The sequence below is a fragment of the Seohaeicola sp. 4SK31 genome (genome assembly GCF_028802875.1).
Taxonomy (GTDB): Bacteria; Pseudomonadota; Alphaproteobacteria; order Rhodobacterales; family Rhodobacteraceae; genus Seohaeicola.
The window spans coordinates 1-56,105 of the sequence record NZ_JARAMP010000017.1 but is presented as its reverse complement, the minus strand read 5'-3'; the positions used below and the strand labels follow the sequence as shown (position 1 = coordinate 56,105).

At 64.2% G+C, this 56,105-nt stretch carries 54 protein-coding genes and 2 tRNA genes (1 of these 56 running past the window's edge); 27 read left to right on the top strand and 29 right to left on the bottom strand.

Annotated elements, in window-relative coordinates:
- From PVW27_RS14755 to PVW27_RS14735, 5 genes are all read left to right on the top strand, one after another.
- Window positions 1–401, top strand: partial view of an N-acetylmuramoyl-L-alanine amidase gene (locus PVW27_RS14755; RefSeq protein ID WP_274558954.1) — the end only. 853 nt of this gene lie to the left of the window's left edge; only the last 401 of its 1,254 coding nucleotides appear in the window; its start codon lies beyond the left edge, outside the window; its stop codon occupies window positions 399–401.
- A gap of 105 nt (window positions 402–506) precedes the next feature.
- Window positions 507–3,047 carry a penicillin-binding protein 1A gene (locus tag PVW27_RS14750; protein WP_274558952.1) on the top strand — a complete coding sequence of 847 codons (2,541 nt, stop codon included), beginning with the start codon at window positions 507–509 and terminating at the stop codon, window positions 3,045–3,047.
- A gap of 108 nt (window positions 3,048–3,155) precedes the next feature.
- A complete protein-coding gene (prfB, locus tag PVW27_RS14745) occupies window positions 3,156–4,283 on the top strand; it encodes a peptide chain release factor 2 (RefSeq protein WP_274558950.1) in 1,128 nt (375 codons plus the stop codon).
- Window positions 4,284–4,352: 69 nt separating this feature from the next.
- Entirely contained in the window at window positions 4,353–5,783 is a 1,431-nt protein-coding gene (locus PVW27_RS14740; RefSeq protein ID WP_274558948.1) for an amidase, read from the top strand.
- Window positions 5,784–5,847: 64 nt separating this feature from the next.
- Window positions 5,848–6,621, top strand: a complete 774-nt coding sequence (locus tag PVW27_RS14735; RefSeq protein WP_274558947.1) for a DUF2189 domain-containing protein — start codon at window positions 5,848–5,850, stop codon at window positions 6,619–6,621.
- Window positions 6,622–6,677: 56 nt separating this feature from the next.
- Here PVW27_RS14735 and ilvN read toward each other — a convergent pair whose 3' ends face one another.
- The 6 genes from ilvN to PVW27_RS14705 form a co-directional block, all read right to left on the bottom strand.
- Window positions 6,678–7,241 carry an acetolactate synthase small subunit gene (ilvN, locus tag PVW27_RS14730; protein WP_274558945.1) on the bottom strand — a complete coding sequence of 188 codons (564 nt, stop codon included), beginning with the start codon at window positions 7,239–7,241 and terminating at the stop codon, window positions 6,678–6,680.
- Between the two features lie 55 nt (window positions 7,242–7,296).
- Window positions 7,297–9,051: an acetolactate synthase 3 large subunit gene (locus PVW27_RS14725; protein WP_274558944.1), complete on the bottom strand. Its 1,755-nt coding sequence runs from the start codon at window positions 9,049–9,051 to the stop codon at window positions 7,297–7,299.
- A gap of 393 nt (window positions 9,052–9,444) precedes the next feature.
- Complete coding sequence (locus tag PVW27_RS14720; RefSeq protein ID WP_274558943.1) at window positions 9,445–10,266, bottom strand: arginyltransferase; 822 nt, start codon at window positions 10,264–10,266, stop codon at window positions 9,445–9,447.
- A gap of 144 nt (window positions 10,267–10,410) precedes the next feature.
- Entirely contained in the window at window positions 10,411–10,860 is a 450-nt protein-coding gene (locus tag PVW27_RS14715; RefSeq protein ID WP_274558941.1) for an RDD family protein, read from the bottom strand.
- A 72-nt stretch (window positions 10,861–10,932) separates the two neighbouring features.
- Window positions 10,933–11,373, bottom strand: a complete 441-nt coding sequence (locus PVW27_RS14710) for a DUF2852 domain-containing protein (RefSeq protein ID WP_274558939.1) — start codon at window positions 11,371–11,373, stop codon at window positions 10,933–10,935.
- Between the two features lie 107 nt (window positions 11,374–11,480).
- Window positions 11,481–11,948 (bottom strand): YbaK/EbsC family protein, encoded by a 468-nt coding sequence (locus PVW27_RS14705; RefSeq protein WP_274558937.1) that lies wholly within the window; start codon window positions 11,946–11,948, stop codon window positions 11,481–11,483.
- 105 nt (window positions 11,949–12,053) lie between these two features.
- On the opposite strand from PVW27_RS14705, the gene PVW27_RS14700 reads away from it, so the two are divergent.
- Both PVW27_RS14700 and PVW27_RS14695 read left to right on the top strand, forming a co-directional pair.
- Entirely contained in the window at window positions 12,054–14,855 is a 2,802-nt protein-coding gene (locus PVW27_RS14700; protein WP_274558935.1) for a bifunctional [glutamine synthetase] adenylyltransferase/[glutamine synthetase]-adenylyl-L-tyrosine phosphorylase, read from the top strand.
- Window positions 14,852–15,124, top strand: coding sequence for a hypothetical protein (locus PVW27_RS14695; RefSeq protein WP_274558933.1), 273 nt, complete (start codon window positions 14,852–14,854; stop codon window positions 15,122–15,124). Before PVW27_RS14700 ends, PVW27_RS14695 begins: the two co-directional genes overlap by 4 nt.
- Window positions 15,125–15,166: 42 nt before the next feature.
- On the opposite strand, the gene eda is transcribed toward PVW27_RS14695, so the two are convergent.
- The gene (eda, locus tag PVW27_RS14690) at window positions 15,167–15,814 is read right to left on the bottom strand and encodes a bifunctional 4-hydroxy-2-oxoglutarate aldolase/2-dehydro-3-deoxy-phosphogluconate aldolase (RefSeq protein ID WP_274558931.1); all 648 of its coding nucleotides are present in this window, start codon (window positions 15,812–15,814) and stop codon (window positions 15,167–15,169) included.
- 78 nt (window positions 15,815–15,892) lie between these two features.
- The gene (gene edd, locus PVW27_RS14685) at window positions 15,893–17,698 is read right to left on the bottom strand and encodes a phosphogluconate dehydratase (protein WP_274558929.1); all 1,806 of its coding nucleotides are present in this window, start codon (window positions 17,696–17,698) and stop codon (window positions 15,893–15,895) included.
- Window positions 17,699–17,978: 280 nt separating this feature from the next.
- Between edd and PVW27_RS14680 the strand changes: the two genes are divergently transcribed.
- From PVW27_RS14680 to PVW27_RS14670, 3 genes are read left to right on the top strand one after another with little or no spacing between them, the layout of a single operon-like run.
- Window positions 17,979–18,638, top strand: a complete 660-nt coding sequence (locus PVW27_RS14680; RefSeq protein WP_274558927.1) for a DUF6778 family protein — start codon at window positions 17,979–17,981, stop codon at window positions 18,636–18,638.
- 37 nt (window positions 18,639–18,675) lie between these two features.
- A complete protein-coding gene (locus PVW27_RS14675) occupies window positions 18,676–19,872 on the top strand; it encodes an RSP_2647 family RNA methyltransferase (RefSeq protein WP_274558926.1) in 1,197 nt (398 codons plus the stop codon).
- The gene (locus PVW27_RS14670) at window positions 19,869–20,414 is read left to right on the top strand and encodes an RSP_2648 family PIN domain-containing protein (RefSeq protein WP_274558925.1); all 546 of its coding nucleotides are present in this window, start codon (window positions 19,869–19,871) and stop codon (window positions 20,412–20,414) included. Before PVW27_RS14675 ends, PVW27_RS14670 begins: the two co-directional genes overlap by 4 nt.
- Window positions 20,415–20,444: 30 nt before the next feature.
- Here PVW27_RS14670 and PVW27_RS14665 read toward each other — a convergent pair whose 3' ends face one another.
- The 7 genes from PVW27_RS14665 to PVW27_RS14635 form a co-directional block, all read right to left on the bottom strand.
- The gene (locus tag PVW27_RS14665; protein WP_274558924.1) at window positions 20,445–21,137 is read right to left on the bottom strand and encodes a M48 family metallopeptidase; all 693 of its coding nucleotides are present in this window, start codon (window positions 21,135–21,137) and stop codon (window positions 20,445–20,447) included.
- Between the two features lie 97 nt (window positions 21,138–21,234).
- A complete protein-coding gene (locus PVW27_RS14660) occupies window positions 21,235–22,398 on the bottom strand; it encodes a cytochrome P450 (protein WP_274558923.1) in 1,164 nt (387 codons plus the stop codon).
- Between the two features lie 72 nt (window positions 22,399–22,470).
- Window positions 22,471–22,794, bottom strand: coding sequence for a hypothetical protein (locus tag PVW27_RS14655; protein ID WP_274558922.1), 324 nt, complete (start codon window positions 22,792–22,794; stop codon window positions 22,471–22,473).
- A 134-nt stretch (window positions 22,795–22,928) separates the two neighbouring features.
- On the bottom strand, window positions 22,929–24,113 hold the full coding sequence (locus tag PVW27_RS14650; RefSeq protein ID WP_274558920.1) for a vWA domain-containing protein: 1,185 nt from the start codon (window positions 24,111–24,113) through the stop codon (window positions 22,929–22,931).
- 5 nt (window positions 24,114–24,118) lie between these two features.
- Window positions 24,119–24,286, bottom strand: coding sequence for an apolipoprotein acyltransferase (locus PVW27_RS14645; protein WP_274558918.1), 168 nt, complete (start codon window positions 24,284–24,286; stop codon window positions 24,119–24,121).
- A complete protein-coding gene (locus tag PVW27_RS14640) occupies window positions 24,283–25,611 on the bottom strand; it encodes a DUF2927 domain-containing protein (RefSeq protein WP_274558917.1) in 1,329 nt (442 codons plus the stop codon). The genes PVW27_RS14645 and PVW27_RS14640 overlap by 4 nt, the downstream gene beginning before the upstream one ends.
- 324 nt (window positions 25,612–25,935) lie before the next feature.
- Complete coding sequence (locus tag PVW27_RS14635) at window positions 25,936–26,778, bottom strand: AAA family ATPase (RefSeq protein WP_274558915.1); 843 nt, start codon at window positions 26,776–26,778, stop codon at window positions 25,936–25,938.
- A 183-nt stretch (window positions 26,779–26,961) separates the two neighbouring features.
- Between PVW27_RS14635 and dksA the strand changes: the two genes are divergently transcribed.
- The 3 genes from dksA to PVW27_RS14620 all read left to right on the top strand — a co-directional run bounded on the left by dksA (window position 26,962) and on the right by PVW27_RS14620 (window position 29,830).
- Window positions 26,962–27,384, top strand: coding sequence for an RNA polymerase-binding protein DksA (gene dksA / locus PVW27_RS14630; RefSeq protein ID WP_274558913.1), 423 nt, complete (start codon window positions 26,962–26,964; stop codon window positions 27,382–27,384).
- A gap of 74 nt (window positions 27,385–27,458) precedes the next feature.
- The gene (locus tag PVW27_RS14625; RefSeq protein ID WP_274558911.1) at window positions 27,459–28,625 is read left to right on the top strand and encodes an FAD-dependent oxidoreductase; all 1,167 of its coding nucleotides are present in this window, start codon (window positions 27,459–27,461) and stop codon (window positions 28,623–28,625) included.
- A 290-nt stretch (window positions 28,626–28,915) separates the two neighbouring features.
- The gene (locus tag PVW27_RS14620; RefSeq protein WP_274558909.1) at window positions 28,916–29,830 is read left to right on the top strand and encodes a hypothetical protein; all 915 of its coding nucleotides are present in this window, start codon (window positions 28,916–28,918) and stop codon (window positions 29,828–29,830) included.
- Between the two features lie 68 nt (window positions 29,831–29,898).
- On the opposite strand, the gene xth is transcribed toward PVW27_RS14620, so the two are convergent.
- Window positions 29,899–30,678 carry an exodeoxyribonuclease III gene (xth, locus tag PVW27_RS14615; protein WP_274558907.1) on the bottom strand — a complete coding sequence of 260 codons (780 nt, stop codon included), beginning with the start codon at window positions 30,676–30,678 and terminating at the stop codon, window positions 29,899–29,901.
- Between the two features lie 132 nt (window positions 30,679–30,810).
- On the bottom strand, window positions 30,811–31,134 hold the full coding sequence (locus PVW27_RS14610) for a HesB/IscA family protein (protein WP_274558906.1): 324 nt from the start codon (window positions 31,132–31,134) through the stop codon (window positions 30,811–30,813).
- 82 nt (window positions 31,135–31,216) lie between these two features.
- Between PVW27_RS14610 and PVW27_RS14605 the strand changes: the two genes are divergently transcribed.
- From PVW27_RS14605 to PVW27_RS14575, 7 genes are all read left to right on the top strand, one after another.
- Window positions 31,217–32,383 carry a deoxyguanosinetriphosphate triphosphohydrolase gene (locus PVW27_RS14605; RefSeq protein ID WP_274558905.1) on the top strand — a complete coding sequence of 389 codons (1,167 nt, stop codon included), beginning with the start codon at window positions 31,217–31,219 and terminating at the stop codon, window positions 32,381–32,383.
- 112 nt (window positions 32,384–32,495) lie between these two features.
- On the top strand, window positions 32,496–34,241 hold the full coding sequence (gene argS / locus PVW27_RS14600) for an arginine--tRNA ligase (protein WP_274558904.1): 1,746 nt from the start codon (window positions 32,496–32,498) through the stop codon (window positions 34,239–34,241).
- Window positions 34,242–34,345: 104 nt separating this feature from the next.
- Window positions 34,346–35,419 (top strand): SPOR domain-containing protein, encoded by a 1,074-nt coding sequence (locus PVW27_RS14595; RefSeq protein WP_274558902.1) that lies wholly within the window; start codon window positions 34,346–34,348, stop codon window positions 35,417–35,419.
- Complete coding sequence (nagZ, locus tag PVW27_RS14590; RefSeq protein WP_274558900.1) at window positions 35,395–36,423, top strand: beta-N-acetylhexosaminidase; 1,029 nt, start codon at window positions 35,395–35,397, stop codon at window positions 36,421–36,423. The genes PVW27_RS14595 and nagZ overlap by 25 nt, the downstream gene beginning before the upstream one ends.
- Complete coding sequence (locus PVW27_RS14585) at window positions 36,416–37,225, top strand: segregation and condensation protein A (protein WP_274558898.1); 810 nt, start codon at window positions 36,416–36,418, stop codon at window positions 37,223–37,225. The genes nagZ and PVW27_RS14585 overlap by 8 nt, the downstream gene beginning before the upstream one ends.
- Window positions 37,218–37,931: an SMC-Scp complex subunit ScpB gene (scpB, locus tag PVW27_RS14580; RefSeq protein WP_432762083.1), complete on the top strand. Its 714-nt coding sequence runs from the start codon at window positions 37,218–37,220 to the stop codon at window positions 37,929–37,931. Before PVW27_RS14585 ends, scpB begins: the two co-directional genes overlap by 8 nt.
- A gap of 97 nt (window positions 37,932–38,028) precedes the next feature.
- The gene (locus tag PVW27_RS14575; protein WP_274558896.1) at window positions 38,029–38,232 is read left to right on the top strand and encodes a hypothetical protein; all 204 of its coding nucleotides are present in this window, start codon (window positions 38,029–38,031) and stop codon (window positions 38,230–38,232) included.
- Between the two features lie 80 nt (window positions 38,233–38,312).
- Here the strand turns inward: PVW27_RS14575 and PVW27_RS14570 are convergent, their stop codons facing one another.
- From PVW27_RS14570 to PVW27_RS14535, 8 genes are all read right to left on the bottom strand, one after another.
- Window positions 38,313–39,389: a 2'-deoxycytidine 5'-triphosphate deaminase gene (locus tag PVW27_RS14570; protein WP_274558894.1), complete on the bottom strand. Its 1,077-nt coding sequence runs from the start codon at window positions 39,387–39,389 to the stop codon at window positions 38,313–38,315.
- A gap of 95 nt (window positions 39,390–39,484) precedes the next feature.
- Window positions 39,485–39,561 (bottom strand) — tRNA-Pro (locus PVW27_RS14565).
- A 61-nt stretch (window positions 39,562–39,622) separates the two neighbouring features.
- Window positions 39,623–40,405, bottom strand: a complete 783-nt coding sequence (locus tag PVW27_RS14560) for a MerR family transcriptional regulator (RefSeq protein ID WP_274558892.1) — start codon at window positions 40,403–40,405, stop codon at window positions 39,623–39,625.
- Between the two features lie 15 nt (window positions 40,406–40,420).
- The gene (gene ihfA, locus PVW27_RS14555) at window positions 40,421–40,723 is read right to left on the bottom strand and encodes an integration host factor subunit alpha (protein WP_274558891.1); all 303 of its coding nucleotides are present in this window, start codon (window positions 40,721–40,723) and stop codon (window positions 40,421–40,423) included.
- 145 nt (window positions 40,724–40,868) lie between these two features.
- Window positions 40,869–41,840, bottom strand: a complete 972-nt coding sequence (locus PVW27_RS14550) for a beta-ketoacyl-ACP synthase III (protein ID WP_274558889.1) — start codon at window positions 41,838–41,840, stop codon at window positions 40,869–40,871.
- Window positions 41,837–42,934, bottom strand: coding sequence for a phosphate acyltransferase PlsX (gene plsX, locus PVW27_RS14545; RefSeq protein WP_274558887.1), 1,098 nt, complete (start codon window positions 42,932–42,934; stop codon window positions 41,837–41,839). The genes PVW27_RS14550 and plsX overlap by 4 nt, the downstream gene beginning before the upstream one ends.
- 22 nt (window positions 42,935–42,956) lie before the next feature.
- Window positions 42,957–43,163, bottom strand: coding sequence for a 50S ribosomal protein L32 (rpmF, locus tag PVW27_RS14540; protein ID WP_274558885.1), 207 nt, complete (start codon window positions 43,161–43,163; stop codon window positions 42,957–42,959).
- A gap of 306 nt (window positions 43,164–43,469) precedes the next feature.
- Window positions 43,470–44,036, bottom strand: coding sequence for a YceD family protein (locus PVW27_RS14535; RefSeq protein ID WP_274558883.1), 567 nt, complete (start codon window positions 44,034–44,036; stop codon window positions 43,470–43,472).
- A 120-nt stretch (window positions 44,037–44,156) separates the two neighbouring features.
- On the opposite strand from PVW27_RS14535, the gene PVW27_RS14530 reads away from it, so the two are divergent.
- From PVW27_RS14530 to PVW27_RS14515, 4 genes are all read left to right on the top strand, one after another.
- Entirely contained in the window at window positions 44,157–44,579 is a 423-nt protein-coding gene (locus PVW27_RS14530) for an outer membrane protein assembly factor BamE (RefSeq protein ID WP_432762084.1), read from the top strand.
- Window positions 44,580–44,674: 95 nt separating this feature from the next.
- A complete protein-coding gene (locus PVW27_RS14525) occupies window positions 44,675–45,421 on the top strand; it encodes a GNAT family N-acetyltransferase (RefSeq protein WP_274558881.1) in 747 nt (248 codons plus the stop codon).
- 48 nt (window positions 45,422–45,469) lie between these two features.
- A complete protein-coding gene (locus PVW27_RS14520; protein WP_274558879.1) occupies window positions 45,470–47,302 on the top strand; it encodes an ABC-F family ATP-binding cassette domain-containing protein in 1,833 nt (610 codons plus the stop codon).
- A gap of 42 nt (window positions 47,303–47,344) precedes the next feature.
- On the top strand, window positions 47,345–47,968 hold the full coding sequence (locus PVW27_RS14515) for an FMN-binding negative transcriptional regulator (RefSeq protein ID WP_274558877.1): 624 nt from the start codon (window positions 47,345–47,347) through the stop codon (window positions 47,966–47,968).
- A 69-nt stretch (window positions 47,969–48,037) separates the two neighbouring features.
- Here the strand turns inward: PVW27_RS14515 and PVW27_RS14510 are convergent, their stop codons facing one another.
- The 4 genes from PVW27_RS14510 to PVW27_RS14495 all read right to left on the bottom strand — a co-directional run bounded on the left by PVW27_RS14510 (window position 48,038) and on the right by PVW27_RS14495 (window position 52,244).
- Complete coding sequence (locus tag PVW27_RS14510) at window positions 48,038–48,793, bottom strand: SDR family NAD(P)-dependent oxidoreductase (RefSeq protein WP_274558875.1); 756 nt, start codon at window positions 48,791–48,793, stop codon at window positions 48,038–48,040.
- 59 nt (window positions 48,794–48,852) lie between these two features.
- Window positions 48,853–49,953, bottom strand: a complete 1,101-nt coding sequence (locus tag PVW27_RS14505; protein ID WP_274558873.1) for an AbrB family transcriptional regulator — start codon at window positions 49,951–49,953, stop codon at window positions 48,853–48,855.
- Window positions 49,954–50,056: 103 nt separating this feature from the next.
- Window positions 50,057–50,130 (bottom strand) — tRNA-Gly (locus tag PVW27_RS14500).
- 35 nt (window positions 50,131–50,165) lie between these two features.
- Window positions 50,166–52,244, bottom strand: a complete 2,079-nt coding sequence (locus PVW27_RS14495; RefSeq protein ID WP_274558871.1) for an ASKHA domain-containing protein — start codon at window positions 52,242–52,244, stop codon at window positions 50,166–50,168.
- Between the two features lie 252 nt (window positions 52,245–52,496).
- Here PVW27_RS14495 and guaB point away from each other — a divergent pair, with 252 nt between their 5' ends.
- The 3 genes from guaB to PVW27_RS14480 all read left to right on the top strand — a co-directional run bounded on the left by guaB (window position 52,497) and on the right by PVW27_RS14480 (window position 56,004).
- A complete protein-coding gene (guaB, locus tag PVW27_RS14490) occupies window positions 52,497–53,945 on the top strand; it encodes an IMP dehydrogenase (RefSeq protein WP_274558869.1) in 1,449 nt (482 codons plus the stop codon).
- 202 nt (window positions 53,946–54,147) lie between these two features.
- Window positions 54,148–55,020, top strand: a complete 873-nt coding sequence (locus PVW27_RS14485; RefSeq protein WP_274558867.1) for a 3'-5' exonuclease — start codon at window positions 54,148–54,150, stop codon at window positions 55,018–55,020.
- A gap of 672 nt (window positions 55,021–55,692) precedes the next feature.
- The gene (locus tag PVW27_RS14480) at window positions 55,693–56,004 is read left to right on the top strand and encodes a hypothetical protein (RefSeq protein ID WP_274558866.1); all 312 of its coding nucleotides are present in this window, start codon (window positions 55,693–55,695) and stop codon (window positions 56,002–56,004) included.
- The last annotated feature ends 101 nt before the right edge of the window (window positions 56,005–56,105 follow it).

Sequence of the window (56,105 nt, the reverse complement as noted above, 5' to 3'; positions counted from 1 at the left end):
ACGCGGCCTCGGCCTCTCTGGCGGAACGGCATGACCGCGACGATCTGCTGGCGGGCATCGACCTGACCGGGCAGGATGATCAGGTGGCCGGTATCCTGATGGATCTGGCCCGGCAGGAAACCAAGCCGCGGGCCGAACGTCTGGCGCAGGCACTGGTGGCGGAGATTGGCGCGGCGGACCTGCCGATCAACAGCCGCCCCATCCGGCGCGCGGCCTTTTCGGTGCTGCGCGCGCCGGATATTCCGTCGGTCCTGCTGGAAGTGGGGTTTCTGTCCAGCAAACGCGATCTCGCGAATCTGCGTGACCCGGACTGGCGTCTGCGCATGGCCGAGGCGATCCGCGAGGGCCTGTCCCTCTGGGTGGCCGAAGATGCGGTGCTCTCGGATCTGGTGCGCCAGTAGCGGCGAGCCGGACCGGGCAAAACCCCGCCGGCGGTCGCGGGTTCTTGTTTTGACCCTGCCGCCCGCGCAGCGTATAGAGTCGGGCGACATGTTCAGAGGCGCCGCGTGATCAGATTCATTCTCTCGACCCTAGGCGGGTTTTTCACCTTTGTGACGCTCGGTGTGTTCGCCGTGGCGATCAGCATCGGCGCGGTCTTCTACATCTATGGCCGTGACCTGCCCAGCCACGAGTCGCTGGCGCAATACACGCCGCCCACGATCAGCCGGATCTATTCGGCCGAAGGCCGGATCATCGACGAATTCGCCAAGGAACGGCGCCTGTTCACCCCGGCGGCCGAAATCCCCGATCTGGTGAAACAGGCGTTCATTTCGGCCGAGGACAAGAATTTCTACAACCACAAAGGCTATGACGCGCGCGGCATCGCGGCGGCGGCCTATGACGCGATTGCCTCGCGCGGGCAGGACGTGCGCGGCGCGTCCACGATCACCCAGCAGGTGATGAAGAACTTTCTTCTGGGCGGCGAACGCGCGGCGGAACGCAAGATCAAGGAGATCATCCTGGCCACCCGGCTTGAGGAAACGCTCAGCAAGGACCGCATCCTTGAGCTTTACCTGAACGAGATTTTCCTTGGCCAGAACTCCTATGGCGTGACGGCAGCGGCGCTGACCTATTTCAACAAGCCCCTGCGCGATCTGGCCCCGCATGAGGCGGCGTTCCTCGCCTCGCTGCCCAAAGCTCCCTCGGATTATCATCCCGTCCGTCGGGCGGATCGCTTGCTGGCGCGGCGCAACTTCGTGCTGCGCGAAATGAACGAGAACGGCTATCTGACCGATGCGGAATACGAGGCCGAGGTCGCGATGCCGCTGCGCTCGGTGCAGGCGGGCGATTTCGAAACCTTCCGCTCGGCCCTGCCGCCGCGCGACTATTTCACCGACGAGATTCGCCGCCAGTTGTCACTGGATTTCGGCGAGGAAGAGTTCTTCTCGGGCGGCATGACCGTGCGCGCCACCATCGACCCCGAAATGCAGGTGGAGGCGGCCAAGGCGATGCGCCGGGCGCTGGAGGATTACGACCGCGAGGGGGGGATCTGGCGCGGTACAGGGCGCAAGCTGACAGCGGAAGAGCTGTCGGACTGGCGCGAGGCGCTGGCGCGGGCCGAGGTGCCGCGCGACATCGACCTGAACGGCCAGTGGTTCCCCGCCGTCGTGCTGGAGGTTGCCGGGAGCGAGGCGCGTCTGGGCATCGAAGGGCAGGATGGCGAGGATCACGTGATCTCGGCCACGGATGTCACGTGGGCGCGCAAGCGGCTGGAGAACGGCACTCTGGGCCGCCGCGCGCAGGTGCCCGGCGATCTGGTCGAAAAGGGTGATGTCGTTCTTGTGCGCGCCATCACCGAAGATGGCAGCGACAGGTTTGTCCGCTGGAGCCTGCGTCAGGTGCCCGAGGTGCAGGGCGGTTTCATGGCCATGGACGTCAATACCGGCCGTGTCATCGCCATGCAGGGCGGGTTCAGCTATCAGGATTCGGTCTTCAACCGCGCCACGCAGGCGCGCCGTCAGCCCGGTTCCAGTTTCAAGCCTTTCGTCTATGCCGCTGCATTGGACAGCGGCTATAGCCCCGCCACGATCGTGGTGGACGCGCCCATCGAGATCAACACGCCGCAGGGTCTGTGGCGGCCGCGCAACTCCTCGAACCAGTTCTACGGGCCAACCCCGCTGCGCACCGGCATCGAGATGTCCCGCAACCTGATGACCATCCGTCTGGCGCAGGAAGTGGGCATGGATATCGTGGCCGAATATGCCGAGAAATTCGGCGTCTATGACAATATGGGCCGCTTCCTTGCCAACTCGCTGGGGTCCGAGGAAACCACGCTGTTCCAGATGGTCGCCGCCTATGCGATGTTCGCCAATGGCGGAGAGCGTGTGCAGCCCACATTGGTGGACCGCGTGCAGGACCGCTATGGCCGCACCATCTATCGCCATGATCAGCGCAACTGCGTCGATTGCCTTGTGCCCGGTCTGGCCCCCGGCGAGGCGCCCCGGATCGACAGCAATCGCGAACGGGTGATGAACGCGATCACCGCCTATCAGCTGACCTCGATGATGACCGGTGTGGTCGAACGCGGCACGGCCGCGCGCACCGTCGGGCTGGACGTGCCCGTGGCGGGCAAGACCGGCACGACCAATGATTCCAAGGATGTCTGGTTCGTCGGCTTCACCAGCAATATCGTGGCGGGCTGCTATATCGGCTATGACCAGCCCCGCCCTCTGGGCCGCGGCGCCTCGGGCGGCGGCATGTGCGGCCCTGTGTTTCAGGAGTTCATGAAGAAGGCCACGGCGAAATATGGCGGCGGACCCTTCGCCATTCCGCCGGGCGGGCGCTTCATCAAGATCGACCGTTTCACAGGCGCGCGGCTGTCGGATGACGCCACCGGCGATTATGTGGTGGCCGAATATTTCCGCGACGGCGAAGAGCCGATCTTTGGCGTGATGTATGACGGTGGCTTTGCCATGGGATCGAACCTGCCCTTGGTGCAGGAAGCGGGCGCGCGTCTGGGCCGCGAGGTGACAACCTCGACCGGCAGCACCGCCACGGTCGGACCCAAGGCCGATTTCGGCACCGTCTCGTCAGGCGGGCTTTATTAGGGCAGGCTTTACTGACGATAGCCCGCCCGCTTGCCCCGCAGCCCTTGCTGGTCTATCACGCGGGGCGATCATCCGATCCCATCCTTGATCCATCCAGCAGGAAGACCCATGCGCGCCGAGGTTCAGAACACGATTGCCGAGATCCAGAAATCGCTGGAGTTGCTGCGCCAGCGCATGGACTGGGAGATGGCCCCCCACCGGCTTGAGGAATTCAACGCCCGTGTCGAGGACCCGACGCTCTGGAACGATCCCGAAAAGGCGCAGGCCCTGATGCGGGACCGCCAGAACCTTGTCGATGCCATCGGCACCGTGACGGGCATCGCGCAGGAATTGCAGGACAATATCGACCTGATCGAACTGGGCGAGATGGAAGACGATGCCGAAGTCGTCAAGGAGGCCGAAGCCGCGCTGAAGGCGCTCAAGGTCAAGGCCGCCGAAAAGGAACTGGAAGCCCTGCTGGACGGCGAGGCGGATGGCAATGATGCGTTCCTTGAAATCAACGCAGGCGCGGGCGGCACGGAAAGCTGCGACTGGGCCAGCATCCTTGCGCGCATGTATGTCCGCTGGGCCGAGCGCAAGGGCTACAAGGTCGAGATGCAGGCCCAAAGCCCCGGCGAAGAGGCAGGGATCAAATCGGTCGTCTACAAGATCTCGGGCCACAATGCCTATGGCTGGATGAAATCGGAATCGGGCGTGCATCGCCTTGTCCGCATCAGCCCCTATGACAGCGCCGCAAGGCGGCACACGTCCTTCTCCTCGGTCTGGGTCTATCCCGTGGTGGATGACAATATCGAAATCGAAGTGGCCCCGAACGACATCCGCATCGACACCTACCGGTCCTCCGGTGCGGGCGGGCAGCACGTGAACACCACCGACTCGGCGGTGCGGATCACGCACCTGCCGACAGGCATCGTTGTGACCAGTTCGGAAAAGTCGCAGCACCAGAACCGCGACATCGCCATGAAGGCGCTGAAATCGCGGCTTTATCAACTGGAACTGGACAAGCGCAATGCCGCCATCAACGAGGCGCATGCCGCCAAGGGCGAGGCGGGCTGGGGCAACCAGATCCGGTCTTACGTCCTGCAACCCTATCAGATGGTCAAGGACCTGCGCACCGGGTTTGAAACATCCGATACCCAAGGCGTGCTGGACGGCGATCTGGACGGGCTGATGGCCGCGACGCTGGCCATGGACGTGTCCGGCAAATCCCGCGCCGAAGCGCAGGCCGCCGACTGAATTCCGCTTGATCCCCGGACGGTTATCTGACGAAACTGCCCCCGACACCGGGGCAGGGAGGGATGACCTATGGACGATCTGATGAACCGCGACGCGCTGGAGCTGTCGTCGATGCTGGAGACGCGCCAGATCAGCGCGGCCGAGCTGATGCAGGCCACGCTGGACCAGATCGACCGGGTGAATCCCGACATCAACGCCGTGGTCAGTCTGCGTGACCCCGATACGCTGATGGCCGAGGCGAAGGCCGCCGACAACGCGCCCCGCAAGGGCTGGCTGCACGGCATCCCCTTGGCGGTCAAGGATCTGGCCGATGTGGCGGGCATTCCCACCTCGATGGGCTCGCCTGCCTTTGCCGATTTCGTGCCCAAGGCCGATTGCGGCATGGTCGCGCGGATGCGTGCGGCGGGGGGGCTGTTCATCGGCAAGACGAACACCCCCGAATTCGGGCTGGGCAGCCATACCTTCAACCCCGTGCATGGCGCGACACTGAACCCCTATGACTCGACCCGCACCGTGGGCGGATCGTCCGGTGGGGCGGCGGCGGCGCTGGCGGCGCGGATGCTGTCGGTCACGGACGGGTCGGACATGATGGGTTCACTGCGCAACCCTGCGGGCTGGTGCAATGTCTATGGCATGCGCCCCAGCTGGGGCCGTATCCCCGCCGATCCGGTGGGCGATACCTTCCTGCACCCCTTGGCCACCCTTGGGCCGATGGCGCGCAGCCCGCGCGACATGGCCGCGCTGTTGGAGGTGCAGGCCGGACCCGACCCCCGCGTGCCCTTCGGCCTGCCGAAAGCCGGGTATCTGGACGGGATCGACGCGGATGTGAAAGGCCGCCGCATCGGATATCTTGCCGATTGGGGCGGGGCCTATGCGATGGAGGAGGGCGTCCTGGATCTGGTGGGCAGCGCCGTGCAGGGCTTTGCCGATCTTGGTTGCACCGTCGAGGCTGTCGATGCCCCCTTCAGCGCGGCCGAGATCTGGGACAGCTGGCTTACCCTGCGCGCCTTCGCCAATGCCGGGCGGCTGGATCCGCTTTATTCCGACCCAGCCAAGCGCAAACTCCTGAAACCCGAAGCGATCTGGGAGATCGAAACCGGCCTTGCCCTGACGCCGATGCAGATCCAGCGCGCCAGCGTGATCCGGTCGCGCTGGTATGCGCGCGCGGCCGAACTGTTCGAGACCTATGATGCGCTGGTGCTGCCCTCGGCGCAGCTGTGGCCCTTTGCCGTCGATCTGGACTGGCCGAAAGAAATCGCAGGCCAGCAGATGGACACCTATCACCGCTGGATGGAGGTGGTGATTCCCGTCAGCCTGATCGGCCTTCCTGCTGTCTGCGTGCCCGCAGGTTTCGGCGCGCAAGGCACGCCGGGGGCGGGCCTGCCGATGGGGATGCAGCTGTTCGGGCGGCATGGCGATGATGCGGGTCTGTTGCAACTGGCACAGGCCTGGCACCGCGCCACCGACTGGCCGAACACGCGCCCGCCGCAGCTGTCCTGAGGCTTGCTTTTCCCCGCGTTTGCGCGTCTCATCCGCGAGAACCGGAATGTGACGGGGAGGGACCATGCCGGATACACCCAAGGAAGGGCTGCCCGAAATCGGATCGGTCAGCCTTGCGATGTTGTCCGAGGCGTTGCGGCGCGGCTGGGCCGACATGCGCCGCGCGCCGCTCTACGGGCTTTTCTTCGCCTCGGTCTATGTCGCGCTGGGGCTTGTGCTGGCATGGATTACATGGGTCACGGGCAAGACCTATTGGCTGGTCTTTGCAGCAGTCGGTTTTCCGCTGGTCGGCCCCTTTGCCGCCGTGGGGCTTTACGATGTCAGCCGCAGGCTGGAGCAGGGACGCACGCTGGTGATGTCGGAAATCCTCAGCGTGGTCTTGCGCCAATCACGGCGACAACTTCCCTCGATCTGCGCGATCATCATCATGGTCTTTCTGTTCTGGTTCTTTCTGGCCCACATGATCTTTGCCCTGTTCATGGGCCTGTCCACGATGACCAATATATCAAGCTCTTTCGGGGTGTTCCTGACACCCAACGGCCTTGCGATGCTGGCGGTCGGCACGGTGGTCGGCGGCATCTTTGCGCTGTTGCTCTATATGATCACGGTGATCGCCCTTCCTCTGCTGCTGGAGCGTGAGGTGGATTTCGTCACCGCGATGATCACCAGTTTCCAGATCGTCACCGCCAATCCGGTGCCGATGCTGGCATGGGCCGCACTGATCGCCATGCTGACCTTCGCCGCCCTGATTCCGGCCTTTCTGGGCCTGTTTCTGGTGCTGCCGCTGCTGGGCCATGCCACATGGCACCTTTATAGGTTGGTGACAGTCGAGGCATGAAAAAAAGGCGCGACACCAAAAGGTTGTCGCGCCTTCCTGAAGTTTAGGATAAAGTTTCAGACAGTCCCGCGCGACAATGCCGCCACGCCGGTCCGCGCCACTTCCTGCAATCCAAGGGGGCGCATCAGTTCCGCAAACGCGTCGATCTTTTCCGGCGCGCCGGTGATCTCGAACACGAAACTGGTCAGCGTGCTGTCCACCACATTGGCGCGGAAGATATCGGCCAGACGCAGCGCCTCGACCCGCTTGTCACCGGTGCCCGCCACCTTGAACAGCGCCAGTTCACGCTCGACCGCCGCGCCCTCGACCGTCAGGTCATGCACCTCATGCACGGGCACGATGCGGCCCAGCTGCGCCTTGATCTGCTCGATCACCTGCGGCGTGCCGGTGGTCACGATGGTGATCCGGCTCAGATGCCCGGTATGGTCGATCTCGGCCACGGTCAGGCTTTCGATATTGTAACCGCGCCCCGAGAACAGGCCGATCACGCGGGCCAGAACGCCCGCCTCGTTATCGACGATCACCGCCAGCGTGTGACGCTCCTCGACATCCGAGAATGTTGACCGCAGGTTATAGGCCGAATGGCTGGTCGCGCCCTTCTTGATCTGTAGTGCAGACATGGTCTTGGTCCTTTGATGATGTCCGGGTCGGTGGGGTCGGTCCTGCGGGGCAGGGTCAGACCATCACCGCCCCTTTCGCGCCGATCACATCCTTGGTCGATGCATCGCCCAGCAGCATTTCGTTGTGAGCCTTGCCCGAGGGGATCATGGGGAAGCAGTTCTCGTGCTTTTCCACCAGACAGTCAAAGATCACCGGCCCGTCGTAATTGATCATCTCCATGATCGCATCGTCCAGATCATCGGCATCGGTGCACAGAATGCCCTTGGCCCCGAAAGCCTCGGCCAGTTTCACGAAATCGGGCAGGGATTCCGACCAGCTATGCGAATAGCGCTGGCCATGCAGCAATTCCTGCCACTGGCGCACCATGCCAAGGCGTTCGTTGTTCAGGATGAACTGCTTGACGGGCAGGTTGAACTGCATCGCCGTGCCCATTTCCTGCATGTTCATCAGCCACGACGCTTCGCCTGCCACGTTGATCACCAGCGCATCGGGATGCGCCATCTGCACACCGATCGAGGCCGGGAAGCCATAGCCCATCGTGCCCAGACCGCCCGATGTCATCCAGCGGTTCGGCCCCTCGAAATTCAGGTATTGCGCCGCCCACATCTGATGCTGGCCCACTTCGGTGCAGATATAGCGGTCATAGGTCTTGGTCAGCTCTTCCAGACGTTTCAGCGCATATTGCGGCTTGATGACCTTGCCCTTCTGCTCGAACTTCAGGCAATCAACCTTGCGCCATTCATTGATCTGGGTCCACCACTTGGCCAGACCTTCCTTGTTGGTCTTGCGCCCGCGCGCCTTCCAGATCTTGAGCATATCCTCCAGCACATGGGCCACATCGCCCACGATGGGGATATCGACGCGTATCACCTTGTTGATGGACGACGGATCAATGTCGATATGCGCCTTCTTGGAATTGGGGCTGAACGCATCCACGCGCCCCGTGATCCGGTCGTCGAAGCGCGCGCCGATGTTGATCATCAGATCGCAGCCATGCATGGCCATGTTCGCCTCATAAAGCCCGTGCATCCCCAGCATGCCCAGCCAATGCTTGCCCGATGCGGGGTAGGCGCCCAGACCCATCAGGGTCGAGGTGATGGGAAAGCCTGTCGCCTCGACCAACTCGCGCAGAAGCTGGCTGGCGGCAGGGCCCGAGTTGATGACGCCGCCGCCGGTATAGAAGATGGGGCGCTTTGCCGTCTCCAGCGCGGCCACCAATGCGGTGATCGCGTCCAGATCGCCCTTGACCTGCGGCTGATAGCGGCGCGAGCCGCCCTTTTGCGGCGCGTGATAGGTGCCGGATGCGAATTGTACATCCTTGGGAATATCCACCAGCACCGGGCCGGGGCGGCCGGTCATGGCGACGTGAAACGCCTCATGCAGCACGGTGGACAGTTTCTCGGTGTCCTTGACCAGCCAGTTATGCTTGGTGCAGGGCCGCGTGATGCCGACGGTATCGGCCTCCTGAAAGGCATCATTGCCGATCATGAAGGTCGGCACCTGTCCGGTCAGCACGACAATCGGAATGCTGTCCATCAGCGCATCGGTCAGACCCGTCACCGCATTGGTCGCTCCGGGGCCCGAAGTCACCAGCACCACACCGGGCTTGCCGGTTGCGCGCGCATAGCCCTCGGCCGCATGGACCGCGCCCTGTTCATGCCGCACCAGAATGTGCTGGATCTCGTTCTGCTGAAAGATCTCGTCGTAAATCGGTAGCACGGCGCCGCCGGGATATCCGAATACGACGTCCACACCCTGATCCTTGAGGGCCTGAACCACCATTCTCGCTCCGGTCATCTGACGTGTCATGTGCTTTGCTCCGTTGTCGACGTCATCCATTCGCATAAAAAAGCCCCCGATTTTGTCGGGGGCGCATGGGGTACCTTTTGGGTGTCCGTTACCGGCCCATGCGCCATGTCCTTACGATGATCACGAGACGTGTCATAGCCGGGTGGGCTCCTTCTTGCGTGGCAGGACATTATGAGTGCTGCACGGCAGCGTCAACCGCCATTTCGGTGAATTTAATGTCGCGGGCGCGATTATTTTTGTATCTTTATTACGTTTCGGGGGCTTGAAACGTCAGGAAAGCAATTATGACCGGCGAAATCCGGCCAAAGACGGACATCCGGGGCGGATGCGACCGGGCAGGGCGGTTGACTTTGGGTCAGGAAAGAGGGGCGGGCCCGCACAAGGGCCGGGCCGTCAGGACCGCGCGGGCACCGATCCGGGCAGCGAGATATTGGCCACCTGTTCGGCAATCGGATCGGTGGACAGCGGGTGCATCTCGGCGGTGTAATCGGCCGGATCGCGCATCTTCTGCCACTTGCCGCCGACATAAAGTTCCAGCCCAGAAAACTTGGCCTTGTAGCCCATCTTGGGCGAGCCCGGCACCCAATAACCCAGATAGACGTAAGGCAGACCGGCCTCTTGCGCGATGCGGATATGATCAAGGATGATATAGGTGCCCAGACTGTCGCCGGGGCGGTCCGGCTGATAGAAGGAATAGACCATGCTGACCCCGTCATCCAGAACGTCGGTCAGGCAGACGGCGGTCAGGTCGCGGCTTTGCGTGTCATGATATTCGATCACGCGGGTGCGGATCGGCGTCTCCTCGATCATCGCGGCGAATTCGAACACATCCATATCGGCCATGCCGCCATCGGCGTGGCGGCTGTCCAGATAGCGGCGGAACAGGTCATACTGGTCCTCGGTCGCCCAGGGGCTGGTCGCGCGGCGGTCCAGCCTTGCATTGCGGCGGATCGTGCGCTTCTGGCTGCGCGACGGGGTGAAATCCGCCACGCGGATCCGCGCCGAAAGGCAGGCCGCGCAATCCGAACAGGACGGGCGATACAGCACGTTCTGCGAGCGGCGGAATCCCTGCTTGGACAGGCTGTCATTCAGCCGTTCCGCGCCCTCTCCCTGCAAGGCCGTGAACAGCTTGCGCTCCATGCGCCCGTCAAGATAGGGGCATGGCTGCGGGGCCGTCACATAGAATTGCGGCGCAATGGGCAGGGTGTGGCGCATGATGTCCCTTGAGGCGGTTCTGAGCGGACGATAGCAACGAAGTCTCCATCCGCCAAGAGTTGAATAAATACCGCGTTAATGTGGCGCGCGATGCAGGGCCAGGCGCGCCATGAACAGCCCCCGGGATCAGGGCGTGGCCGCGGATCAGAAGGCCGCAGCCCGGTTCAGCGCGACCGTGCCCAGCAGATGATCGGTCAGGCCCTGTTTGCGCGCCGTGGTCAGCATCAGAATGATCGACACCACCTGCAACAGCGGCATCGCGAACGAGATCGACAGACCCAGCGTATGCGCGACCGCCAGTCCCAGACCGAACCTTTCGCCATTCGCGGCGCGGAACTCGATCGCCATCAGGCGCATCCCCCAAGTGGCGGACCGGTTGGTGATGGTGATCACCCGATAGGCAAAGCCCACAGCCAGCATCAGCAGCGGAAAGAAGAACAGCCCCGTAAAGGCGGTGAAGGGCACGATCAGCAGGCTGATCAGCGCGATCAGCACGGTATCGGCAAGCCAGGCCACCAGCCGCTTCATCGGCACATCGGCATAGAATTCGGCTTGCATCTCCGGGTCGGGCAGGTGGGATATGAAAGGGCTCATCTGTCTCTCGTACTGGGAATGGGTCATGGATGCCGCAGGTTCATGCTGCGGCATCCGGCTGTCATGTGGCGCTCAGGCCTGGTCGCGGTCGCTTGTGTCATCCGCGCCGGGGGCGCTGGCCTTGCGGGCGCGGTCCGCCATGAAATCGTCGAACTCGGCCTTGTCCTTGGCCTCGCGCAGACGTTGCAGGAAGGCTTCGAAGCTGTGCTGCTCCTCCTCCAGACGGCGCAGGGTTTCGGCCTTGTAGCTGTCAAAGGCCGAATTGCCCGAGGATTGCATCACCGAGAACCCCTGACGGGCCATCGAACGGTTGCGGCAGGATTTGCTGAACATGCGCTTACTCCAGATCATATAGGCCAGAATGGCAAGGCCAACCGGCCAGACAAAGATGAAACCCAGGACCATGACGGCGATCCAGGCACCTTTGCCCTTGTGATCAAGCCAGGCCTCGGCACGGGACAGCCAGCCCATCGGCTGCGCAGAAGGGGCGGCATAAGGCATTGTCGTATTCATCGGACACTCCGTTGCAGGGTTGATGTAAATCGTCTTCACATCACCAAGATCGGAATGGCGAGGCCCGCTTGCAAGGGGCTATGTAAAAGAAATTTACATTAAATGAATCACGCCGTGAAATCAGCCAGTTGCGCCCCCGTCAAGCGGTGCAGATCGGCGGGCGCGATGGGAAAGATATGATGCGGCGTGCCTGCGGCGGCCCAGATCACGTCAAATTCCATCAGGCGCGGATCCAGAAAGGCGTGGATCGGGTTCAGATGCCCCACAGGGGCCACGCCCCCGATGGCGAATCCGGTCTGCGCCCGGATCAGATCGGCATCCGCCTTGCCCAGCGGTTCTCCGGCCACGGCGCTGGCACGGGCCGTATCGACCTGATTGCCCCCTGCGGTCAGGAACAGCACCGCGCGGCCACTGTCCTGCCCGGCAAAGATGATGGACTTGGCGATCTGGTCGATGGCGCAGCCCGCCACGGCGGCGGCCTGAGCGGCGGTGCGCGCCTCACCCAATGCATGGATATCGGCGGGAAGCCCTGCTGCCTCCAATGCGCGGCGCACGCGGGCCATGCTCTTGCTCATCCTCGGGTCCTCCGCTTGGGGTCGCGTTTTGCGGCACAATTGCAAAGCCTTGTGCGATTGACCAGCCACTTGACCCTGTCGCGGCGCTGATATCAAGCTGCGCCCATGTCCATTGCACACCGCCTGACCCGCCTGCCACATCCATACGACCCTGACCGGGGGGCCGAGGCCCGCGCCGCCGTGCCCGATGCGCAGGGCGATATCGCCCGTCTGATCGAAGGGACGGGGGGATGCAGCCCCTATTTGAAAACCCTGATCGAGCGGGAAGCGGCGTGGATCATGCCCGCGCTGGACGATCCCGAGGGCGCGCTGACCGCGCTGCACCACGATCTGTCCCAGACCGCGCCCGATGCGCTGGCCGATGCGCTGCGTCAGGGCAAGCGCCGCGTGGCTCTGCTGACCGCGCTGGCCGATCTGTCGGGCGCGTGGTCCCTGGAAGAGGTGACAGGCGCGCTCACCCGTTTTGCCGATCTGGCCTGCCAGCTTGCCCTGCGCGCCGCGATCGGCGCCGAGATCAAACGCGGCAAACTGCCGGGGGCCACCGAGGATGATGCCGAAACCGGCGGCGGGCTGGTGGCGCTGGCCATGGGCAAGATGGGCGCCTATGAGCTGAACTACTCTTCGGATATCGACCTGATCTGCCTGTTCGACGAGACGCGCTTCACCCCCGACGATTATCACGAGGCGCGCGCCTCGCTGATCCGGGCCACGCGCAAGATGGCGGCGCTGCTGAACGACAATACCGCGCAGGGCTATGTCTTTCGCACCGACCTGCGCCTGCGCCCCGATCCGGCCGTCACCCCGGTCTGCATGGCGATGGAAGCGGCAGAACGCTATTACGAAAGCCTTGGCCGCACATGGGAACGCGCCGCCTATATAAAGGCGCGCCCCTCGGCGGGTGATCTGGCAGCGGGCGAGCGGTTCCTGAAAACCCTGCGCCCCTTCGTCTGGCGCAAGCATCTGGATTTTGCGGCCATTCAGGACGCCCATGACATGCGCCTGCGCATCCGCGCGCACAAGGGGCTGGGCGGGCCGGTGGTGCTGACCGATCACAACATGAAACTGGGACGCGGCGGCATCCGCGAGATCGAGTTCTTCACCCAGACCCGCCAGATCATCGCCGGTGGCCGCGACCCAGACTTGCGGGTGCGCGGCACGGTCGAGGGTCTGGCCGTTCTGGCGCGCAAGGGCTGGATTCCCGATGACGTGGCCCATACCCTGACGGGCCATTACCGCGCCCATCGCGAGGTCGAGCATCGCCTGCAGATGATCAACGATGCCCAGACCCACAGCCTGCCGCGCAGCGACGAGGGGTTTGCCCGGCTGGCCGCCTTCATGGGCATGGAACAGACCGCTCTCGAAGCCGATCTGAAATCCCGCATCAGTGAAGTGCATGACCTGACCGAAGGCTTCTTCGCCGGCAGCGGCATCACCCCCTCGCCGCAGGTCTCTGCCGAGGTGGCCGACACGCTGGATACTGAAGTGACCAGCCGCTGGCGCAGCTATCCCGCGCTGCGTTCGGCCCGCGCGGTCGAGATCTTTCAGCGCCTGCGCCCCGAGATCCTGTCCCGCCTCGCCCGCGCCGCCAAACCTGACGAGGCGCTTCTGGCCTTCGACGGTTTCCTGTCGGGCCTGCCTGCGGGGGTGCAGCTTTTCTCGCTGTTCGACGTCAACCCGCAACTGATCGACCTGCTGGTGGATATCGTGGGCAGTTCGCCCGCGCTGGCGCAGCATCTGTCGCGCAATTCGGGTGTGTTCGATGCGGTGATCGGCGGCGGCTTCTTCGCGCCATGGCCGGGGATGGAGGCGCTGCGGGACGAGTTGTCGGCCCGGCTCGAGGGCGAGGCCGATTACGAGCGCAAGCTGGATGCCGCGCGCCGCTGGGCCAAGGAATGGCATTTCCGCATCGGTGTGCATCACCTGCGCGGCCTGATCGACGCCGAGGCCGCAGGCCCCCAATATGCCGATCTGGCCGAGGCGGTCCTGCGCGCGCTCTGGCCCGTGGTGGTGGCGCAATTCGCGGCCAAACACGGCACCCCGCCGGGGCGCGGCGCCATGGTGCTGGGCATGGGCTCGCTGGGGGCAGGGCGGCTCAACGCGACCTCGGATCTGGACCTGATCGTGATCTATGATGCGGACGGGGTCGAAAATTCGGATGGCCGCCGCCCGCTCGCGGCCCGGCCCTATTTCGCCCGCCTTACACAGGCGATGGTCACGGCGCTGACGGCACCCATGGCCGAAGGCAAGCTCTATGAGGTCGACATGCGCCTGCGCCCCTCGGGCACGCAGGGGCCGGTGGCGACCAGCCTGACCAGTTTCCGCGACTACCAGATGAACGAAGCCTGGATCTGGGAACACCTCGCCCTGACCCGCGCGCGCGCCGTGGCGGGCGAGGCCGCGCTGGCCGAGGATGTCGAGGCGGTCCGGCAAGCCGTGCTGGCACGCGGCCATCCCCGCGACAAGATTATCGAGGATGTCGCCGCCATGCGCGCCCGGATCGCGGCGGCGAAATCGGCCGAAGGTCCGTGGGACGCCAAGCTGGGGCCGGGCCGGCTGCAGGATGTGGAACTGATCGGTCAGGCGGGCAGCCTCATGGCGGGGTCCACCGACAGGCAGGCGCGTGCCGGATTGCGGGCCGCTGTCGCCTGCGGCTGGCTGGATGACGCCACTGGCGCAGCGCTGACCGAGGCCTATCTGCTGTTCTGGCACTTGCAGCTTGTCTCCAAGCTGTTGAGCGACAAGCCGCTTGATCCCGCGGGGATCGGCGAGGGAGGATGCCGGATGCTGCTGCGCGAAACTGGGTTCGAAACGCTGGAAGGTCTTGAGGCCGCGCTGGTCGAGGTGGCGGCCGGGGCCGATGCCGCGATCCATGCCGCCCTTGGCACCGGGTCAGGGGAGGCCCTATGAAAAAGGGCACGCCCGAAGACCCCAAGGGTCTGATCTCGGAAGCCTACCGGATCGAGGGGATCACGGCGGGCGAATGCCGCACGATCTTTCTGGATTGGGCGCTCAGCCTGCCGGACGGGGCCGACAGCCGCGCCGTGCTGGCGGTGCTGGTGGACCGCTATGCCACGGATGCGCCGGATCATCCGATGACGCAGGTGATGTGCGAAGGCTTGCAGGCCATGACCCGCACCGGGCGGCGCGGCGGCTGGCGGTCGCGTCCGCGCGACTGACCGGCGCATCCGGGCAAAGATCTGAACGATCGGGTCGCGGCGTCACGCAGACCGGGGTAGGGCGGATGCGGCGCGGGCCAGCCCTTCGATCCCCTCCCAGTCGCCCGCCGCGATCATGTCGGAGGGCGCGACCCAGCTGCCGCCCACACAGGCGACATTCGGCAGCGACAGGTAATCGGCGGCATTGGCCGGGCCGATCCCGCCGGTCGGGCAGAAGGTGATCTGCGGCAAGGGCGATGACAGGGCGCGCAGCGCCGCCGCACCCCCTGCGACCTCTGCAGGAAAGAACTTCTGCGAGGTATAGCCCCGTTCCAGCAGCGCCATCGCCTCGGTCGCGGTGGCGGCACCGGGCAGGATCGGCAGCCCGCCCTCCTCGCAGGCTGCCAGCAGCCGGTCCGTCGCCCCCGGCGACACGGCAAACCCGGCCCCTGCGGCGATCACGGCGCGGACATCGGCGGGCGACAGCACCGTGCCCGCGCCCACCATCGCACCGGGGATTCGGGCCATTTCGGTGATCACCTCAAGGGCTGCGGGCGTGCGCAGCGTCACCTCCAGAACCGGCAGGCCGCCCGCCACCAGTGCCCGGGCCAGCGGGGCGGCATGGGCGGGGTCGCGGATCACCAGAACAGGGATCACCGGGGCCATCCGGCACAGCGTCAAGGTGGCGTCCGAGGCGTGATGCGGGGTCATGGTCCGTCCTTTCGGGCCGCGCCGCCCGGGGCGGATGGCGCATGGATATTTGCAGCAAGAAGAAGCCGGGGCGGCATGTCAGACAACCACCGCCGCGCCAGTCGCCGCCGGGCCCACATTGGCCCGGAACATGGCGAAAAGCTCGCGCCCGACGCCGGTGCCATTGCCGCTCAGATCCGGGGTGGCAGGGGCGCGGGTCTCCAGATCGGGCACCAGCGCGGCGATCTCGCCCGTGGTGGCATCCAGCCGGATGATGTCGCCGTCCCGCAGACGCGCCAGCGCGCCACCGGCGGCGGCTTCGGGGCTGATATGGATCGCGGCAGGCACCTTGCCCGAAGCACCGGACATGCGCCCATCGGTGACCAGCGCGACCTTCAGCCCGCGATCCTGCAGCACGGCGAGAACAGGCGTCAGCGCATGCAGTTCCGGCATCCCATTGGCCTGCGGCCCCTGAAAGCGCACCACCACCACGGTGTCCGAGGTGAACTCCCCGGCCTTGAACGCCGCTTTCACCGCCTCCTGCGTCTCGAACACGCGGGCGGGGGCCTCGATCACATGGCGGTCAGGAGAGACGGACGAGGTCTTGATCACGCCCGTGCCCAGATTCCCGTCCAACTGGCGCAATCCGCCTGTGGCATCGAAGGGATCGCTGACCGGGCGCAGGATGCGGGTGTTCTGGCTCTCCCGGCTGCCGGGTTGCCAGGCAAGGCCCGCCCCGGTCAGTTTCGGCTCGGTCGTATAGCGCTCCAGCCCCTTGCCCGCGACGGTCAACGTGTCGGGATGCAGCAGCCCCGCCTCCAGCAGTTGCCCGATCGTATAACCCAGCCCACCGGCCGCGTGGAAATGGTTCACATCGGCCAACCCGTTGGGATAGACCTTGGCCAGAAGCGGGGTCACCTGCGACAGGTCGTGAAAATCCTGCAAGGTCAGGATCACCCCGGCGGCGCGGGCCATGGCTGGCAGGTGCAGCACCAGATTGGTCGACCCGCCCGTCGCCATCAGCCCCACGATCCCGTTCACGAAGGCGCGCTCGTCCAGCACGTCGCAGACCGGCGTATAGTGATTCCCCAGCGCCGTGATCGCGGCGGCGCGTTCCGTGCCCGCAGTTGTCAGCGCATCGCGCAGCGGCGTGCCGGGATTCACGAAGGACGTGCCGGGCAGATGCAGCCCCATGAACTCCATCAGCATCTGGTTGGTATTGGCCGTGCCATAGAAGGTGCAGGTGCCGGGGCCATGATAGGACGCCATCTCGGCCTTCATCAGCGCCGCGCGGTCCACCTGTCCGGCCGCGAATTGCTGGCGCACCTTGGCCTTCTCGTCATTGGGCAGGCCCGAAACCATCGGTCCCGCCGGCAGGAACACACCCGGAATATAGCCGAACGTGGCGGCGGCGATCACCAGGCCCGGCACGATCTTGTCGCAGACACCCAGATAGAGCGCGCTATCAAACGTGTTGTGCGACAGCGCCACGCCCGCCGCCAATGCGATCACGTCGCGCGAAAACAGCGACAGTTCCATCCCGGTCTGGCCCTGCGTGACCCCGTCGCACATGGCGGGCACGCCGCCGGCCACCTGCGCCGTGGCGCCGACACGCCGGGCAGCCTGCCGGATCAGGTCGGGGAACCGCTCGAAGGGCTGATGCGCCGACAGCATGTCGTTATAGGCGGTCACGATCCCGATATTGGGGGCAGGGGTCGTGGCCATGGTCGATTGATCCTGTCCCATCGCCGCATAGGCATGGGCCTGGTTCGAACAGCTCAGATGCCCACGGCGCGGCCCCTCGGCCGCAGCGCGGCGCATCAACGCCATGTAACGGTCGCGGCTGTCACGGCTGCGCGCCACGATGCGATCGGTCACGCGGGCCACCTGATCATGTACTGGCATCGGATGTCCTCCCCTCAGTCGGTCGTGGGTTCCCCCGGATATAGGCTGTTAGCGGTAACACCGCAAGCCGATGCCGTGGTGATGCAAGCGGGATGCAACTTTTTCAACATGTCGATTTCGTGGCTGCATCCTGCGATGGAAACAGGGCTGAAAGTGGCGAATTATGCTTGAGATTTCCCCGAAATGCCGCGCATTGGAAGAAAATTTGCCCTGAATAGACCACAATCCGGCGGCAAAAATCCACTCCATGACACGCGGAAAAACCGCTTGGAGGTCGAGGATGTCACGTTACCGTATTGTTACTGCCCTGATTCTGGCGCTGGGTCTGTCCGCCTGCAGCACCTATGATCTGGCCACGCGCAACGCCGTTTCGGTCGATACCGCGCGGGGGGCTTCGGCCGCCATCTCCCTTGCTGCCATCGCGGTTGTCGACACCCGTATCGTGGTGCCGCGCAGCCTGAAGGTTTCCGAGGCCAACAGCTACTACCCGTCCGGCGATATCGTCTGGCGCGGCGATGCCTTCGGGGACCGCCACGCCCAGCTTGAGGCGATCCTGGCCGACAGCATGACGCAGGCCCGCACCGGCCATAGCGGCGCGGTGCCCGCCGTGGTCGAGATCGAACTGGTCCGCTTTCACTCGCTGACTGAAAAGACCCGCTATTCGGTGGGCGGGGTTCACTCCATCCGCTTCAACCTCACCCTGCGCGATCCCAAGACGGGCGAGGCCCTGGCCCCCACCCGCGAGATCCGCGCCGATCTCAAGGAATACGGCGGCGACCGCGCCATGCAGGCCGAGCGCCAGGGGCTGACGCAGAAGGTGCGCGTGACGCGGCATCTGGCCAATGTCCTGCGGGCCGAACTGGAACGCCCCGGCAGCATGGGCGGCAATCGCGGCATCACGCAACTGGTGGCCGGTCTGGAAACGGACGACAAGATCTGACCTTTCCAGCACTGTGAAACAGGGATAAGAGGGCGGCATGACATCGCCCTCTTATCCCGTTGTGCGCCTGCGCCCCAAAGCCCAGCCGCGCGCCATCCGCCACGGTTTTCCGTGGGTTTATGACAATGAACTGGTCACCGACCGGCGCTCGCGCGGGCTTGCCCCCGGCAGCCTTGCCGTGCTGGAGGATGCCGAGCGCACCCCCCTTGCACTGGTGACGGTGAACGCCAATTCCCGCATCATCGCCCGCGTGATGGACCGTGACCCCGCCGCTGTGGTGGACCGGGCCTGGCTTGAGGCGCGGCTGACCCGCGCGCTGGCCCTGCGGGCGCGGCTCTATGACCAACCCTTCTACCGTCTGGTCCATGCCGAGGCGGACGGACTGCCCGGCGTGGTGATCGACCGTTTCGGCGACACCGCAGTGATCCAGCCCAATGCGGCATGGGCCGATGTGATGCTGGATGATCTGGTCGCGGCTCTGGTCGCGGTGACGGGTGTGACGACTGTCATCAAAAGCGCCTCGGGCCGTGCGCGGACACTCGAAGGTCTGGACGATGCCAGCGGCGTGGTTCTGGGCCAAGCGCCCGATGCCCCGGTGCAGGTGCCGATGAACGGGGCCACCTATATGGCCGACCTGACCGGCGGGCAGAAAACGGGGCTGTTCTTCGACCAGCGGCCCAACCACGCCTTTGCCGCGCAACTGGCCAAGGGCGGCAAGGTTCTGGATGTATTCTCCCATGTGGGTGGCTTTGCACTGGCCGCGCTTGCCGCAGGGGCGGATCACGCGCTGGCCGTGGACGGCTCCGACCCCGCGCTGACGCTCGCCCGCGAGGGCGCCGCGGCGTCGGGCGTGGCGGCACGGTTTGACACGCGCAAGGGCGATGCCTTCGACGTGATGACGGCCCTTGCGGCGGAAGGGGCCACCTTCGACATGGTCGTCTGCGATCCGCCCGCCTTCGCGCCGTCGAAACAGGCGCTGGAAACCGGCCTGCGCGCCTATGAGCGCGTGGCGCGTCTGGGCGCGTCATTGGTGGCCGAGGGCGGGTTTCTCGTGCTTTGCTCCTGCTCGCATGCCGCCGATCTGGAACGCTTTCACGGCGCCTGCCTGCGGGGCATCGGTCGCGCGGGACGGCAGGGGCAGCAGATCCACACGGGCTTTGCCGGACCGGATCACCCGCTTCTGCCGCAACTGGCCGAAAGCGGCTATCTGAAGGCGCTGTTCTTCCGCCTATGAAGGTGCTGCTGGACACCTGCGTTCTTTACCCCACGGTGATGCGCGAGGTGCTTTTGGGCGTGGCGGCGGCGGGGCTGTATCAGCCGCTCTGGTCCGCGCGCATTCTTGAAGAATGGGCGCGCGCCACGATCAAACTGGGGGCAGGGGCCGAGGCACAGGCGCGCGGCGAGGTGGCGCTGATCCGGTCGCGCTGGCCGGGGGCCGAGGTGGTATGGCCCCCCTCGCTGGAAGCGCGGCTCTGGCTGCCCGATCCGGCCGATACCCATGTGCTGGCCGCCGCCATCGCGGGCCATGCCGATCTGATCGTGACCCTGAACGCGCAGGATTTCCCCCGCCAGATCCTCGAGGAAGAGGGGCTGGCCCGGCTGGACCCCGACCAGTTCCTGATGTCCCTTTACGCCGATCACCCGCAGGCCGTCGCCGATGCGGCCGAGGCCGTGCGGCGCGAGGCGGAACGGTTGTCCGGTCAGGATTGGGACATCAGACGACTTATGAAAAAGGCACATTTGCCGAAGCTGGGCAAGGCTTTGGCCGCCGCCTAGCGGCCACGGTTCACAAGGGCCAGACCGCCTTCAAACCTGCGGCACATTCCAGCGCGCTTCGTTCTTTTCAATCGCGGCGATCCGGTCGGGCGTCTTGGGATGGCTCAAGAGCCATGCCGGCATCGCCCCGCCGCGCGCATTGGTCAGCGCCTCCAGCTTACCAAAAAGCGATTTTTGCGGGGCCGTGCCGATCCCCGCCTTGACCAGCAGGGCCGAGGCATATTCATCCGCCTCATACTCATCGCTGCGCGACAGTTTCGCCGCCAGCATCGTGGTCAGCATATTCGCGATCCACAGCCCCACACCCGGCAGAAAGCGCGACAGCACCATGGCCAGCGCCGTGCGCAGCGCGTTCTGGCCGGAAAAGTCGATCATCCGCCGCCGCGCATGCCCCAGCGCCACATGGCCCAGCTCATGGGCGATCACGCTGGCCATCTCTTCAGCCGACACCTCGCCCTGACGGAACTTGTTGTAGAACCCGCGCGTGATGAAAATCCGCCCATCGGGCGCGGCCAGACCATTCACCGGGTCGATCTCGTAGATATGCACCTTGATCTTCGGCAGATCGAGGGCGGCGGCCAGACGGTCCGTCACCTTCTTCAGCACAGGATCGGCCAGCACGGTCGAGCGGGTGTCCAACTCCTTGGCCGTGCGCCAGGCCGAGAAACGGTACATGGCGACAGCATAAAGGATGGCCAGCAGGATCGGGGTGAATTTCAACATGTCTCAGATATGGCGCGTGCGCTGCCCTGCGGCAAGGGCTGCTCGTGTGGCAGAGCGGCGCAAGGATGAGTATTTTTGGCAAGATGAAGGGGCAGGCTCACGCGGTCCAGCGGACGGGGACGGACAGCGGCCCGCGAAAGGCCCAGCCCGCAAAGGGGGCAGGGCCGTCCAGCATCAGTCCCGGCAGATGGGCAAAGGCCATGGGCAGGGCCACATCCGCGATCAGGGCGCGCGCGGCGGCGGCCCCCGCGCAGAAATGCGGCCCCGCGCCGAAACTGATGGCGGGGCCGGTATCGCGGGCAATGTCGAAGCGGTCGGGGGCGGTGAAATGCGCCTCGTCCCGCCCGGCCGAGGAGAACATGAAGAACACCCGGTCCTCAGGCTGGAACGTGACTTCGCAGGCGGTATCCACCCGCGCCACGCGGCGCGGCGACATGCCGATGGGGGATATCCAGCGGGCATATTCGTCAAAAGCCTGCGCCCATGTGGCGCGGCCCGCCTGGATCAGCGCCAACTGGTCGGGATGGGTCAAGAGCGCCCAGATCGTGCCTGCGATGGCATCGCGCGGCTCGTTCTGCCCGCCCGAGATGATCAGCTTGATATTGGCGCGGATACTCTCCATCGGCAGGCCCGCGCGATGCATCACCGACAGGGCCGACTGGTCGGGGGTCGCCGTCACGACCGGCAGCATGGCGTCGATATGCGCGTCGATGGATGCGGTGCAATCGTGGCAGCGCGCCTCGATTGCCGGATCTCCTGCGTAATTGGCGCAGCCGTCGATCATGCCCTGGCTCACGCGGTCCATTTCGGGCGCGGGCATGGTGGCAAGGCCCGTGATCGCCTTCAACGCTTCGGCCGACACCGGCATCGCATAGTCGCGCACCAGATCGCAGCGTCCGCGCGGCGCCAGATCGGTCAGGATACTGGCGGCTGCGGCCTGAAACTGCGCCAGCCAGTGATCCTTTACCGTGCGCGGGCTGAGTGCCGGAAACAGCGCGCGCCGCTCGGCCTGATGCGCCGCGCCATCCTTGCGCATGAGATTTTCGCCCATCAGCCGGGTCATCAACCCCTCGGGCTGGTGACTCGAGTACACCTCGGTCCGTTTTTCCTGCACGAAGATGTCATCGCGCCGGGTGAAAAGCGTGGCCCCCAGTTCGGGCACATAGGTGACAGGGGCCTCGGCCCGCATCCGCGCCAGCATGGGATAGGGATCGGCGCGGAAGGCCACGGGGTCGATATGTGTGACGGGTGCGTCTGACATGGGGCAGGGCCTGACTGGACAAGGTCAGAACGGTCTGGCCCCTCTGCCGACCCTGCGCAAGCCCGCCACGCCCTAGCGTGTGGTCAGCGTTTCCAGCAGGTATTGCACGGCGCGTTCCTCACGGGTGAGCCTGTCACGGTAAGGGCCGTCATAGCCACCGCGCTCGTAATAGCGCCGATCATCCCGGTAACGGTCGCGCCGCCCATAGGAGGGGCGGGAATAGCGCGACGGGCGCGATCGGCTGGGGCGTGAATAGCCTGAACCACGGCTCGCCCCCGAGGCCTTGGCCGGGGTCAGATGCAGCATGGTCGGCGCGACATAGGCCACACCGGCGGCCAGACCCAGACGGGTCAGCAGACGGCGGCGCGTCGGGTCGGGCGTGTCATCCTTGGACATGGTGAAATCTCCTGTCTGTGGAATGTCAAAAGCGGTGACTTGTGCCTATAGAACGCAGACCGGGGCGGAAACCTTCCGCCTCTTCACAAAAAAATCATCAGGGGGGCACGGGCGGTCATCCGCCGGTCGGCGGTTCAGCGCGCCATTTCTTTCATGGCCCGTTCGATCCCCGACAGGGTCATGGGGACCATGCGATCTTCGAAAATCTCACGGATCATCTTGATCGACTGGGTATAGGACCAGTATTTTTCCGGCACCGGATTGATCCAGACATGGCTTGGCCATTGGTCGCGCGCGCGCTGCAACCAGACCTGCCCAGCCTCGGCGTTCCAATGCTCGTTCGCCCCGCCCGGATAGGCGATCTCATAGGGGGACATGCTGGCATCGCCCACGAAGATGCATTTGTAATCATGCCCATAGGTCCGCAGCACCTCCCATGTGGGGGTCTGCTGATCCCAGCGGCGCCGATTGTCGCGCCAGACGCCCTCATAAAGGCAGTTGTGGAAGTAGTAATATTCCAGATGCTTGAACTCGGTCCGCGCGGCAGAGAACAATTCCTCGACCACCTTCACATGCGGGTCCATCGAGCCGCCCGCATCCAGAAACAACAGCACCTTCACCGCGTTGCGCCGTTCAGGCCGGGTCTTGACGTCCAGATAGCCCTGTTCGGCGGTGGAGCGGATCGTGCCGTCCAGATCAAGTTCTTCCGCCGCCCCGTCGCGCGCCCAGCGGCGCAGCCGCTTCAGCGCCACCTTGATGTTGCGCGTGCCCAGTTCCACCGTGTCGTCGAGGTTCTTGAAATCGCGCTTGTCCCAGACCTTGACCGCGCGCTGGTGGCGGGACTTGTCCTGCCCGATCCGCACGCCTTCGGGGTTATAGCCATGCGCCCCGAAGGGCGATGTGCCCGCCGTGCCGATCCACTTGTTGCCCCCCTGATGGCGGCCCTTCTGCTCCTCAAGCCGCTGTTTCAGCGTCTCCATCAGCTTGTCGAACCCGCCCAGAGCCTTGATCTCTTCCATCTCGGCGGCGGTCAGGTGCTTTTCGGCCAGCTTTTCCAGCCAGTCGGCGGGGATGTTCACGGCCTTGAGCACATCCTCCAGCCGGATCTCCTCCAACCCCTTGAACGTGGTGGCAAAGGCGCGGTCGAACTTGTCCAGATTGCGCTCGTCCTTCACCATGGCGGTGCGGGCAAGGTAATAGAAGCCCTCCACGTCATAGGTCACCAGACCTGCCGACATGCCTTCAAGAAAGGACAGATACTCGCGCAGACTGACCGGGACGCCGCCTTTCCTGAGATTGTCGAAGAAGGGCAGGAACATCGGATCTACAGCGCGGCGCGATGGATGAAGAGGGTGGCAAACAGGCCGATCAGCGCGAATGCGATGGCATAGCCCGCCGCATATTGCGCGATGTCCAGTTTGGCCCCCTTGCGCCGTGCCGCTGTCATGCCACCGATGATGGCGCCCAACAGCGCCGCGCCCAATACGATCATATCCGCCCGTTTCTCCTGTTCAGCGGATTAAGGGCGCTGATCTCGCGCAGTTTGGCACGAATGGCCCCGTCCGCCCCGAACCCGTAACGCGCCCAGCCCAGACTGTCCAGACGCACGGCCTGCGCCTCGACGCCGCGTCCGGCCAGTTCCAGCGCCTCGGCGCGCAGCATGTTCAGCGTGGCGACAAGGGCCGCGTTCTCGTGGCTGATGACGACGGGCAGGTGCAGACCGATCATGTCCACAGCCTCCGGACCGCGTCCCTGCGCCACCATATAGGCCGCCAGTTGCGAGGCCACCATTGCGCGGTGCAACGCATATTCGGGGCGCTGCGCAAAGATCCGGTCGGCGGTCTGGAAATGGGCCACAGCCTCGGCCGGATCGACCGGAAGGACCAACCGTCCAAGGATGTAATGCGCAAAGCCCAGCCTGTGATCCTGCCAACCCAGCGTGCGGGCAATCTCCAGCGTCCGTGTCGCGGCGGTGCGGCGGGCACCGGGGGGCGCACCGACACCAAGGGCGGTCTGCATCGCCGCGATCCATTCACGCGGTGTCTGCCCGTCATAGCGGGGGCCAAGGCCCTGTCCGGCGGGGTTGATCCGGGCCAGGATCGCCGGCAACCGGCTTTCCACCTGCGCCCGCGACATGCCCGAGCGCAGGTCGGGCGCATAGGTCGCGCGCAGGATCATCATGTCATAGCCGGTCAGCACGGCATGGACATTGTCGTCGTTGAACACCGATTGCGGCAGCCGGTAAAGATCGTTGAGCGGCCCCAGCGCCTGCGCCATCTCCTCGTGCAGACAGTCGCGCACCTCTTGGGGCGAGGCATCATTGGGCACGAACACCGCCATCCGCTCGCGCACGGTCAGCCGGGCCCAGTCCGTGCGCGGGCTGCGCCGGGCCAGACGGAATTCGGACAGACGGCTGATATTGGGCACCACAAAACACGCCGCCTGCGGCAGATGACTGCGGATCTCGGCGCGACTCACCGCTTCGATCGTGACATTGGCCGTGGGGGCTGCGGTCTGGGTAATGTCGATGCCCGCCTCGTTGCGCAGACGGAACAGCAGGCGGTTCAGGTCCGAGGCCAGCGTGGGCGGCGGGTTCCCCGTCACGCGGACGGTGATCGGGCCTTCAAAGCGGGTAAAGACGGGCAGGGTGCGCCCTGATTCCAGCATGAAGGACAGGTCGACGAAATCACGTTGCAGATCGGCATTGGCGATCGGAAACTGTGTCGGTTGCGGCGCGGCGAAAACCCTCATCGGGGGCAGATCGCTGTCAAACGCGGCCGCGGCGCGGCTGGGCATGTCAGAGGTCGTGCCCGGCATGCAGGCTCCCAACAGAAAGCAAAACGGCAACAAAATACGCGGGAACAAGGTTGTCATCAGTGCGGCACCCCAACCCTCAGTCGGTTGCAATCCGGGTGCGCAGGCGAAAATGTCCCCGCATCAGGCATGGGCAGGCGACCCCAAGATATCCGGGGCAGGTAAACTCTGGTCATGTTCGGCCCTTCTCTGGAATGATCGGGGCGACATTTCCCGAGCATCCTGTCCCGGCTAAGGACAGTTTGAGACATCTTCGTGGCATCTGTCGACATGCCCACCCAAGGACCGCCGCGGCACGCCCCCGCGCATCAGGGGCGCGCCAAGCCGTCATCCGCGCTGGCCCCGCGCCATGAAGGCCAGACGCTCGAACAGATGCACATCCTGCTCGTTCTTCAGCAGCGCCCCGTGCAGCTTGGGCAAGGCGTTCGCCCCGTCGCGCTTCAGATCCTCGGGCGACAGATCCTCGGCCAGCAGCAGTTTCAGCCAGTCCAGAACCTCCGAAGTCGAGGGCTTCTTCTTCAGCCCCGGCGTCTCGCGCACCTCATAGAACTGCGTGAGCGCAGTCGTCAGCAGCTTTTCCTTGATACCGGGGTGATGCACTTCGACGATCCGGCGCATCGTCTCTTCATCCGGGAAACGGATATAGTGAAAGAAGCAGCGCCGCAGGAAGGCATCGGGCAGCTCTTTCTCGTTGTTGGACGTGATGATGACGATGGGCCGCCGCCGCGCGCGGATGGTCTCGCCGGTCTCGTAGACAAAGAACTCCATCCGGTCCAGTTCCTGCAACAGATCGTTGGGGAACTCGATATCGGCCTTGTCCACCTCGTCGATCAGCAGAACCACACGCTCGTCGGCGTCGAACGCCTCCCACAGCTTGCCCTTGCGGATATAATTCTTCACGTCATTCACGCGCGCATCGCCCAGCTGGCTGTCGCGCAACCGGCTGACGGCGTCATACTCATACAGACCCTGCTGGGCGCGGGTGGTGGACTTGATATTCCATTCGATCATCCGCAGCCCCAGCGCCGCCGCGACCTGCCGGGCCAGCTCGGTCTTGCCCGTGCCCGGCTCGCCCTTGACCAGCAGCGGACGCTCCAGCGTGACGGCGGCATTGACCGCGACGGTCAGGTCTTCTGTCGCCACATAGGCCTCGGTTCCCTGAAATTTCATCGTCTCTCCAACCTGATGAACGTAAATGTTGCGGCACCCTAGCGTGAAGCCCTGATCCCTGCAATGTGGCCACAAAGGGGTAGTGACAATCGCCGGTGGCTGGGCTATTTGCACCGCCAGGGGAGGCACCAGATGTCCGGGGACCACTTGATGACAGATGCGGGCCTTTATGAGGGAGCAGACATGAAAGCCGAATCCTTTCATTCTACAGAGTATACGCCAGCCGAAGACGAACCATTCATGAACGAGCGCCACCTGGAGTATTTCCGGAACGCCCTGCTCAAATGGAAGTCCGAGATCCTTGAAGACAGCCGCGACACGATCGAGGGTCTTCAGGACGGCACACGCAACATTCCCGATGTGGCCGACCGCGCCTCGGAAGAGACCGACCGGGCACTGGAATTGCGCACCCGTGACCGTCAGCGCAAGCTGGTGGCCAAGATCGACGCGGCCCTGCGCCGGATCGAGGATGGCGAGTATGGGTATTGTGAGAAGACGGGCGAACCGATCAGCCTCAAGCGCCTGATCGCGCGGCCCATCGCCACCATGACCCTCGAGGCGCAGGAGCGTCACGAGCGGCGGGAAAAAGTGCACCGCGACGACTGAGCGGTTGGAACGGTGCGACGATACGGACACGCCGAGGCAGCTTTGCTTCGGCGTTTTCGTCTGAAAGGGACGGCATGAGCATTCTGGGCCTGCGGGCTGTGGTGATCGGGGCAGGGATTGGCGGTCTGGCCGTGGCCCGCGCGCTGGCCCTGCGCGGCGCGGATGTGACCCTGCTGGAACAGGCGCCCGAGATCACCGAGGTCGGCGCAGGGCTTCAGATCAGCCCCAACGGCATGGCCGTGCTGCGCGCCCTCGGGTTGGAACAGGCGCTTGTCGCAGCCTCGGTGCAGGCCCGCGCGGTCTGCCTGCACGATCATCACGGCGCGCCCGTCGTCCGGCTTGACCTGACCCGCCTGCCGGACAATGCCTATCACTTCGTCCACCGCGCCGATCTGATCGACCTGCTGGCCGATGGCGCGCGCGAGGCCGGTGTCAGGATTCGCCTGCTGCAAAGAGTCACCTCGGTCGATGGCGGCGCCCAGCCTGTGGTCCATATCGCCAATGGCACCACACTCTGCGCCGATCTGGTGGTCGGCGCGGATGGCCTCCATTCCGTGCTGCGCCCCGCGCTCAATCAGACGGATGCCCCCTTCTTCACCGGACAGGTCGCCTGGCGCGCGGTCGTGCCCAATTGCGAGGGGCGCGGTCCCGAAGCCTGGGTCCATATGGGCCCCGGCCGCCATGTGGTCAGCTATCCGCTGCGGGATGGGACCGCCCTCAACATCGTCGCCGTGCAGGAACGCAAGCTATGGGCAGCCGAAGGCTGGACCCAGACCGACGATCCGGCCAACCTGTGCGCGGCCTTCGCCGATTTCGGCCCCCCCGTGCGCGACATGCTGGCCCGCGTCACCGATGCCCGTCTCTGGGGCCTGTTCCGCCACCCGGTCGCGCGCGTCTGGCACCGCGATCATCTGGCGCTTCTGGGCGATGCCGCCCATCCCACCTTGCCGTTTCTGGCGCAGGGCGCCTCGATGGCGCTGGAAGATGCCTGGGTTCTGGCCGATGAACTGGCCCGCAGCGACAGTATCGGGGCAGGGCTTGCCGCCTATCAGGCCCGCCGTGAAACCCGCGTCCGCCGCGTCATCGCTGCCGCCAATGGCAATGCCTGGAAATACCACATCCGCCCCGCGCCGCTGCGCTTTGCCGCCCATGCCGTGATGCGCCTCGGCGGCACGCTGGCACCTGACCGGATGATGCGGCAGTTCGACTGGCTATATACCCATGATGTGACAGCGCATTGACTGTGGCAGCCCTGCCACGGCGCGGCGCAAAAACTATCTGAAATTGTGCGACCCGCGCGGCCCATCCCATCGCCATGGCCCTTGAATTGCAAGGCAAGTCAGATTTCCACAAACAATGCAGAAGCTTAGGTCAGCCATTTCGATCTTGCACGAAACGCCATCTCATGTGCTTCATGCAATCGAGGATTGAGCCAAGTCACAAGAACACATCTTTTTTCAGATGCAGATGTTTGTCGCGCAAAGACGCCAAGCGCCGATCCTCAGGCCATTTCATATCGAGGAGATACATCATGAAACCCTATTCACCTGTCCTTCTGGGCGCCTTGGTCGCCACCCTTCCACTTGGCGTTGCCGCACAGGAAATGTCCGGCGCCGCCACCCTTGGCTATGGCAGCTTCAGCGCCTCGGACGGGTTCGCGGACAGTTCCGTGCTGTCGCTGGATGGCAAGCTCGGCGTGACCTATGACAACGGCCTGTCCTTTGGGGCCACGGCCTCGACCGCGACGGCCGATGTCGACGGCATTACCGAGGATATCAACGTCAGCACGCTGGGCCTGACCGGCGGATTTGTGTTCTCGAATTTCTGGGCCGTCGGGGCTTATTTCGAATTTGCCGAAGTCGATGTCGACGGGCTGGGCAGCGATTCAACCGACTCCTACGGCCTGTCGGTGGGATATGACAGCGACCTCATGGCGTTCGAGATCTTCGCCGGGGAAACGGATACCGACCTTCTGGCGGGCACGGGCGTGGACTGGACCGATCTGGGCGCGCGCGTGTCGTTCAACATCGGCACGGATGCCGTCATCGGCGGCCATGTCTTGCGCTCGCGCCTCTCGGACGGGACCGACGATGTTGATCTCACCACGCTCGGGCTGGGGGGACACTATGCCTTGGGCAATGGTTTCACCGGCTTTGCCGGCGTGACCCGCGCCGAGGTCGATGTGTTCACCGGTGATGTCACGACCTTTGGTCTGGGTGTCGGCTATGACCTGATGGCGGTGGCCAATGTCCCGGCGACCCTGTCGCTGGAACTGGCCCGCGCAAGGCTGGATGACGGCGTCGACACCTATAACGAGGACAGCATCCGTTTCGGGATCACCCTGCCGTTCGGTGCCGCAAAAACCGCGCCCCTGAACAGCGTGGCCTCCAGCGCCATGTCCCCGAACCGCACCGCCTTGACGACCGCGCTGGTGGGCGCGTTCTGACATCGGCCTGACCGCCATGCAAAAGAGCGGTGCCCCGGCACCGCTCTTTTCACATCAGGCGACCTGCCTCAATTCTCAAGCGTCACCCAGACCGGCACATGGTCTGACGGTTTCTCGCGCCCGCGCACCTGCTTGTCGATGCCCACACCCGTCAGCATATCCGCGCAAGAGGGGCTCAGCAGCAGATGGTCGATGCGGATCCCGTTGTTCCGCTCCCACGCGCCCGCCTGATAATCCCAGAATGAATAATGGCCGGGACCGGACACCCGTGCGCGAAACGCGTCGGTCAGGCCCAGATTGACGATCCGGCGAAAGGCCGCCCGACTCTCGGGCAGGGCCAGCGCATCATCGCGCCATGCCTCGGGCTTGGCCGCATCCTCGTCCTGCGGGATGATGTTGTAATCCCCCGCCATCAGAAAGGGGATTTCCTGCGCCAGCAGATCTGCCGCCCGCGCCTGCAAGCGTTTCATCCATGACAGCTTGTAATCGTATTTCGGCCCCGGCGTGGGATTCCCGTTGGGCAGGTAAAGCCCGCAGATCCGCAGCGCCTGCTTGCCCACAACCGTTGCCTCGATATAGCGGGCCTGTTCATCGCTCTCATCACCCGGCAGGCCGCGCATCACATCTTCCAGCGGCAGTTTCGACAGGATCGCCACCCCGTTGAAGGATTTCTGCCCGTGGGTTTCCAGATTGTAGCCGCGATCCTCGATGATCTCGCGCGGGAAAGCCTCATCGACGGATTTGATCTCCTGCAAGACCACCACATCGGGCTGCTCTTCATCCAGCCATTGCGGCAAGGCGTCGATCCGCGCCTTGATGCCGTTGATGTTGAATGTGGCGATCTTCATGGCGGCATGTCCTTGGCTGGGGGTGATCCGATCCCTATCCCGCAGCAGGCCGCGTCATGCAAGCCCGGTCTGGCCGTCATCGGTCACGCCTGCCTTCATGAAAAGTGTGCGTTAACCATTATAACGCCTTGATCACATGGAAAAAGAAATCCCGCAGCCGCAAGAGGACGAGGCATTCGGGTTCTCGATCACGAACCGCGCGCCGATCAACTCTTCGGAAAAGTCGATCACCGCCCCGGCCAGAAACGGCAACGAGACGGAATCGACAACCACCCGCTCGCCTTCGCCTTCCAGCACCAGATCGTCGGCGGCAGGCGCATCCAGCTTGATCTCGTATTGAAAGCCGGAACAGCCGCCGCCTTCCACCGCCACGCGCAGGGCCTGACCTTGCCCTGCGGCGCCGATCTCGGCCAGCCGGGCAAAGGCGCGGGGGGTCACTTTGGGGGGCAGTTGCATCAGGGCGCTCCTCGACGGTTTCGCATCGTCATGAAACCGAATATATGGGGCGCAAGCACAGGCGACAAGGACCACACGGCAGATGACAGCACCCTATGCGTCAAACCCGGCACAGACGCGCGGGCGGCTGGTGCCCGAGGAAGAAAGCGTCTTTCGCACGCCTTTTCAACGGGACCGTGACCGGATCATCCATTCCAGCGCCTTCCGGCGGCTGAAACACAAGACGCAGGTGTTCATCGAACACGAGGGCGACTATTTCCGCACGCGCCTGACCCATTCCATTGAAGTGGCGCAGGTCGCGCGCACCGTGGCGGGCGCGCTTGGCCTGAACGCCGAACTGACCGAGGCGGTGGCCCTCGCCCATGACCTTGGCCATCCCCCCTTCGGCCATACGGGCGAGGATGCGCTGCAAGCCCTGATGGCCCCTTATGGCGGGTTCGATCACAACGCGCAGGCGATCCGCATCGTCACCTCGCTGGAGCGGCACTATGCCGAATGGGACGGTCTGAACCTGACATGGGAAACGCTGGAGGGCATCGCAAAGCATAATGGCCCAGTGACGGGGCAAATCCCCTATGCGCTTGCCGATTACAACGCCCGCCACGATCTGGAACTGCACACCCATGCCAGCGCCGAGGCGCAGGTGGCCGCCTTGGCCGATGACATCGCCTATAACAACCACGACCTGCATGACGGGTTGCGGGCGGAACTCTTTTCCACCGACGAACTGGCGGAACTGCCGATCCTTCATGGCTGTTTCGCCGAAGTCGACCGCCTCTATCCCGGCCTCAACTACTACCGCCGCCGACACGAGGCGCTGCGCCGCTTCTTCGGCATCCTTGTCGCCGATGTGATCGACGTCAGCCGCGCGAACCTGACCGCACTCAACCCCGCCACCGCACAGGATATCCGCCTTGCCGGTCGCATGATGGTGCAGTTTTCGCCCGCTGTCTGGGCCGACCTCAAGGTGATACGCACCTTCCTTTTCCACCGCATGTATCGCGCCCCCGCCGTCGTCACGATGCGCAAATACGTCACGCAAGTGGTCCATGACCTTTTCCCCTTGTTCATGCGAGAGCCGCAGCTTCTGCCCAAACAGTGGCGCAAGGATGTGGAGGAGGCGCGGGACCATCAGGCGCTGGCCCGGATCGTGGCCGATTACATCGCTGGCATGACCGACCGTTTCGCGCTGCAGGAACATCACCGCCTTCTGGGATCGGACCCGGCGGATCGCCCGCCGGGGGTCTGAAGCGCCCCGAAAACAGGCGAATTTGACGGCTTGCTGCCCCCCGGCACCCGCCCGCGCATTGACGCGGGCGCTGGCGGTGGTAAACCGCTGACCAGTTTCAAAGGATGATGTGATGAACCTCTTCACCCAGATGCGCGCCCATGTGCTGGACACGCTGGCCGCCATGACCGCCGATGGCCTGCTGCCCGCCGGGCTGGACACCGCCGCCGTCACGGTCGAGCCGCCGCGCGATGCGGCCCATGGCGACATGGCCACCAATGCCGCGATGGTGCTGGCCAAACCCGCAGGCCAGAACCCCCGCGCCATCGCCGAGGAACTGTCCCGCCGTCTGGCCACCGACCCGCGGATCCAGACCGCCGATGTGGCCGGACCGGGCTTCATCAACATGCGCCTGTCCAATGCGCTCTGGCAGGGTGTTGTCGGGGCGGCCCTGACGGAAGGCGCCGATTTCGGCCGCTCGACCATGGGGCAGGGCAAGCGGGTGAACGTCGAATATGTCTCCGCCAATCCCACCGGACCGCTGCATGTCGGCCATACGCGGGGCGCGGTGTTCGGCGATGCGCTGGCCAGCCTTCTGGCCTATGCGGGCTATGACGTGACGCGCGAATATTACATCAACGACGGTGGCGCGCAGGTCGATGTCCTCGCCCGTTCCGTCTATCTGCGCTATCTCGAGGCGCGCGGGCAGGAGGTGGCCTTCGTCGATGGCACCTATCCCGGCGACTACCTGATCCCCGTGGGTCAGGCGCTGGCCGACACCTATGGCGACGATCTTGTGGGCAAACCCGAATCCGAATGGCTGGAAGAGATCCGCGATTTCGCCACCGACGCCATGATGCACCTGATCCGCGAGGATCTGGCCTCGCTTGGCGTCGAAATGGACGTGTTCTTCAGCGAGAAATCCCTCTACGGCACCGGCCTGATCGAAGCCGCGTTGAAGGCGCTGGACGACAAGGGCCTGATCTATGAAGGCGTCCTCGAACCCCCCAAGGGCAAAACGCCCGAGGATTGGGAACCGCGCGAACAAACCCTCTTCCGCTCGACCGCCCATGGCGATGACGTGGACCGCCCGGTCAAGAAATCCGATGGCGGCTGGACCTATTTCGCCCCCGATATCGCCTATCATTATGACAAGGTCGAACGCGGTTTCGACATGCTGATCGACGTGTTCGGCGCTGATCATGGCGGCTATGTCAAGCGGATGAAGGCGGCGGTTTCGGCCCTGTCCGATGGCCGCGTGCCCCTCGACATCAAGCTGTGCCAGTTGGTGAAGCTGTGGAAGAACGGCGAGCCCTTCAAGATGTCCAAACGCGCGGGCAATTTCGTGACCCTGCGAGATGTGGTCGAACAGGTCGGTCCCGGCGTCACGCGCTTTCACATGCTGACGCGCAAGAATGACGCGCCACTGGATTTCGATTTCGACAAGGTGCTGGAACAGTCCAAGGACAACCCGGTCTTCTATGTCCAATACGCCCATGCCCGCGTCGCCTCGGTGCTGCGCAAGGCTGCCGAGGCGGGGATCGACGTTTCGGACGCTGCGCTGCAATCGGCCGATCTCTCGGGTCTGGCCCATGACGCGGAACTGACCGTGGCGCGCAAACTGGCCGAATGGCCGCGTCTGGTCGAGATCGCGGCCCGCACCAATGAACCGCACCGCGTGGCCTTCTACCTGTATGAACTGGCCAGCGATTTTCATTCGCTCTGGAACCGGGGCAATGACGAACCCGCCCTGCGCTTCATCCAGGAGGGTGAAGTGGCCACATCACAGGCGAAAATCGCCCTTGCCAAGGCCGTGGCCGTTGTCATTTCCGCCGGTCTTGGTATTCTTGGTGTCGAGGCTGTGGATGAGATGCGCTAAGGCAAGGCTTTCTTGCCAACATAAAAGCGCACGATAGATCCGCAGGCATCGGCAGAGCAGCGAACTGCAGGGGGCAAAGCATCCCCTGTGGCGGAAAGGCGGACATGGCAGATTATCTTGCAGAGGGGCGCGTCGTCGCGCCCGGCGCGCGCAAACCTGATGTCGCGCCCGGTGCGCGCAGATCCGATGATGCGCCCGGCGCGCGCAGATCCATCGGCACTGTGACGAACTGGGTCGGGGCAGGCTTGTCGCTTGCCTTGATCGTGGGGGTCACGGTCTGGGGATACAAACTTCTGATGCGCGACGTGAACGGCATCCCGGTCGTGCGCGCCACCGAAGGGCCGATGCGGATGCAACCCGAAACCCCGGGTGGCAGCACCGCCGACCATCTGGGCCTTGCCGTGAATACCGTGGCCGCCACCGGCACCGCCGCCCCGCCGCCGGATCGTCTGGTGCTGGCCCCGCGCCCTGTCGATCTTCTGGACGAGGATGTAGCGACCGCCGAACTGATGGCCGTCGCGCAGATCCTGCCGATGCCCGAACCGCAACCCGCCGCGACCGAGGTCGATCCCGCTCTCTCGGTCTTGACCGCAGGTCTGGGACCTGACGGCACAGTGGCAACGGGCGACGCCGTGATCGAGAACGTCGCAATGGTCCGCGCCGAGCCCGACTCCATGTCGGCCATGGTGGACCAGATCCTCGCACAAGTCCTGCAGGGCGAGGGCGAAGCCCCGTCCGAGACAGCCGCCGCGCCGGACATCGCCGTGCCCCCGGTCGAGGGCGGCATCGGCCAGTCCCTGCGCCCGCAGGTGCGCCCCGCCTCGGTTCTGCGTGTCGCCGCCGCCAGCCCCGCCGCAGCTCTTGGCGCGCTGGCCGTGACCCCGACCGCACTGGCGGTGGAGGATGTGGACCCCGACACGATCCCCGCAGGCACCCGTCTGGTGCAGCTTGGTGCCTATGACAGCCCCGAGGTCGCGAAAAAGGAATGGGACAAGCTCGCTGCGCGCTTTGGCGACTATCTGGAGGGCAAATCCCGCGTGATCCAGCTGGCCGAAAGCGGCGGGCGCAACTTCTATCGCCTGCGCGCGATGGGCTTTGCCGATATCAACGACTCGCGCCGCTTCTGTTCCGCCCTTGTGGCCGAACGCGCCGAATGTATCCCGGTCAGCGCCAAGTGAGCCGCTTCGGTGCCACCATCCTCGACGCCGAAGGGCTGCGCCTGACCGCCGATGAAAAGGCGTTCTTCCGCGAGGCCGACCCGTTCGGCTTCATCCTCTTTGCCCGCAATATCGACACGCCCGATCAGGTCCGCGCCCTCTGTGCCGAGATGCGTGATGCCGTGGGCCGCGAGGCCATGATCACCATCGATCAGGAAGGCGGCCGCGTCCAGCGCCTGCGCGCGCCGCTCTGGCGCGAATGGCTGCCTGCGCTGGATCATGTGACCGCTGCCGGCGATCGCGCGGCCGAGGCCATGTATCTGCGCTTTCGCATCATCGCCGCCGAACTGCGCGATCTGGGGATCGACAGCAACTGTGCGCCCTTGGCCGATATCGCCTCGGACATTACCCATCCTTTCCTGAAAAACCGCTGCTACGGCACCGATGCCGCCCAGGTCACAGCCATGGCCCGTGCGGTGGCGGATGGTCTTCTGGACGGTGGCGTATTGCCCGTGTTGAAACACATCCCCGGCCATGGCCGCGCCACCGCCGACAGCCATCTGGACCTGCCGCGCGTCACCGACTCTCTCGACGACCTGCGCGCCACCGATTTCGCGCCGTTCAAAGCCCTCAATGACCTGCCCATGGCGATGACCGCCCATCTAGTCTACGCCGCCATCGACGACCAGCCGGCCACCCTCTCGCCCAAGCTCATGCAGATCATGCGGGACGAGATCGGCTATGACGGGCTGATCATGACCGACGACATCTCGATGAAGGCGCTCAAGGGCGATCTCGCCCAGATCAGCCGCGATGCGCTGGCCGCAGGCTGCGACGTGATCCTGCTCTGCAACGGCACCCTGGCCGAGCGTCGCGCCGTGGCCGAGGCGTCGGGCCAGATGACCGCCGCCGCCCAGACCCGCGCGGACCGCGCCCTTGCGGCCCGTCGCACACCGGATTCAGTTGACATCGCGGCGCTGGACGCGCAGCTTGAGGCGCTTCTGAACGGGCGCCGGTATGGTTGAGAATATCTTCGAGGAACAGGGACAGCGTGACGGTCCCGGCAGCGTCGCCGACCGGCTGGCGGCCGAGGCGCTGATCGTCGACGTGGACGGCTTTGAAGGCCCGCTTGACCTGCTGCTGACCCTGTCACGCACCCAGAAAGTGGACCTGCGCAAGATCAGCGTCCTGCATCTGGCCCAACAATACCTCGCCTTCGTGGAACGCGCCAAGGCGCTGCGGCTCGAACTCGCTGCCGATTATCTGGTGATGGCCGCATGGCTGGCCTTCCTGAAATCCCGCCTGCTCCTGCCCCCCGATCCGCATGAGGACGGCCCCTCGGGCGAGGAACTGGCCGCCCATCTGGCCTTTCAGCTGGAACGGCTGGCCGCGATGCGCGACGTGGCTGCCCGCCTGATGGCCCGCGACCAGAAGGGGCGCGATTTCTTTGCGCGCGGCGTGCCCGAAGACGTGATGCGCATCCGCACCGTGCGGTATACGGCCACGCTACTGGATCTGATGCAGGGCTATGCCCGCATCCGCACGCGCGACGATTTCCGTCCCTTCGTGATGGATCGCGATTCGGTCTTTACCATGGAACAGGCGCTGGCGCGGATGCGCGGGCTGATCGGCTTTGCGGGCGACTGGACCGATATCGCCAGCTACCTGCCCGAAGGCTGGGAGGTCGATCCGATCCGCCGCCGCTCGGCTACGGCCGCCACCTTTGCCGCCTCGCTTGAACTGGTCAAGGAAGGCCGCGCCGAACTGCGCCAGTCCGACACCTTCGCCCCCATCCAGCTACGCCGACGCGAGGGCCGCGATGTCTGATCCGCTTGACGATGACAAGGATGATCTTCTTGCCGACGATCTGCCCGGCGACGATCTGCCCGAGGAGGAAGAGCGCAGCCTCTTCGAAGCCCCGCCCATGGGCGAGCAGGAGCGCATGGTCGAGGCGATTCTCTTCGCCACGGCCGAACCCGTGACGGTTCGCGACCTCGAAGCCCGGATGCCCCATGGCTGCGACGCGGCCGAGGCGCTGGTCTATCTGCGCAAACGCTATTCCGGGCGCGGCGTGCATCTGGTCAAGGTGGGCGACGCCTGGGCCATGCGCACCGCCCCCGATCTGGGCTTTCTGATGCAGAAGGAAACGGTCGAGACGCGCAAGCTCAGCCGAGCCGCGATCGAAACGCTGGCCATCATCGCCTATCACCAGCCCGTCACCCGCGCCGAGATCGAGGAGATCCGCGGTGTATCCGTCAGCCGGGGCACGGTGGACCAATTGCTTGAAATGGAATGGATCCGGTTCGGACGGCGCAAGATGACACCGGGCCGCCCCGTCACCTTCGTCGTGACCGAGGCGTTTCTGGATCATTTCGGGCTGGAAAGCGCCCGCGACCTGCCGGGCCTCAAGGAATTGCGCGCCGCAGGCCTGCTGGACAACCGCCTGCCACCCTCGGCCATGCCACAACTGGGCGAAGGCGAAGACCCCGAGGACGAAGCCAGCGAAGGCCAAAGCGAACTCTTCGAGGATTGAACGGGAATTTTCAGGCCGAACACCCTGAAAATTCCATATTTCCGTGTTATCTGTCTGGCAAGGCCCGCAAGACGGCCGTTGTGGCAAGGAGTGCAGGATGAACGTCAATCAACTGATCAACATGGTTTTCAAGCTGTTCCTGCGCAAAGCCGTGAACGGCGGACTCAATGCAGGCATGCGCAGGATGTCGGGCCCGGGCAAGGGGCAGGGTGGTGCCCCGATGGATGCAGGCCAAGGCAAAGCGGCCGTGCGCAAGGCGCGTCAGGCCGCCCGCATCGCGCGGCAGATGGGCAAGATGTGATCATCCTGCGGCGTCGCGGCGGATGCGCCGTGGCATGATGGATATTTGAAGCAAGAAGAAACAGGATCGACGCGCGGGACTCAGCCCATGCGGAAATGCTTGCTCAGTTTCAGGCCCTGACCCTGATAGTTGGAGGCAATGCCGCGCCCGTAAAGCTGCTTGGGTTCGGCGCGCATGCGCTCATAGACCAGTCGGCCCACGATCTGCCCGTGTTCCAGCACAAAGGGCGCCTCGTGGCAGCGCACTTCCAGCACGCCGCGCGATCCCGCACCCCCCGCCGCGTCATGGCCGAAACCGGGGTCGAAGAAACCCGCGTAATGGACACGGAACTCGCCCACCATCGCCAGATAAGGCGCCATTTCGGCGGCATAGGCGGGCGGAATGCTGACGGCTTCGCGGCTGACAAGGATATAGAAGGCACCGGGATCAAGGATGATCTGCCCGTTATCCGAGCGCACATCCTCCCAATACTCCGCCGGGTCATACTGGCCGATCCGGTCAAGGTCGATCACCCCGGTATGAGGCTTGGCGCGGTAGCCGACCAGATTGCCCGACGCGGGGCGCAGATCGACCGAAAAGCCCAGACCGTCGTCGATCACAGCCTCACCATCGACCAGCGGCGAGGCGCGGTGCAGCGCCGTCAGCTCGGAATCGCTGAGCACCGATTGCCCGGCGCGGAAACGGATCTGGTTCAACCGCATGCCGGGGCGCACCAGCACGGAAAAGGACCGGGGGCAGATTTCTGCATAAAGCGGACCGTGATACCCCTGCGGGATGCGGTCGAACTCGGTGCCGCCATCAGTGATCGTGCGCGTCAGCAGATCAAGGCGCCCGGTCGAGGATTTCGCATTGGCCACCGCCTGAATCCCCTCGGGCAGGGCCAGGTTCTCCATCAGCGGCACCACATAGACGCAGCCTTTTTCCAGCACGGCCCCTTGGGTCAGGTCCACGCGGTGCATCTCGAACTCGGCCAGACGGTCGGCCACGCGGCACCCATGCCCCGCCAGAAACGAGGCGCGCACGCGATAGGCAACGGTGCCCAGCCGCAGGTCAAGACTGGCCGGCTGGATCTGATCGGGCAGGGGTTCGGGACTGGCGGCGATCTGGCCTGCGGCGATCATCGCCTCGATATCCTGGCTGGGGATCACTCCGGTCATGTGGCGCCCTTTTCGCAGCGGGATGGCCTGTGGCCTGATGTGCAAATCGCCCGGAGCCTTGCAGCACACGAGCGATTGCGGAACCGTCGAATTTTTGGTCGGGCTAGCAGGACTCGAACCTGCGACCTTCCGTCCCCCAGACGGACGCGCTACCAGGCTGCGCTATAGCCCGACGGTTCGGCAGTCATACTGTATTTCGCCGCAGGGGCAAGGGGTAATTCCCACTTTTTGCGTCAGCTTCTGCGGGCTGCGGACAGGCGCGCGATCAGATCGTCAAGCCGCGCCAGAATCGGCACGAACGCCTCACGCGCCGTGTCGGGAATCGGGTCACGCCGCGCGATGATGACGCTCAGCAAACCGGGCGAGGGCTGGATCGACGCCAGATCAGGGGCCGGGGGCAGATCGGCCCCGAGAGCCGGTGTCGCGGGGTCCGGTGCTGCGGCGCTATTGGCGGCCACGACATCCGGCGGGGCAGACCGCGCCTGCTCCTGCGGCGCTTCCGGCAGCGCTGCGGCCATGGGCAGGGCGTCGCCCGGCTCCTCGGACGCCGTCACGCTGTCGCTGTCAGAGGCCCCATCATCCCGACTCAGATCAGCCGGCACGGGTGGCCGCGCGCCCATCTCCGCGACCGGGGCGGGCGGGGTCTGCAAGATCGTCCCTGCCATCGGGGCGGGGCTGGCCGCAGCGGCCTCCCCGGCCTCTACCAACGCATCGACCGTCTGCACCGCACCGTCATCATCCAATGGCTGCGACATCGCCGTGACATAGCGAACCCCTTGTTCGCGCAGCACTTTCTGCGCGCCCTTGATGGTCATCCCGTCATCATGCAGCAGCTTCTTGATGCCACCCAGCAGCAGCATATCCTCGGGCCGGTAATAGCGCCGCCCGCCCGCGCGCTTCACGGGCTTCACCTGATTGAACTTGCTCTCCCAGAACCGCAGCACATGGGCGGGCCGGTCCAGCCAGTCTGCCACTTCGCTGATCGTGCGAAAGGCGTCCGGGGATTTGCCTGCCATATGCCCTTGTCCTTTTTAGCCCTCGGGCCCGGAAGCCACGCGCTCTTTCATCAGATGCGAGGGGCGGAAGGTCAGCACCCGGCGCGGATTGATCGGCACTTCTTCGCCGGTCTTGGGGTTGCGGCCCACCCGCGCGGATTTCTCACGCACCGAGAAGGTCCCGAAGGACGAGATCTTCACCTGTTCGCCCGCCACCAGCGCGTCGGACATATGTTGCAGCACGCTTTCGACAAGCTGGCTGCTGTCATTCCGCGACAGGCCGACTTCGCGGAAGATCGCTTCGCTCAGATCCATTCGGGTCAAGGTCTTGTCGCTCACGTGTGGTCCCCCTCGTTTTCAGCAACCATAGGGGCAGGCTTATTTTCGAGTCAATATCAATGGCTTGCAGAGCAGGTTTTGAGCGGTACATGACCGACGCTCCGCTGCCCTTATTTACGCAGAATTCTACCGCTACCTGCGCCGCTCACCAGCGCAGCACCACCGCACCCCAGGCAAGGCCCCCGCCGATGGCCTCGGTCACGATCAGATCGCCTTGCTTGATCTGGCCACGGGCCCGGCCCACGGACAGTGCAAGGGGGATCGACGCCGCCGATGTATTGCCGTGATCCTGCACCGTCACGACCACGCGCTCCATCGGCACCTGCATCCGCTGGGCCGTGGCGGTGATGATCCGCAGATTGGCCTGATGCGGCACGATCCAGTTCACATCGCCCCCCGTCAGCCCCACCTTGTCCAGCGCGGCATGAGCGGTCTGGGCCAGTTTCTCGACCGCGTGGCGGAACACCTCGCGCCCCTGCATCCGCAGATGGCCGGTGCTTTTGGTCGAAACCCCGCCATCCACGTAAAGCAATTCGCGATGCCGCCCGTCCGAGTTCAGATCGCTTGCCAGAATGCCGCGATCCGCATTGTCGCCCTCGCCCTCCTGCGCCTCAAGGATCAGCGCGCCAGCCCCGTCCCCGAACAACACGCAGGTGGAACGGTCATTCCAGTCCATCAACTGGCTGAACGTCTCGGCCCCGATCACCAGCACGCGGCGCGCCTGACCCGACAGGATCATCCCGTTCGCATTGGCCAGCGCAAAGACAAAGCCCGCGCAAACCGCCTGCACGTCAAAGGCAAAGCCCCGCGTCATGCCCAGATTGGCCTGCACCATGGTCGCGGCGGCGGGAAAGGTGAAATCGGCGGTGGATGTGGCCAGGATGATCGCGTCCAGATCATCCGCCTCCATCCCGGCATCTTTCAGCGCGGCCTGCGCGGCGCGGGTGGCCAGATCCGATGTGGTCTGCCCTTCGGCCGCAAAATGCCGCCGCTCGATCCCCGAACGGGCGCGGATCCACTCATCCGATGTGTCTACCGTGGCCTCGAATTCGGAATTGGGCACGACTCGTTCGGGCAGATAATGCCCGACGCCCTTGACGACGGCACGAATGGTCATTGACTGTCTTCCTGTTGCGTCTGTGCATCGTGTGCGAGGGCCGCGGCAGATGCAACCCGTGCGGCCAGTTTTTCGGAAAAGCCCGATTGCGCCAGCGTGAAGGCCAACTTCACGGCGGCGGACACGCCGGTGGCATCGGCAGAACCGTGGGATTTCACCACCGTGCCGTTCAGTCCCAGAAAGACCCCGCCATTGACGCGGCGCGGGTCGATCCGGTGCTTGAGCCGGCGCAGCGAGGTCAGCGCCAGAAGCGAGGCCAGACGCGACAGGGGCGAATGTTTGAACGCCTCTTTCAGCAGGTCGCCGATCAGCTTGGCGGTGCCTTCTCCGGTTTTCAGCGCGACATTGCCGGTGAACCCGTCCGTCACGATCACGTCGCAGACATTGCCTGGGATATCGCCACCTTCGACAAAGCCCACGAATTCAAAATTGCCCCGAGATGCGACATTGCCGATCAGTTCATGGGCCGCCTTCAACTCGGCCCGGCCCTTGTTCTCCTCGGTGCCCACGTTCAGCAGGCCGACCCGCGGATGCGGCAGGTTCAACCCGTTGCGCGCATAGGACGCTCCCATCAGGGCATATTGCAGCAGGTCCTGTTCGTCGGCGCGCACATCCGCACCCACATCCAGCATCACATTGAAGCCCTGGGGATTGCGCGAGGGCCAGAGCACGGCAATCGCGGGACGGTTCACACCGGGCAGCTTGCGCAGGCGGACCATCGACAGCGCCATCAACGCGCCAGTATTGCCGCAAGACACGGCCACCGTTGCTTCGCCGTCCCGCACCGAATCGAGCGCGGACCACATCGAGGTGTCCTTGCCGTGGCGCATGATATGGCTGGGTTTGTCGGACATGGCCACGACGCCCTGTGCATCGCGGATCTCGCAGCGTCCGTTCAGATGCTTGCGCTTGGCGACCAGCCGTTCCAGCTGATCCTTGGGGCCGTGCAGGATGAAGGCGATTTCCGGGTTGATCTTGGCAGACAAGGCAATGCCGGCAACCACGGCTGCCGGCCCCAGATCGCCACCCATGGCGTCAACCGAAATAATGGTGCGCCCTGCTCGCGTCGAGGACTGGTCCGACAACGTGGACATGGGCGCCCCTTGGTTTCGACGCTTACGCCGCGTCTTCGTCCAGATCGACTTCCTCGGTCATGGCGACGACTTCACGGTCGGCGTAATGGCCGCAGGCGCCGCAGACATGGTGCGGACGCTTCAGTTCGCCACAGTTGGAGCATTCATTGGGGTTCGCTGCAACCAGTGCGTCATGCGCCCGGCGATTGTTGCGGCGCGACTTGGAGACTTTGTTTTGCTGGACGGCCATCGTGCCACCTCGATATCCTGGGGGCCTTTCGGCCCTGTTTCACATGGGTCTGGGGGCACATATTCGCTTGGCGACGCAGTGTCCAACCCTAAATTCGATTGAGCGGCGGAAAATACTGTGAATCCGCCGGTGTGCAAGCAGATTTTTGCAAGGCTTCCTTTGGTCGCCTCCGGGCGGTGCAGCCGCCTCGTGAGAGGCCCCCCGGCAAAGGTCGAAACGTTAAGATTTCCCTAATGCAGCCTGTGCAATCTGTTGGAAATCAATGGCTTGCAAATTGTCCCATGATGGGACACCGCGACGCCGCCATCAATCCTCGTCCTTGGGAGGCGTGCCCAGCTTGTCGCGCAGGGCGGCCAGCCCGGCAAAGGGTTTCATCGCCTCCTCGGTCAGCGGGGTCTGGCCCGGCTCGGTCACCGTCACGCTGCCGATCCCGGCCCCCTCCGACCGGGGCCAGGCGGGCAGGGCCAGCGCCAGTTCCTCGATCATCACGCCCTGCAGGTCGATGATGTCCCCCAAAGGCTCGGCCGTGTCATCCTCGGGCATCTCGATCTCCTCGCCCTCGGGCAGGATCGGGGTCGGATCGGCCAGATACAGCCGACGCACCGGCACGTCGATCCGTGTGGTCACCGGGTCCAGCGTCACCACACAGGGCTGCACGACCGTCGCCCCCAACGTGCCCTCCAGCAGCCAGTCGCTGCGCCCCTCCGCCCGCACGGTGCCCTTGAAGGCCAGCTTTCGCAGGCCCAGCAGGCCCATCTCCTCGGCGATCCCCTGCAGCGCCGCGGTCGCAGGGCGCAGCTCGAACGGGGTGACGCGGTTCTGGGGCAGCTCGGCCACGCGCAGGATATCTTGGGATTCGGGGGATTGGGACATGCAGTCAGACGCTTCCATTCTTGAACCGGGGGCATTCCTTCTGTAAGCGGGATAGAAGGCACAAGGGGCCAAGGCAAGAGGGCAGCGATGTCAGGCAAGCGTTTCCGGTTCGGCACATCCATGGCGGTGCTGTGCATTCTGGCCCTGTCGGCGTGCAGCCCGCAGTTCCGCAATCATGGCTATGTGCCCAATGACGAGGATCTCGCCCTCATCACCGTCGGCGTGGATACCCGCGCCTCGGTCGAGGAAGCTGTCGGCGCCCCCGCGATGTCGGGCGTGATCACGGATACGGCCACGTATTATGTCCAAAGCCGCGTCCGCCGCTTCGCCTGGCAGGAGCCCGAGGTGGTCGAGCGTCAGGTGCTGGCGATCAGCTATGATTCCGCCGGGGTCGTGACCAATATCGAACGCTTCGGTCTGGAGGACGGGCAGGTCGTGCCCATCTCGCGCCGCATCACCGGCACGTCCGGCACCAACGAGTCGATCATCCGCCGTCTGATCGGCAGCATCGGCGGCTTCCGCGCCAGCGACTTCCTCGAATAACCCAAGGCACCGCATGGCTGTCACGGCCATGACATCACTTGCGTGCAGGACAGGCCAATCGTAGCCTTGTGGCAGATGAGCGGCGGAGAGGCCGGATGCTGGCATTGACCAAGGGATGTTACCGGGTCCGCACCGCCGCGACCGAGGATGACCTCAGGGCGGCGCTGCGGCTCAGGCAACTTGCCTTTCATCCGGACAGCCCGGTCAGCGATGCGTCTCTGGACCGCGACAGCTTTGATTCCCTGTGCACCCACGTGCTGGTCGAGGATCTGCGCGACGGTCAGCTTGTCGGATGTTTCCGCCTGCTCGAGATCCGGGAAGCCGCACAGATCGGCATCAGCTATTCCGCGCAATACTACGATCTTGCCCCCTTGACCGCCTTTCCCGGCCCGATGATCGAGATCGGGCGTTTCTGCATCCATCCCGACCGGCACGACCCCGATATCCTGCGCCTCGCCTGGGCCGCGCTGACGCGGCATGTGGATGCGCAGGGGATCGCGTTGATGTTCGGCTGCTCCTCCTTTCGCGGCACGGATCAGGACCGCTATCTGGACACATTCGCCATGCTCAAGGCGGATCATCTGGCCCCGCCGGAATGGCGGCCGGGGATCAAGGCCCCGCAGGTCTTTGCGTTCGGCGCGCAGGTGCGGCGCAGGCCAGACAAGCGCCGCGGGTTGCAGATGATGCCGCCCTTGCTGCGGACCTATCTGATGATGGGCGGCTGGGTCAGCGACCACGCGGTGATCGACACCCGGATGAACACGCTGCATGTCTTCACCGGATTGGAAATCCGCGCCATACCCGATGCGCGCAAACGCCTGCTGCGCGCCGTCTTGGCCTGAGAGCGGCGGCACCTTGACGGCGCTGCACCGCATGGATAGCAGGCACATATGGCACGCGCACCCCTTTTGCAGTTATCCGACATCTCGCTGACCTTCGGGGGCGAGCCCGTTTTTGCCGATCTCTCGCTGGTGGTCCAGCCGGGGGACCGGGTTGCCCTTGTAGGGCGCAACGGCTCTGGCAAATCCACGCTGATGAAGGTCATGGCCGGGCTGGTGGAACCCGATCAGGGAACCCGTGTCGTCACGCCGGGCATCACGGTCGGCTATATGGAACAAGACCCGCAGATGGAGGGGTTCACGACGCTGGGCGAATATGCCGCCAGCGGTCTGGACCCGTCCGAATCCTACAAGGTCGAGATCGCGGGCGAAGGGCTGAAGTTTGATCCCGCGCGCCCCATCGCCACCGCCTCGGGCGGGGAGCGGCGGCGTGCGGCGCTGGCCAAGCTGATGGCCGAGGCGCCCGAGCTGATGCTGCTGGACGAGCCGACCAACCATCTGGATATCGAGGCCATCGCATGGCTTGAGGCGGAATTGTCCAACACACGTGCGGCCTTTGTCCTGATCAGCCACGACCGCGCCTTCCTGCGGGCCTTGACCCGCGCGACCCTCTGGATCGACCGGGGGGCGGTGCGCCGTCAGGAAACCGGTTTCGACGGGTTCGAGGCGTGGCGCGACAAGGTCTGGGACGAAGAAGACATGCAGCGCCACAAGATGGACCGCAAGATCAAGGCCGAGGGGCGTTGGGCGGTCGAGGGCATCAGTGCGCGGCGCAAACGCAACCAAGGCCGCTTGCGCGCCCTGCAAGAGTTGCGCGCCGAACGGTCCAGCCAGATCCGCCGTCAGGGCACGGCGGCGATGGCGCTGGAATCGGGTGCGAAATCCGGCAAGAAGGTCGCGGAAGCCGAAGGAATTTCAAAAGCATATGATGGCAAGGTGATCTTGCGGGACTTCTCGATCAAGATCCAGCGCGGCGACCGGGTGGCCTTTGTCGGCCCCAATGGCGTGGGCAAGACCACGCTGCTCAGGATGCTGATGGGGCAGGAAGCCCCTGACAGCGGCACGATCAGCCTTGGCACAAACCTGCTGCCCGCCGTGTTCGATCAGGCGCGCGCGCAACTGGACCCCGAGATGAGCCTCTGGGACAGCCTGACCGGTGATCCCGAGATGTGGGTATCCGGCAAGGCGGATCAGGTCTTGGTGCGAGGGCAACCGCGCCATGTGATCGGGTATCTCAAGGATTTCCTGTTCGACGAGCGGCAGGCGCGGGCACCCGTGCGCAGCCTTTCCGGTGGCGAGAAGGCGCGGCTCTTGCTGGCCAAGCTGATGGCCAAGGAAAGCAACCTTCTGGTGCTGGACGAACCGACCAACGATCTGGATATCGAAACGCTGGATCTGTTGCAGGAATTGCTGGACGATTACGACGGCACCGTGCTGCTGGTCAGCCATGACCGTGATTTTCTGGACCGCGTGGCCGCGACCACCATCGCGATGGAAGGCGACGGGCGCGCCACGGTCTATGCGGGCGGCTGGTCGGATTATCAGGCGCAGCGCGCCGAAAAGGGCGGGGCCGCGGACTGGAACTCGGTCAGCTATGACGGCAAGCGGAAAGCGCCCGAAAAGGTGCCGCAACCTGCGGCCAAGCCTGCGGGCCGTGTAAAGCTGTCCTTCACCGAGAAGCACCGGCTGGACGCGCTGCCCGGCATCATCGCCACGCTGGAAGCCGAGATCACCAAGCTGGAACAGTTTCTGGATGCACCCGATCTGTTCACCAAGGACCCGGTCAAGTTCCGCAAGGGCACCGAGGCTCTGGTGGAACGCCAGAAGGCGCTGGCCGCGGCCGAGGAAGAATGGCTGGAACTGGAAGCCAAGGCCGAAGGGTAAGGGCGGGGCCCGTCTCCCGCGTGACGAACGGAGGACAAGCCCATGTATTTGCCTGATCATTTCCGCGAAACCGACCCCGCCGAAGTGGCGGGGCTGATGGCCGCCTATCCCTTGGCGGTCATCGTGGCCCAGACGGAACAGGGGTTGGTGGCGAACCATATCCCCGTGATGGCCGAGGGCGAGACGGCCCTGATTGGCCATATCGCGCTGAATAATGACATGCACCGGATCATGCCGGATGGCACGCCGGTTCTGGCGATTTTCCGGGGGCAGGATGGCTATGTCTCGCCCAATCTCTATCCGACCAAGGCCGCGCATCACCGCCATGTGCCGACCTGGAACTATCAGGTGGTGCATGTGGCCGGACGGATCAGCTTTCAGCATGACGACAAGGTCAAGCGCGCCGTGGTGGGGCGGCTGACGCGGGATCATGAACGCGCGATGAATGGCGATGCCGGCTGGCGGATGGCCGATGCGCCGCGGGATTACATGGACGGCATGCTGGCCGCGATCGTGGCCTTCCGCATCGACATCACCGGCATCACCGCCAAGGCCAAGCTCAGCCAGAACCGCGAGGCGGTGGATCATGCGGGGGTCGTCGGATCGTTCGAGGCGCGCGGTCTGGATGCGATGGCGGCCCGGATGCGGCGCGACAGCGCCGACTGACAGGGGGATGGCAAAACGGCGGGACCTGCCCGCCGTTTTCTTTTATGCCAGTGTCTTGCGCGGCAATGCTCACCGCATCCGCAGGGCACCGTCGATGCGGATCGTTTCCCCGTTCAGATAGCCCGACTCGACGATGAAACGGGCCAGCGATGCGTATTCCTCCGGTCGGCCAAGGCGGCGGGGGCAGATCACATCCTCGGCCAGTTGGTCCTGCACAGCCTGCGGCAGTCCCATCAGCATCGGAGTCAGAAAGATGCCGGGGGCAATCGCCATGACGCGGATACCCTCGCGCGACAGATCCCGCGCCATGGGCAGCGACATGCCCGCGATCCCCGCCTTGGACGAGGCATAGGCCACCTGGCCCTTCTGCCCGTCAAAGGCTGCAACCGAAGCGGTGTTGACGATCACGCCGCGTTGGCCATGCTCGGACGGGTCATTCTTGGCCATTTCGGCCGCAGCCAGACGGGCCACGTTGAAGGTGCCCACAAGGTTGATGCCGATCACGCGGTTGTAATGGTCAAGGCTGTGCGGGCCTTCCTTGCCCAGCGTCTTTTCCGCCGTGCCGATGCCCGCGCAGTTGATGGCGGCGTTGATCTTGCCCATCTTGGCCACGGCATGGGCGATGGCGGCCTTGACCGAGTCCTCGCTGGTGACATCGGTCGTCACGAAATGCGCCCCGATCTCGGCGGCGACAGCCTCGCCACGTGCGGTGTCGCGGTCCAGGATCGTGACCTGCGCGCCGCTGGCGCGGAACAGGCGAGCCGTCGCCTCACCCAGACCCGAGGCGCCACCCGTGATCACGGCGGCGGTATCTTGCATCAACATGAAAGCCCTCTTCCCTTTGAATTGAACATGGGTTCAGTTACTCTCGCCAAGCGACAGTGTCAAAGTCCGCGTGGGGCGCGGCGACGGCGGACCCGCTGGATCACCGACATCTCGATCACCGTCAGGATGATGCGATAGATGTGATGCGCCGTCACAAGTGCCGGATTGGCTTGCAGGCTGAGGGCGATCAGCGCCATTTCGGTGACGCCTCCGGGGGCAAAGCTGATCAGCAACGTGTCGAAGGGCGCGCCGGTCATGCGGTGGACCAGCGCGACCAGGACCAGCGCCACCAGCATCATGAAGGCGACCGAGGCCAGACCCAGCCAGATGCCCTTCATCAGGGCGCGGCCCTTGAGCCCGCCAAAGCGCATGCCCAGACTGGCCCCGATCACGATCTGCGCCTCGTTGATCAGCCATTGCGGCATGTCGAGCGGCACCAGACCGCTGAGGCTGACGGCCGCAGCCACGAACAAGGGCCCGGTCAACTGCCCTGCAGGCAGATGCAGCCATTTGCCGATCCCCAGACCCAGCAGACCCACGGCCACCACCACGGGCAGTTGCGTCAAATCCACATCGGCGCGCGCCAGCGTCATGCCGCCCGCGCTGCCCACGGGGGCGCCCAGCCAGAGCGACAGGCCGATGGGCAGAAGCGAGATCACCAGCACGATACGCAGGAATTGCTGCATTGTCAGGACGGCGATATCCGCGCCCGCCTCCTCGCCCATGGCGATGCTTTCCATCAGCCCGCCGGGGGTGGCGCTGTAAAAGGCGGTCGGCTGATCATAGCCACCCAGTTTGCGGAAGATGGCATAGTTGCCCGCATGGGCCAGCCCCACGAACAGGGTGAGGGCCGCGAAACTGACCATCAGGGATGGCACCATGGCCGCCAGATCCGGCGTGACCTGCGCGCCGATCATCACACCGATCACCGCCAGAAAGACCAGCCGGATGCTTTGGGGAAACCTGTATCCGCTGGGAAAGCGGTGCCCGATCACGCCGGACAGCAGCGCCGTGGCGATCAGGCTGCCCAGCATATAGGGCAGGGGCAAGACGGTCTGACTGGCCAGAAGCCCGCCGGCAGCACCGGTCGCCAGCACAAGGATCGTCGTCAGGATGGAGGCGAGGGTCAGGGCAGGGACCTTTGGTGCAGCGTCTATCACCCCTTCTTAGGCCGCGTGGCGGGGGATGCCAAGGGTGGGGGAGGACATGTCAAAAAATGGGCGGTCAGGCCGGTCACAGAAACATCAAGTCTGGTTGGAATGTTGGAGCGGGTGAAGGGAATCGAACCCTCGTATTCAGCTTGGGAAGCTGCTGCTCTACCATTGAGCTACACCCGCGACGCGTTGACAGGTAAGTCAGGCGCCGATCACCGTCAAGTCCTTCTGCGCCGCCGCCGCCCGTCGTCGCCGGTGCCGCCTTCGCCGCGCGTGTTGAAGCTGGGATGGGGCAGGGTGACGATCTTGGCCAGTTCCGGGAAGGGATCGGTCTTGTGCGGGATCGCGTTGGCGGCGACGAAATGTTCCTGGAATTTCGGCTCGATCGCGGTTTCGACCTTGGTGATCTGGCCGACGGTTGCCTCGATCTCGGCGCGGCTGCTGATGTTGCACAGCGCGATGCGCGCGCCGGTGCCTGCGGCATTGCCCGCGCTGAAGACCTTGTCCAGCGGCACATCGGGGATCATGCCCAGCACCATGGCGTGTTTGGGGCTGATATGCGCGCCAAAGGCTCCGGCCAGAACCACGCGGTCCACCTTGTCGACGCCCATCTCGTCCATCAGAAGCCGCGCACCCGCGTAAAGCGCGGATTTGGCCAGTTGGATGGCGCGGATATCGCCCTGGGTGACACTGATCAGCGGCCCGCCCGTGGCGGTGCTGTCATGGATCACGTAGGCATGAGTGCGCCCTTCCAGAATGCAGCGCGCCGTGCCGGTCTGGTCCGGCGAGCCGATCAGCCCGGACTCGTCCAGCAGCCCCGCCATGCGCATCTCGGCCACAGCCTCGATGATGCCCGAGCCGCAGATGCCGGTGATGCCGGATGCGGCGGCCGCCTCGTCAAAGCCGGGCTCGTCGGACCACAGTTCGGTGCCGATGATGCGGAAGCGCGGTTCCTTGGTTACAGGGTCGATCTCGATCCTCTCGATCGCACCGGGCGCGGCGCGCTGGCCCGCGCTGATCTGCGCCCCCTCGAAAGCGGGTCCGGTGGGCGAGGAACAGGCCAGAACGCGGGTCGTGTTGCCCAGAAGGATCTCGGCATTGGTGCCCACATCGACAACCAGCACGAGGTCCTTGGACTTGCCCGGCTCTTCGGACAGGGCGACGGCGGCGGCATCTGCCCCGACATGGCCCGCGATGCAGGGCAAGAGATAGACCTGCGCGCGGTCATTCGCCGTGTTCAGCCCCAGATCGGTGCCGCGCAGCGACAGGGCCGAGGAGGTGGCCAGCGCAAAGGGGGCTTGACCCAGTTCCACCGGGTCGATGCCCAACAGCAGATGATGCATGACCGGGTTGCAGACGATCACCGCCTCGAAGATGGCGGCGGGGTCGATCCCGGCTTCGGTGCTGAGAGACTGGGTCAGCCCGTTGATGGCGGTGCGCACGACGCGGGTCATGTCGCGGTCACCGCCGGGGTTCATCATCGCATAGGAAACACGGCTCATCAGATCCTCTCCAAAGCGAATCTGCGGGTTCATCACACCCGAGGAGCAGAGCACCCGCCCGGTGACCAGATCGCACAGATGGGCCGCGATCGTGGTCGAGCCCAGATCAATGGCAAGGCCGTAGAGCCCGCCCTCATATAGCCCCGGCCAGATGTCCAGAAGTCGCGCAGGCGCCCCCGTATGGTCGCGGTAGAGCGCGACGGTCACCTGCCAGTTGCCCTTGCGCAGCACGGGTTGCAGCTTGGTCAGAACGGACAGATCGGCCTTGATGTCGGCGATCTCCCATTGCTCGCGCAGGGCGCGGGCCAGCCGCTCCAGATCGCCCGTCGGCTCGTGCATGTCGGGCTGGTCCACCTCGACGAAATAAAGCCGCGTGGCCGGGTCCATGATGATGGCGCGGGCGGTTGCAGCCTTGCGGACCACCTGTTTGTGCACCTGGCTTTCGGGGGGCACGTCGATCACGATATCGCCCTGCACCGTGGCCTGACAGCCCAGACGGCGCCCGTCGATCAGGCCGCGCTTGTCCTTGTAGCGCTGTTCGACGCTGTTCCATGCGGACAGGGCGTCCGGTTCCGAGACGACGCCGAATTTCGAGAATTCACCATAGGACGGCGTGATCTGGCATTTGGAGCAGATGCCGCGCCCGCCACAGACGCTGTCGAGATCCACGCCCAACTGCCGCGCAGCCGTCAGGATCGGCGTGCCCAAAGCGAAACGGCCACGCTTGCCCGAGGGGGTGAAAACGACGAGCGGGTCCTGTTCCGTCTGCTGTGCGGAGGCTGCGTTGCTGCTCATGGATCGATGTCCCTTCGTGATCTCGTTGCGCCATAGCATATGCTGCGCGGGCGAAAGGGAAAGGTGGGTTGCGGCAAAAACCGTGTTGCTTGCGTCATTTTGCGGATGCGCTCCGCGCGGGGATATTTGCGGCAAGAAGAAACAGCGGGCGGGATCGGTGGCGGGTGCGGATTTCCGGGGGATTTGGGGTTTCCCCCGTCCGGCATCCATGCCATAGGGAACCGCCAAACGATCCCAGCATGGAGATGCCCGATGGAGATTCGTGAGGCCCTGACCTTCGATGATGTTCTGCTTGTTCCCGCCGCGTCCTCGGTTCTGCCGTCGACAGCAGACACACGGACACGCGTGACGAAATCCATCGCCCTCAATATTCCTTTGCTCAGCTCTGCCATGGATACGGTGACCGAGGCGCGCATGGCCATCGCCATGGCGCAATCGGGCGGGATGGGCGTGATCCACCGCAACCTGACCGTCGAGGAGCAGGCCACCGAGGTGCGCCGCGTCAAGCGGTTCGAGAGCGGGATCGTCTATAACCCCATCACCCTGACACCGGATCAGACGCTGGCCGATGCCAAGGCGCTTGCCGCGCGCTACAATGTGACGGGCTTTCCGGTGGTGAACGAAAAAGGCTTGGTCGTGGGCATCGTGACCAATCGCGACATGCGCTTTGCCACATCGGATGACACGCCGGTCAAGGTCATGATGACCAGTGACAATCTGGCGATGCTGACAGAACCGGCCGAGCTGGAAGAGGCGAAAAGCCTGATGAAGGCGCGCCGGATCGAGAAGCTGCTGGTCACAGATGGCAAGGGGCGTCTGACCGGCCTGCTGACGCTGAAGGATACCGAGACGGCGGTGCTGAACCCCACCGCCTGCAAGGACAATCTGGGCCGTCTGCGGGTGGCTGCCGCCTCGACCGTGGGCGACGCGGGTTTCGAGCGCAGCATGGCGCTGATCGACGCGGGTGTGGATATGGTCGTCATCGACACGGCGCATGGCCATTCCGAGGGCGTGGCCATCGCGGTCGAGCGGATCAAGAAAATCTCGAACGAGGTGCAGGTGGTGGCGGGCAATATCGCCACGGCCGAGGCCACGCGCGCCCTGATCGGGGCGGGCGCGGATGCGGTCAAGGTGGGCATTGGCCCCGGTTCGATCTGCACCACGCGGATGGTGGCGGGCGTCGGTGTGCCGCAGCTGACGGCGATCATGGATTGTGCGGGTGCTGCGGGCGATGTGCCGGTGATCGCCGATGGGGGCATCAAGTTCTCGGGCGATTTCGCCAAGGCGATCGCGGCGGGCGCGTCCTGCGCGATGGTGGGCTCGATGATCGCGGGCACGGACGAGTCCCCCGGCGAAGTCATCCTTTATCAGGGGCGCTCGTTCAAATCCTATCGCGGGATGGGCAGCCTTGGCGCGATGGCGCGCGGTTCGGCGGATCGGTATTTCCAGAAGGACGCCGCCAGCGACAAGCTGGTGCCCGAAGGGGTCGAGGGGCAGGTGCCCTATAAAGGGTCCGCCTCGGCCGTGGTGCATCAACTGGTCGGCGGTCTGCGCGCCGCGATGGGCTATACCGGCTGCGCCACGGTGGACGAGATGCGGACCAACTGCAACTTCGTCAAGATCACCGGGGCGGGGCTGAAGGAAAGCCATGTGCATGACGTTCAGATAACTCGGGAGTCGCCGAACTATCGGATTGGTTAACGCCTTGTTACGCTGGTTTTTCGTTAAAAATTCGACAATAGAGCGATCTTGGAACACTTCGGGAACAGGACTGAACATACCCAGAACTGGACAATGCATCAGTAAATGGACTGATGTAAAAAAGGATAGAGTTACTCAAAACTGATGCAGATTGGTCGGTCGAGGACAAGTAGCAGATCGCAACTCCATAGCGACTATCACGGTGTTTATCGCGCGCCAGAATATCGCGCCGGGCTTTGTCTTGGCCCTTTACACAGTCTTTGCCGCAGTCCGTGATCGGCTGGCGGAAAACGGTTTTGTCACAGAAGCTGGCTGTGCTCATGCTCTTCGCAACTGCGGGCTGTTCGCTTTCACCCATGTGATCGTAGATGAAGCACAAGACATCTCCGTTGCAGAGTTGATGCTGCTGGGAAGTCTGCTCGGGGATCGGGCAAATGGGCTTTTCTTTGCAGGGGACATCGGACAACGGATTTTCCGAGCACCATTTCCGTGGGCATCTGCTGGGGTTGAGGTGAGGGGGCGCTCACGCAGCCTCAAAGTAAACTATAGAACGTCACACCAGATCAGAAGGAGGGGTGATATGCTCCTGCCTGAAACACTGGTGGAAGCAGATGGCTCTGAAGCAAGTCGGCTCGGCGTCACTTCGGTTTTCGATGGCCCGGCCCCGCAAATCAACGTTTTTGACGATCCAGATACTGAGCGGAACGAGTTGAGGGATTGGGTGCAGAATGTGGTCGCCGCTGGAGTGGAACTTGGCGAGATTGCAATCTTGGTTCGGGCATCAGCACAGATCAAGGAGTTCGATCACCTTGGTGTGCCTGTGTTGACCATGCATGACGCCAAGGGGGCTGAATTTCGAGCCGTTGCTGTGCCCCGACTTGATCACAACATCCTGCCAGATGAGAGCCGGCTGCTATCCGCCAGAGACGAAGTTCACCTGGATGAGATCATGACAACCGAACGCCACCTTCTATACGTCGCGGCCACTCGGGCGAGAGATTTCCTATGGATGTCTGGCGTCGCACCGGTGTCTGAATTCTTGGCCGATCTGATAGATTCTGACGTTCGCACCTGACATTGCGCTGAAAGCTCTGATGTGGGGTCAGATGATCAGACCAAATACCTCCATAAGGTCGTTCTGAAAGACCGCCGAAGGAAGGTGTCGTGATCTCGGCGACACCTGCTTTAGGCAAATGGTTAATCCATTTCGCCGAACTGTTTCGAGAGAAAGACAATTCGGCAGGTGAGATGCATGGCGATGTCAGTGTTCTGATCCTCCCGAGAGCCGACAGAGGAATCTGTGGAAATCCGCGTCGCAGTCGCAGCCCTTCCAGCGGTTCGAGAACCAGCAAACGACCTGAATGTTTCCCTTCTTGTTGTCGATGGTGCTGACGATTCGATCAGGTGAGGCTTGCACACCACGATCCGCGATGTTTGGTGGTTAGCCGGTCAATTTGCAGATCGCCACATGTGGCTGACGGCAACGCTCTCAGTTACCGTCCAAGGGCACAAGCAAAGCAAGATCGACGATCTGCTCCCGTTGAACTACGCCGGCAAGGTGTGATCGGGACAGTTCTTTCAAGTCTTCGCTGTCAGTGGCAGCTGAGTGTCGGTCTCATGTCGGCTGTGAAATTTGCCCTCAAACCTCAATAAAATATGGACAAAAATGAAAAGTGTCGGCGGCGGTTTCTGTGTCTGAATAGTCGAACACACGTCCCTCTCACAATCCATGAGAGAAAGGACGACCATGACCGCCCGCACCCCGACCACGATCGCTGGAACACCTGAAGCGTTGACGCTTCGACCGGTTCGAGTGAAAACCCTTCGCGGCACTCGCCTGCTAAAAAAGAAGGAACACGAGGCTCTGATCCAGATGCTTGCTGTTCCGACTGAGCCACAGCGATTTGACGTGCACAGCCTAATGCCGAAAGGCAGCTACCTCGAGCGCATCGGACGGCATTTCCGCGACACCGACATCTCTTATTCGATTTCCGTCATGCAGTTGATCTCAGTTGCGGCGTCGTGGCTCACGCAGAAAGAGGTGGCTGCGGAAATCTGAACAGCCAGGATAAGTGGATTTTCCGCGCAATGGCAGCATGATGCTGCGAGCGAGGAGAAGACCATGGCAAGACGACCACGCCGGAACCACAGCCCGGCATT

What these genes read in the sequence shown, in the direction of transcription:
- PVW27_RS14570 (WP_274558894.1), bottom strand. Translation starts at nt 39,389, where the DNA reads ATGACCGGAGTGATCCCCAGCCAGGATATCGAGGCGATGATCGCCGCA.
- PVW27_RS14640 (WP_274558917.1), bottom strand. Translation starts at nt 25,611, where the DNA reads ATGCCGGGCACGACCTCTGACATGCCCAGCCGCGCCGCGGCCGCGTTT.
- ilvN (WP_274558945.1), bottom strand. Translation starts at nt 7,241, where the DNA reads ATGTCTGCACTACAGATCAAGAAGGGCGCGACCAGCCATTCGGCCTAT.
- PVW27_RS14480 (WP_274558866.1), top strand. Translation starts at nt 55,693, where the DNA reads ATGACCGCCCGCACCCCGACCACGATCGCTGGAACACCTGAAGCGTTG.
- PVW27_RS14655 (WP_274558922.1), bottom strand. Translation starts at nt 22,794, where the DNA reads ATGTCCAAGGATGACACGCCCGACCCGACGCGCCGCCGTCTGCTGACC.
- PVW27_RS14610 (WP_274558906.1), bottom strand. Translation starts at nt 31,134, where the DNA reads ATGCAACTGCCCCCCAAAGTGACCCCCCGCGCCTTTGCCCGGCTGGCC.
- PVW27_RS14740 (WP_274558948.1), top strand. Translation starts at nt 4,353, where the DNA reads ATGGACGATCTGATGAACCGCGACGCGCTGGAGCTGTCGTCGATGCTG.
- PVW27_RS14700 (WP_274558935.1), top strand. Translation starts at nt 12,054, where the DNA reads ATGTCCATTGCACACCGCCTGACCCGCCTGCCACATCCATACGACCCT.
- PVW27_RS14560 (WP_274558892.1), bottom strand. Translation starts at nt 40,405, where the DNA reads ATGGCAGGCAAATCCCCGGACGCCTTTCGCACGATCAGCGAAGTGGCA.
- PVW27_RS14495 (WP_274558871.1), bottom strand. Translation starts at nt 52,244, where the DNA reads ATGAGCAGCAACGCAGCCTCCGCACAGCAGACGGAACAGGACCCGCTC.
- PVW27_RS14665 (WP_274558924.1), bottom strand. Translation starts at nt 21,137, where the DNA reads ATGTTGAAATTCACCCCGATCCTGCTGGCCATCCTTTATGCTGTCGCC.
- PVW27_RS14710 (WP_274558939.1), bottom strand. Translation starts at nt 11,373, where the DNA reads ATGAATACGACAATGCCTTATGCCGCCCCTTCTGCGCAGCCGATGGGC.
- PVW27_RS14595 (WP_274558902.1), top strand. Translation starts at nt 34,346, where the DNA reads ATGGCAGATTATCTTGCAGAGGGGCGCGTCGTCGCGCCCGGCGCGCGC.
- PVW27_RS14680 (WP_274558927.1), top strand. Translation starts at nt 17,979, where the DNA reads ATGTCACGTTACCGTATTGTTACTGCCCTGATTCTGGCGCTGGGTCTG.
- rpmF (WP_274558885.1), bottom strand. Translation starts at nt 43,163, where the DNA reads ATGGCCGTCCAGCAAAACAAAGTCTCCAAGTCGCGCCGCAACAATCGC.
- PVW27_RS14605 (WP_274558905.1), top strand. Translation starts at nt 31,217, where the DNA reads ATGACAGCACCCTATGCGTCAAACCCGGCACAGACGCGCGGGCGGCTG.
- PVW27_RS14715 (WP_274558941.1), bottom strand. Translation starts at nt 10,860, where the DNA reads ATGAGCCCTTTCATATCCCACCTGCCCGACCCGGAGATGCAAGCCGAA.
- xth (WP_274558907.1), bottom strand. Translation starts at nt 30,678, where the DNA reads ATGAAGATCGCCACATTCAACATCAACGGCATCAAGGCGCGGATCGAC.
- eda (WP_274558931.1), bottom strand. Translation starts at nt 15,814, where the DNA reads ATGACCCCGCATCACGCCTCGGACGCCACCTTGACGCTGTGCCGGATG.
- PVW27_RS14530 (WP_432762084.1), top strand. Translation starts at nt 44,157, where the DNA reads ATGGCGGTGCTGTGCATTCTGGCCCTGTCGGCGTGCAGCCCGCAGTTC.
- argS (WP_274558904.1), top strand. Translation starts at nt 32,496, where the DNA reads ATGAACCTCTTCACCCAGATGCGCGCCCATGTGCTGGACACGCTGGCC.
- PVW27_RS14535 (WP_274558883.1), bottom strand. Translation starts at nt 44,036, where the DNA reads ATGTCCCAATCCCCCGAATCCCAAGATATCCTGCGCGTGGCCGAGCTG.
- plsX (WP_274558887.1), bottom strand. Translation starts at nt 42,934, where the DNA reads ATGTCCACGTTGTCGGACCAGTCCTCGACGCGAGCAGGGCGCACCATT.
- PVW27_RS14625 (WP_274558911.1), top strand. Translation starts at nt 27,459, where the DNA reads ATGAGCATTCTGGGCCTGCGGGCTGTGGTGATCGGGGCAGGGATTGGC.
- guaB (WP_274558869.1), top strand. Translation starts at nt 52,497, where the DNA reads ATGGAGATTCGTGAGGCCCTGACCTTCGATGATGTTCTGCTTGTTCCC.
- PVW27_RS14550 (WP_274558889.1), bottom strand. Translation starts at nt 41,840, where the DNA reads ATGACCATTCGTGCCGTCGTCAAGGGCGTCGGGCATTATCTGCCCGAA.
- PVW27_RS14725 (WP_274558944.1), bottom strand. Translation starts at nt 9,051, where the DNA reads ATGACACGTCAGATGACCGGAGCGAGAATGGTGGTTCAGGCCCTCAAG.
- PVW27_RS14705 (WP_274558937.1), bottom strand. Translation starts at nt 11,948, where the DNA reads ATGAGCAAGAGCATGGCCCGCGTGCGCCGCGCATTGGAGGCAGCAGGG.
- PVW27_RS14660 (WP_274558923.1), bottom strand. Translation starts at nt 22,398, where the DNA reads ATGTCAGACGCACCCGTCACACATATCGACCCCGTGGCCTTCCGCGCC.
- PVW27_RS14670 (WP_274558925.1), top strand. Translation starts at nt 19,869, where the DNA reads ATGAAGGTGCTGCTGGACACCTGCGTTCTTTACCCCACGGTGATGCGC.
- PVW27_RS14635 (WP_274558915.1), bottom strand. Translation starts at nt 26,778, where the DNA reads ATGAAATTTCAGGGAACCGAGGCCTATGTGGCGACAGAAGACCTGACC.
- nagZ (WP_274558900.1), top strand. Translation starts at nt 35,395, where the DNA reads ATGTATCCCGGTCAGCGCCAAGTGAGCCGCTTCGGTGCCACCATCCTC.
- PVW27_RS14695 (WP_274558933.1), top strand. Translation starts at nt 14,852, where the DNA reads ATGAAAAAGGGCACGCCCGAAGACCCCAAGGGTCTGATCTCGGAAGCC.
- PVW27_RS14620 (WP_274558909.1), top strand. Translation starts at nt 28,916, where the DNA reads ATGAAACCCTATTCACCTGTCCTTCTGGGCGCCTTGGTCGCCACCCTT.
- PVW27_RS14520 (WP_274558879.1), top strand. Translation starts at nt 45,470, where the DNA reads ATGGCACGCGCACCCCTTTTGCAGTTATCCGACATCTCGCTGACCTTC.
- edd (WP_274558929.1), bottom strand. Translation starts at nt 17,698, where the DNA reads ATGCCAGTACATGATCAGGTGGCCCGCGTGACCGATCGCATCGTGGCG.
- PVW27_RS14510 (WP_274558875.1), bottom strand. Translation starts at nt 48,793, where the DNA reads ATGTTGATGCAAGATACCGCCGCCGTGATCACGGGTGGCGCCTCGGGT.
- scpB (WP_432762083.1), top strand. Translation starts at nt 37,218, where the DNA reads ATGTCTGATCCGCTTGACGATGACAAGGATGATCTTCTTGCCGACGAT.
- PVW27_RS14525 (WP_274558881.1), top strand. Translation starts at nt 44,675, where the DNA reads ATGCTGGCATTGACCAAGGGATGTTACCGGGTCCGCACCGCCGCGACC.
- prfB (WP_274558950.1), top strand. Translation starts at nt 3,156, where the DNA reads ATGCGCGCCGAGGTTCAGAACACGATTGCCGAGATCCAGAAATCGCTG.
- PVW27_RS14585 (WP_274558898.1), top strand. Translation starts at nt 36,416, where the DNA reads ATGGTTGAGAATATCTTCGAGGAACAGGGACAGCGTGACGGTCCCGGC.
- dksA (WP_274558913.1), top strand. Translation starts at nt 26,962, where the DNA reads ATGAAAGCCGAATCCTTTCATTCTACAGAGTATACGCCAGCCGAAGAC.
- PVW27_RS14650 (WP_274558920.1), bottom strand. Translation starts at nt 24,113, where the DNA reads ATGTTCCTGCCCTTCTTCGACAATCTCAGGAAAGGCGGCGTCCCGGTC.
- PVW27_RS14720 (WP_274558943.1), bottom strand. Translation starts at nt 10,266, where the DNA reads ATGCGCCACACCCTGCCCATTGCGCCGCAATTCTATGTGACGGCCCCG.
- PVW27_RS14575 (WP_274558896.1), top strand. Translation starts at nt 38,029, where the DNA reads ATGAACGTCAATCAACTGATCAACATGGTTTTCAAGCTGTTCCTGCGC.
- PVW27_RS14645 (WP_274558918.1), bottom strand. Translation starts at nt 24,286, where the DNA reads ATGATCGTATTGGGCGCGGCGCTGTTGGGCGCCATCATCGGTGGCATG.
- PVW27_RS14675 (WP_274558926.1), top strand. Translation starts at nt 18,676, where the DNA reads ATGACATCGCCCTCTTATCCCGTTGTGCGCCTGCGCCCCAAAGCCCAG.
- PVW27_RS14515 (WP_274558877.1), top strand. Translation starts at nt 47,345, where the DNA reads ATGTATTTGCCTGATCATTTCCGCGAAACCGACCCCGCCGAAGTGGCG.
- PVW27_RS14735 (WP_274558947.1), top strand. Translation starts at nt 5,848, where the DNA reads ATGCCGGATACACCCAAGGAAGGGCTGCCCGAAATCGGATCGGTCAGC.